Here is a 44,307-nt window from a genome sequence, read left to right on the forward strand (position 1 = left end):
CTATCAGTCCTAGAAATTATAGAGCCATTATCAGCAGATACATCAAGAGGTATCTGCTTTTTTTGCGAAATATTGAACAGAAAAAAATTGCTTGCCTTAAAGTGTACTTTAAGGTATATGCACGTATCATCTGGAAAGGTTAACATAGAAGATAATGACACTGTTTCCAATCGAATAAAAGATTTACTAAGAACAAGTTTGTACACTTAGAAAAAAGGAGTGCTCATATGAAAACATTATACTTAATGCGGCATGGCGAAACACTATTCAATCAACAGAAAAAAATCCAAGGTTGGTGTGATTCAACTCTGACGGAACTTGGAAGAAAACAAGCAGCAATAGCAAAAGATTATTTTGTTAAAAATGAGATCAAACTGGATAGTGCTTATGCTTCCACCTCAGAAAGAGCCTGTGATACTTTAGAATTGGTCACAGATTTAAATTATTCACGAGTAAAAGGACTAAAAGAATGGAACTTCGGTGATCTAGAAGCGGAACATGAGTATTTAAATCCGCCGCTGCCTTATGGAGATTTTTTCAAGGCCTTTGGTGGAGAAGGAGAGCTTGAGTTTCGGGAACGAGTGGCACGGTCAATTCTTGAGCTAGTTCAAGTGGATACTGGTAAAAATATTTTGATGGTCTCCCACGGGGCTTCCTGTAGACAATTTATGCGAGCGTGGGAGCATACGAGTGCGGTTGAACTTCAGGGGCGGATAGCAAACTGCTGTATTTTGAAATTTGCTTTTGATGGCAACCAGTTCCAGCTTTTAGAAATTATCAACCACGATTTTTCAGTTGTTCTATAAGAAAAAAAGCGATGCCACTTTAACAAGTAGTATCGTTTTTTAATCTGTTTTCGACTGTTCCGATAATATTCCGTTTTCGATCCATTTATTCTTCTTTTTAAAATCAGCCAGATTTTGTTGGTATTCTTTCGCGTATAAAAGCGAGAAAAGAGTATCCAAAATGTACTCAAAAGCAGCCTGAGAAGAGAAGGTGCTGACTTTTACGTAGTCTTTTTCCTCCTGAGTAATTACGATAGCTTGTGTGGCAAGGGCAATTAAGTTTGATTGGCTATTGCCAGTTAATAATATAGAAGGAACATTTTCATTTAAGAAGTGTTTCATCATTCGTTCATATTGTGGCATATTCCCACGATAAGTAATAAAAATGGCACAATCCTTATTGGTAAGATTTGCAGCATTCCAATCCTCATCGGCATATTCTTCTGCGATAATCAGAAATTTATTGATTTTTACTAATTTATTTTGAAAACTGCGAGCCCGGATCTGTGAATCGCCTTGAGCAAATAAAAAAATCCGTTCCGCATTTGCTAGCAGATCAACTGAATGATCTAGCACTTCAGTATCCAATTGTGCATAGGTTCGCTGTACTGTATTGATCGTTAAATCAGCGAGCTTCTTTGCAATATCTTTGGTTGAGTCCTGTGGCAGAAAAGGAAAATTAGCATCCACCGGTTCAGAACGGTAGAGGTCACTATGAGCAATCTCAGAAACTGCGATACGAAAATCGCGAAAGCCGTCATAGCCCATTTTTTGGGCAAGCCGAATAACGGAAGAATGGGAGGTATACGTATCTTTAGCGAGATTTGCCACGTTGATCGCCGGAATCGTTGCCAAGTTCTTTAAAATATAATCAGCAATTCGCTTCTCCGTATTGGTTAAATCCTGTTGCAGACGTAATTTATCAATTAAAAGCATGTCATCACCTTTTAGTTTGTATTTAATAGAGGAAGTATCCTAACTATCATACCTTAATTTCACTATTTTCAGAAGGAGAGGTATTCATGAAAACACTTTTTTGGTACAAATGTCCAAAAATACCTAGTTCATATTTGATAGATTGGATAAAACGACCTATTTTGCTCAGAAATCTTCTCAACGATTCGAATTTTCCTATAATAGAGCTATTAAAAGAAACCTTGGAGGGATTTATACATGTTAACGATCGCATATATTGGTAATGGGAAAAGTACCAACCGTTACCACTTACCATTCTCAACAAAATTGAAGGACAAAATTAAGGTCAAAACGATCTATTCACCAAGTGGACGAATCACCTGGGAAAAAAATCCAGGCACAGTTTATACTTCAGATATCAATGATATTTATAATGATCCAGAAATTCAGTTGGTGGTTGTTACAACACCAAGTCCATTACATTTTAAACTAGGAAAAGAAGTCTTGGAGCATGGAAAAAATGTTTTGATCGAAAAGCCTTTTACAGAAACGTTAGCAGAGGCGCAGGAATTGTATCGTTTAGCAGACGAAAAAGGTTTATTTATCCAATGTTATCAGAATCGCCGCTATGATTCAGATTTCTTAACCGTTCAAAAAGTGATTGAGAGCGGTGTGCTCGGTGATTTATTGGAGGTGGAAATGCATTATGATTACTACCGTCCAGAGGTTCCTGAAAGTGTTGAGAAATTCTCAATTGGAACAAGTTACCTTTATGGTCATGCCTGCCATACTTTGGATCAAGTCATTTCTTATTTCGGTCGTCCAGATGACGTTCATTATGAGGTACGTCAGCTTTTAGGTGATGATCGAATGAATGATTACTTTGATTTGGATCTCTTTTATGGTCGAATGAAGGTGTCGGTGAAATCTAGTTACTTTCGTTTAAAAGAACGACCAAGCTTTGTTGTTTATGGGAAGAAGGGTGTCTTTGTGAAGGCAACGAAGGACCGCCAAGAAGAACACTTAAAGATGTTCTATATGCCTGATAATAAGGATTTTGGGATTGATTTGCCTGAGCATTATGGTACGCTGACTTATATGGATGATGCTGGAGTTTACCATGAAGAGAAGGTCGTTTCGGAGGTTGGCGATTACAGTCGAGTCTATGAAGATATCTACGAAACATTGATTAACGGCAAACCAAAAGCCGTCAAGGATGAAGAAACACTGTTACAAATCGAAATGTTAGAAAAGGGTATTCAACAGGTGAAACACTAATTTAGAAGAAATGAGGGATACAGATGAAGTTAGCAATATTCGGTTCTGGAAAAATTGTTCAAGAATTTTTACCTATTACAAAGGACTTGCCTGAAATTGATGTCAAAGCGATTCTCGGTACCAAGAGAAGTCAAGAAAAAACAGAGAAGATTCAGGCAGAATATGGCATCGAAGCCTCTTATACGGATATCGATGAGTGTCTGAAAAGTGATGCCTTCGATACGGTGTATGTCGCTGTACCGAACCATTTGCATTACGGCTTCGCGAAGAAAGCGTTGGAGGCTGGTAAACATGTGATTTGTGAGAAGCCTTTTACTTTAAAACATGCAGAGCTGCTGGATTTGGAGCAATTAGCGCTTAAAAAAGATGTGGTGCTGGTTGAGGCTATTACCAATCAATATTTGGTAAATTACCAAGGCATCAAAGAAGCCAGCCAAAAAATTGGTAAATTGAAAATCATTGAGTGCAACTATTCGCAGTATTCTTCTCGCTATGATGCCTTTAAAGAAGGCACTATTTTGCCTGCTTTCAATCCGAAAATGGGTGGCGGCGCCTTAATGGATATTAATATTTATAATATTCATCTAGTCGTTGGTCTGTTAGGAAAACCTAAACACGTGCAGTATTATGCGAATATTGAACGAGCTATTGATACTTCAGGCATGCTGATACTTGATTATGGTGATGTGAAGGTTGTTTGTATCGGTGCCAAGGATTCAGAAGCAACGATCCGTTCAACCATTCAAGGAACAGAAGGCTCAGTTGTCGTAAATGGCCCAACGAATACGTTAGATAGTTATACGACTGAATCGCTTTCTGGTGAAAAAGAAACCTTTGACCATAAAGATCATCCTCATCGTATGTATGATGAGTTCAAGCTTTTCAGTCAAGTAATCAAAAATAAAGACATGGACTTCGTGAAGAAGCAGCTTGAGCATAGTAAGATCGTGATGGAGATTGTCGAAGCCTCGATTAATGATGCAGGAATCGTTTTAGGGTGATTCAGTTCCATCTTTTTTAATAAAACACTTGCCTTAAAGTGCACTTCAACGTGTATGGTAGGAGATAGTTAAGAAAGGTGGGAAATAGATGAAGTATGCAAAGTTAGGAAATACCGGCTTAGACGTTTCAAGAATTTGCTTAGGTTCAATGAGTTTTGGGGATCCAAAAAACTGGGTTCATAAATGGGTTCTGGAAGAAGCCGAGAGCAGACCCTTAATCAAACGGGCGTTAGATTTAGGCATCAACTTCTTTGATACAGCTAACGTATATTCTTTGGGACGCAGTGAAGAGATTCTTGGAAAAGCCTTGAAGGATTATGCCAATAGAGATGAGATCGTTTTGGCAACGAAGGTTCATCAGAAAATGTTTGATGGTCCCAACGGACAAGGCCTATCAAGAAAAGCGATTATGTCGCAAATTGATCAAAGCCTAGAGCGCCTGCAGACTGATTATGTAGATTTGTATATTATTCATCGTTGGGATTATGATACCCCGATCGAAGAAACGATGGAAGCTCTGCATGACGTTGTTAAGTCTGGTAAAGCACGCTATATTGGAGCATCTGCAATGTATGCCTATCAATTTCAACAAGCGAATACGATTGCAGAAAAAAATGGCTGGACAAAATTTGTTTCGATGCAAAACCATTTGAATTTGATTTACCGTGAAGAAGAGCGTGAAATGATTCCTTATTGTCGTTCTGAAAAGATCGCATTAACGCCTTATAGTCCGATGGCTTCTGGCAGATTGATTCGAGATCGTACAGCAGAAACACAACGAAGTACAACGGACGTCGTACAAAGAGCAAAATATGATGAAACGGCTGAAAAAGATCAGCTGATCATCGAGCGAGTAGCTGAATTAGCAGATAAATATGAAACGAATCGTGTGAATATTGCCCTAGGCTGGTTGCTGCAAAAGGATCCAGTAGTTGCTCCAGTCGTTGGAGCGACAAAAATGAGTCATATTGAAACGGCTGTGGGAGCGGTAGATTTCAAATTAACTCCAGAAGATGTGTTGTATTTGGAGGAGCCCTATGTTCCCCATAAAGTAATTGGACATAACTAATAATCCCTTTAAAGAAACTGTGCCAAACAAAATGGTGCAGTTTTTTTATTCTTCTTGACTTGAAGTGTACTTTAACGTTTATGCTAGTACTAAAGTATATCGAGGTGAGCAGGATGAAAAAGCTGTGTTGGTTGATACTTGTTTTGTTTTTTCTAGGTGCGTGTGGTGCCAATAATTCTGGGACCAATGACAGGAACAGTGAAGAGTCAGATAGTCAATCAAGTGAACGTTTGGAGTCGAAAAAAGCAGAGGGAGAGAATAAAATGAAAAAGCCGCTCATTGTGTATTATTCTTTGACTGAGAATACAAAAGAAGTTGCTGAAGAAATTCAAAAACAAACAGATGGGGAATTATTGAGGATCGAAACAGCCGAGCCTTATCCGGAGGTTTATGATGATGTTTTAGAGATTGTTCGCACACAAAGAAGCGACAATGAGTTGCCTGAAATTGTTTCAAAAGAGGTCAGTTTGTCTGATTATGATCGTATTTTTCTAGGGGCGCCGATTTGGTTTGGTGAACCGGCGTTGCCAGTAGAAAAGTGGCTCAGTGAAAATGATTTGACTGGCAAGAAGATTTATCCCTTCTTCACAAGCGGAAGCAGTTCTATCAATGAATCAATGGACAGATACAAAGTGGTGTTGACCCAATCAACTCTCAGTGAAGGTTTAGGGATCACGTCCTCAGATAAAAACGAGACATCTAAACTAGTACAAGAATGGTTGGAACAATTGGATTAAATAGTAGGAAGAGATGAGGCTGAGGTCGGCTTTATCTCTTTTATCCTTTCGGCGTTAAAAATGGTCCAGCTTAAAGTCCACTTTAAATCAAGAGTGAAGACTGATAAAATTGAAATGAAAAGGATACCAGCTACATTTATTTAACGAGATTATTTGTTTGAAAAACTAACATGAAGGGAAGTGAAAGAAATGAATATATCAGAAGTCGCAGAAAAATTCGATATGACACCAGCAACGATCCGTTACTATGAAAAGCAAGGACTGATCCCGCCAATTACCAGAAATTCTGTTGGAGTTCGCGATTTCCAAGAGGAGGATATCAGTTGGGTAGAATTTATAAAATGTATGCGTGATTCTGGACTATCGATTGATTCACTAGCGAAATATTCAGAGCTTTATCAGCAAGGATCCGCTACTTTGATTGAACGAAAAAAAATTTTGATCGAGGAATACCAAAAATTATTGGAAAAACAAAGACTGATCAATGGAACGGTGGCTCGTTTAGAAACAAAGCTGGAGAATTATGATCAAATGATTCAGAAATGCGAACAGCAGATCTTTTCCAACTCAAAAGAGGCTGTGTCTGAGAAAGTTTTGAAAGAGGTGTAAGTCATGTACCTGTTCCAAAGAATTGAGGAGGCAGCGTTTAAACAAAATGATGCGAGACGTACAATTGGAGAGTTCATACTTGAACATCGCGATCATCTTCAGGAATTAAGCATGGATGAAATTGCTAAGAGAACTTTTACATCAAAGCCGACACTGGTTCGTTTTGCAAAGTATTTTGATTATTCGGGTTGGAAAGAATTTATGTATGCCTTTACCCACGAGGTTGCTTACTATGATGAGAATGCCTATGAGGACGTCGATCCGAATTTTCCTTTCTCAGCTGAAGATGATTCGTTACAAGTTATTGAACATCTAATGAATCTAAAAATGCAAAGCATGAAGGATACGGTCGCGCATATTGCTGTAGAGGACTTGAATCGAGCAGCAAATCTGATCCAGAAAGCAGAGAATGTGGTGATCTACGGGACAAGTCCTAATTATTATTATGGCGAACTGTTCAAGCGGAATTTATTGACGATCCAAAAAAAAGCCTTTATGTCAAAATCAGGTGAAAATGGTATTACTTCCAGTTCATTGAGTTCTAAGGATTGTGCGATTATCCTCTCCTATTCTGGAAATAATCCTGACGAAAATCCCACGAGTAACGTAAAAATATTGAAGCGGTCTGGGGTTCCGATTATCAGTATTACTAGCGGAGGGAAAAACTATCTTAGAGATTATTCCGATGTCGTGTTGAACATTTCCAGTAAAGAAAAGCTCTATTCCAAGATTGCCAATTTTGCAACACAAGAATCGGTTCTATTTCTGTTAGATGTATTATTTGCTAAAATTTTTGCACTGAATTATGAAATCAATAAGAAGAATAAAATCGCAAATTCGAAAGTTTTGGAAGGAAAAAGGCAATCCAGCTACAAAGATATCTCTGAACAATTTTAAGAAGAGGATGTGGCAGAAGCTACTTCTGAAACATCGTTTATCTGGTAACAGGGCGTGTGACATTTTTTTGTCACACGCTCTGTTTTTGTTGAAAGTGAAACGTATTCCGAGAAATACCCATAGATTTTTAGAAAAACTGGAATACGTTTTAAGCTGTCACCAAACTATTGGAACCGCTATCTTCACATGTTAAGGTTCAGATACAAGCAAGACTTGATTAACCGGTTCGATCAAAAAAACATCTTGTTCTATTGAAAGGAGAATCCCATGAGTAAGAAATATGAAGGTTTGGCTCATGACATCATTGAAAAGCTGGGTGGCAAAAAGAATATTACGGAAGGCTATCACTGTCAAACACGTCTTCGTTTTAAAGTTCTCGATGAATCGAAAATTGATATCAAGGGTTTAGAAAGTTTGGATGGTGTGACAAAATATATTTTTAACGCAGGTGTGCATCAGATAGTGATCGGTACCCACGTGAAAGATGTTTTTGAAGAAATCGAGAAAATCATTGATCTTGATCCGACAAAAGAAGTACAAGTAGAAAAAAAAGGCTCGCTAACGGCGATTATTGAATTTGTAGCCGCCACGTTCCAGCCAGTTATTCCAGCATTGTCAGGAGCCGGGATGGTCAAGGCTGTACTGGCCTTGCTGATCGTTTTCCAAGTCATCTCACCGGAATCGCAAACCTACTATTTATTGAACATGTTTGCCGATGGCGTTTTCTTCTTTCTACCGATCATCTTGGCATTCACAGAAGCACAAAAGCTGCGTTGTAATCCGATATTAGCTGCCTCAGTTGCAGCAATGATGATGCATCCTAACTGGGGAGCGTTAGTGACCGCAGGAGATCCAGTCAAATTCTTTGAAATTATTCCATTTACACTTGCTACGTATACTGGCTCTGTTATTCCGATTCTCTTAGTCATTTTTGTGCAATCCTATGTCGAAAAATTCTTAAATCGCGTAATACCCAAATCAGTTGAACTTGTATTTGTACCAATGCTGACCTTTTTAGTGATGGGTACACTGGCTTTTTCTGTGCTAGGACCTATAGGTAGTATCATCGGAGGGTACTTGGCGACATTCTTTACTTTCTTAAGTATCAATGCCAGTTGGGTACCAGCAGTTTTAATTGGTGGATTCTTACCAATTATGGTTATGTTTGGTCTTCATAACGGTGTGGCTCCGCTGGGTGTCATGCAGATGGCTGAACTTGGGTATGACAGTATTTTTGGGCCAGGGTGTGTGTGCTCAAATATCGCGCAAGCAACCGCAGCGGCAGTGGTCGCTTTTAGAACAAAAGATAAAAAATTACGTCAATTAGCAACCTCTGGCTCGATCACTGCCTATATGGGAATTACGGAACCAGTGTTATATGGTGTGAATCTGCCGAAAAAATATCCTTTGATTTCAGCTATGATCGGTGGAGGATTAGGTGGATTGTATGCTGGTTTGACTAATACTCATCGTTTTGCGACTGGTTCATCAGGGATTCCTGCCATCTTGCTCTATATCGGTGATGATACGATGCGCTTCTTCTGGAATATCGTGATTGCCTTAATTATTTCTGCTGTATCAACAGCTGTCCTGACCTATGTCTTAAGCTTTAAATTTGAAAAAGAAGCGAACATTCCAGAAATGAAAGAAGTCATTTTGGAAGACACGCTGATGATTAGTCCGATCAGAGGACAAATTATTCCGCTGAGTGCTGTTCATGATGAGGCATTTGCTTCTGAAGCGTTGGGAAAAGGGTTTGCGATTGCTCCAGCAGAAGGAAAGGTCGTAGCTCCCTTTGATGGCAAAATAGCTGCAATTTTCCCGACAAAGCATGCGATCGGTTTGGTTTCAGAGACAGGAGTAGAAATTTTGATTCACGTGGGATTAAATACAGTGGAATTGAACGGAAAATATTTTGAAGCGCTGGTTGAGGCGGATGAAATAGTCAAAAAAGGCCAGCCAATCTTAACCTTTGATTTAGAAAAAATTCAAGCGGCAGGATATGATACGCAAGTGCCGATTGTTGTGACCAATACACCGCAATATTCGTCGATCGAAACGATTGGCAGCGGACAAACGGATTGTGATGAAGCTATTTTAGCTGTCAGAGTGTAGCGATTTTGAACGGAAAATATGGAATTGAAAAGGAGAATGGAGATGGCTTTAGCTAAAAACTTTTTATGGGGTGGAGCAACTGCGGCGAATCAAACGGAGGGCGGTGTGTTAGAAGGTGGCAGAAAATTAGCCAATATCGATGTTCTGCCCTATGGAAAGGATCGAAAAAGAGTCGCTGCCGGGGAGTTAGAAATGCTCGAGTGGCAAGATGGGTATTATTATCCTGCGAAAGAAGCGATTGATATGTACCATCACTATATGGAAGATATCCAGCTTTTTGCTGAGATGGGGTTCAAGGTTTATCGGATGTCGCTTTCCTGGTCTCGGATTTTTCCAAATGGTGATGATCAAGAGCCGAATGAAGCGGGTCTAAAATTTTACGAAGCTATTTTCAACGAATTAAGGAAGCATGATATTGAACCTTTAGTTACCATCACTCACTTTGATATCCCGATTCATTTGGTTAAAGAATACGGTGGCTGGAGAAGCCGCAAGCTGATCGAATTTTATACACGTTACGCGAAAACAGTGTTAACGCGCTATAAAGGACTGGTCCATTATTGGCTGACAATCAATGAAATCAATATTTTGCTTCATCAACCCTTCGTAGGTGGTGGCATCGTTTTTAAAGAAGGTGAAAATAAAGAAGAAATTAAATACCAAGCGGCCCATCACCAATTGGTCGCCAGTGCATTAACAACCAAGATCGCCCATGAAATCGATCCTGAAAACAAAGTTGGCTGTATGTTGGCTGGCGGAAGCCACTATCCGTATACTTGTCGACCAGAAGATTATCAAGAAGCGATTAAGCGTGATCGAGAAGGCTATTTTTTTATTGACATCCAAGCGAGAGGAAACTATCCAAATTATGCGCTGAAGAAGTTTGAACGAGAAGGGCTAACGATTCAGATGGAGCCGGAGGACAAGGAAATATTGGCGGCATCACCAGTGGATTTTGTGACCTTTTCTTACTATTGTTCAAGAACCGTTAGCGCGCATTCTGAAGACTATCAGCAGGCTACCGGAAATCTATTTGCTTCGATCAAAAATGATAACTTGCCTTCAACCGAATGGGGGTGGCAGATCGATCCGCTGGGCTTGAGAAATTCCTTGAATCAGCTGTATGACCGCTATCAAAAACCACTATTTATTGTCGAAAACGGTCTAGGCGCTGTAGATATTCCCGATGAAAATGGATATGTCGCTGATGATTACCGCATTGATTATTTAGAAAAGCATGTCAAAGCCTTTATGGATGCCGTCGAAATTGATGGGGTAGAACTTCTTGGCTATACCACGTGGGGGTGTATTGACCTGATCGCGGCGAGTACCGGACAAATGAGTAAACGCTATGGCTTTGTCTATGTCGATCGAGATGATCAAGGCAATGGGACCTTAAAGCGAACAAAGAAAAAATCCTTTGATTGGTATAAGCAAGTCATCGCATCAAACGGGGAAAGCGTGAAGAAGCAATTGACTGCAAGTCTTCATTAGAAAACAATGGACTAGAAAATATAAGTGTAAGTGTTCCTTGTTTGCCAAAAGTAATTTGAAAAGCAGTCTCAAAAATAGTACGCTATTTAGTAATATAAGTTTCGTAAAATAGATTTTTGAGAATGTGAGGGCAACGATGGGGAAGGTAATTTTTTTAGATATTGATGGGACTTTATGTAATGATGCTGGGATTGTACCAGAGAGTGCGAAGATCGCGATTACAAAATCCTATGAAAAAGGACATCGCTTTTATTTATGTACAGGACGCTCTAAGGCGGAGCTTTCTGACGAAGTGCTTGATCTGCCGATTAGCGGGATCATTGGTGCTGGCGGTGGCTACTGTGAAGTGGATGGAGATGTGATCCTTCATCAGGTTTTTGATCCAAGTGAATTGAAAAAGCTGATCGGCTTCCTAGAGGGACACCGAATAGAGTATTATCTTGAGTCTAATCAAGGATTATTTGCGAGTGCTAATTTGAAAAATCGTCTGATCCAAATTAGTTTAGGCGATAGCGAAGAAGACTCTGAAGAAGGCCAGAAAAAAATAGAATCCATCAAATGGTTTTTGGATCTTTTGATTGAGGATCCAAGTTTGATTGATTACGAAGACGTAAATAAGCTTTCATTTGTGAATCATTCGATTCCCTATGAGTTGATCGCGGCGGAGTATGATGGCGACTTCCACATGTTAAGAAGCACTGTTCCTGTCTTTGGACCTGACAGCGGTGAGATAGGCTTGAAGGGAATCAATAAGAAGACGGCGATTGAACGAGTATTGAAGCATATCAAACGAGAGAAGAAGGATACGATAGCCTTTGGTGATGGCAATAATGATCTAGCGATGTTTGAAGCAGTAGAAATAGGGATTGCCATGGGAAATGCGAAGGAAGAATTAAAGGCGGCTGCTAATGAGGTTACCTTGAACCATGATGAGGGCGGAATTGCTTACGTGCTAGATAAATTAGATTAGTTAACTAGTTAAAGTGAAAAGCGATAGAAGGCTGGCGGATGATTCATCTAACGGCCTTTTGTTCATTGACAGTTATTTTCTAACGAATCTGCTATAGTAAAAGGAAAAAGAGGCATAGTATGGAAATCAGACTTTTACGTTATTTCTGGGCAGTTGCACAAGAAGGAAATGTGTCACGTGCAGCTCGACTGTTGAATATTACGCAACCGACGCTAAGCCGTCAAATTAAAGAGCTTGAGGAAACTATTGGGGCACCCCTGTTTCACCGTGAGAAAAATCGATTAAGTTTAACTAAAGATGGCTATTTTTTGAAAGAGCGAGCGGAGGAAATTTTGTCTTTGGATGAAAAGCTAGAGCAAGCTTTTTCTGCGAAACGGAAGGAACAATTAACTGGTGTAATCACGATTGGCTGTGTGGAGGCAGACAATTCAGATACCGTTGCGATGCTGTTGGAGGAATTGATCAGTGATTATCCCCAAATAAAGTTCAACTTAGTAACGGGCACAAGCGATGATATTTCCGATCGTCTCGAAAAAGGAATCTTGGATCTGGCAGTCTTGCTGGAGCCGGTTAGCTTGAACGAAGTTGAAACATTAGTTTTACCAAGAGAAGAAAAGTGGGGCTTGCTAGTCTCAAAGGAATTATTCATCGCTGATAAAGAAGTGTTACGACCAGAAGATATTAAGGGACTTCCAATCCTTTGTTCAGGTCGTTCTGAAGTGCAAAAACTATTTTCTAGTTGGTCGGGAGAATCACTTAAAGACTTGAATATAGTAGGTAACTTTAACTTGATCTTTAATGTTCTGCCATTAGTGGATCATAAGGTCGGGGCAGCATTGACGATTGAAGGAGCTATTTCGGATCGTAAGTTAGAAGAAGCCAAATTTATCCCATTAGAGCCTGCTGTTAAGACTCATTGTGTTCTAGTTTGGAAAAAGCGGGTACAGACTCCTGCTGTACAAGAGTTGATTAATCGATTCAATCATGCCTTTAAGCTATAGTGCTATGATTACATAGGCATTAGACATAGACAGAAAAGCGTCGTATTCTGAGATTGTTCAGGATACGATGCTTTTAATTTTGAAGACGTATTCGAAAAATGAAATGAGGAGGGATTATTATGGCTGCAATCGTTCTATTTTTCTCCAGAGCTGGGGAAAATTATATTAATGGCAAAAAGCAAATGATTTCAATTGGCAATACAGCAGTATTAGCAGAAAAGATTAGTTGCGAGCTGGATATTCCGATGTATCCATTAGCTCCAACGATTCCTTATTCAGAGAATTATGACGAAGCGGTGCAAAAGGCAGGAACCGAAAAAGATACTTTAGAGCGTGTAGAATATGAAAAATTACCGATTGATTTTGAGCAAGTGGATACGGTTTTTCTTGGATTTCCGAACTGGTGGGGAACCTATCCGCGAGTGGTTGCCGCTTTTCTAGCAGATCATGATTGGAAAAATAAGGTGATCTATCCTTTTTGCACCCATGAAGGCAGTGCATTCGGTTCAAGTATTCAAGATTTACGAAGAGCTTGTCCGCAAGCGGAAATCAAAACCGGTTTGGCAGTTCGCGGTTCTAAAGTTTCGTGTGCGGATACAGCGGTGAAGAATTGGCTGCTGGCTTATCAAGCTTAAAACAATTTTAGGAGGAAATTATAATGGCAAAACATGAAGAAGTAAAAAAAGGTGTGATTTTTCCAATCGGTGAAAAAAATGATGCCTACGCACAATATTTTATTGGTCAAAGTTATTTACAGTCTTTAGTTGCTGATCCAGCGATTAATGTTGGCGTTGGGAATGTCACTTTCGAACCTAGTTGCCGCAATAACTGGCATATCCACCGAGATGGGTATCAATTATTGTTAGTAACGGGTGGTGAAGGCTGGTATCAAGAAGAAGGAAAAGCAGCTCAGCGATTAAAAGCAGGTGATGTAATCATCACTCATGACGGTGTTAAGCATTGGCATGGCGCGACAAAAGATAGTTGGTTTGAGCATGTCGCCATCACAGCGGGAACGCCTGAGTGGCTAGAACCTGTATCAGATGAGTGGTATGAACAATTAGAAAAATAGGAGGAAACAGTATGAAAAAACAAACAGCAGGCAGAGAGCAATTAGGCGAATTTGCTCCGCAATTTGCGGCATTAAATGACGATGTTTTATTTGGGGAGGTCTGGGCGAAAGAAGAAGAGTTGTCTCCTCATGATCGTAGTCTGATTACCTGCTCTGCACTTTTAGCAATGGGCGCACCGCAATTGGAAGCTCATTTGAAAATTGCCAAAGAAAATGGCGTAACGAAGGAAGATATCAGTGCTTTAATCACCCATTTAGCGTTTTATGCCGGTTGGCCCAAAGCGTGGAGTGCCTTTTCTATGGCGAAGGAAATTTTTGAGTAAGAGAAGAGGAATAATTTTTATAATAATTGCTGATCCTCTGGAATATAACAACGTCTGCTCCTAAAACAATTTATCAGGAGTAGACGTTTTTTACACAAAAGTTTGGTTTATTTTTTTCGAAATTGTTGAAAGAGAAAGACAAAGATAAAGAAAAACAGTGCTTCCCAAAGTGTTGTTGTCCAGCTGTATCTTGGACTAATACCAAAAAATAAGTTCCCGATGTTAGAAATAATTAAATAAATAAGGGTAACCAAAAATGAGTTTAGTAATCTACGCATCATAAAGACCACACTCCATCCTTACCTAGCAGTATAAAATAGCTCGTTCTTTTCGTCCAATAATACCTTGGTAATCGTTGTTATTTTTTCTTCTCTTCCTTATCAAAGACGCCTGTTACGCCAATAGCGATCCCAATACAAAGCCATAAGGCTAAATTATCAAATAGCAGACCAAACACTAACCCCAACGCAATCCAATGCTTAGTGAATGATTATTTTTCATTCTCTCCCCGCTTTCTTTCAGCTGTGAACCTTGATAAGTATGCTGAATATCAGTTACTACAATCATTTTAAAGGAAAACAATTCAAAAGAGTAGCAAATCTCTTGGAAATGATTCGAACACAGTGAATGAATCCGTCGATTGTTTTCAATTTTCCCGCCTTATTTTTAAGGTATAATGAGCAAAGAAAATAAATAATCAAGGAAACTTCCACTTTATTGTGGAAGTTTTTTTTACTCTTTTTAAGAAAAAAATGAGTGCAACTTATCACTTTGAACAAGCTTAAAATAATGAATGCTGGTATTGATAATCTAGTTGGTTTTGATGGCTTTCTTTTTCTTATTTATCAATTTTTCAACAGCATTCATAAGCAATGCTTAAACACTATAAAATAACATATTTTAAATTCTGAATGTAGAGGGAAATCAACATAAAAATTTGTCTGCGCTTACATTTTTGCCAAAAAAGATTGCAAGAATCTCTACTTATCAAGAAAAATAAAGGGTTATATACTCACCTTAGACGAGAGGAAGATAGAAATGAAAGACCGAACAGCAAAAATATTGCGTATTTTTATAACTTCTGATTATCCTGTAACGCTTGAACAACTGGAAGAAGAATTTCATACTAGCTCGCGAACCATTCGAAATGAACTACGTGAAATTAACCTTCTATTGAGAACAAATCAGCTCCCAGAAGTGAAAAATCTCAGAAAAAAAGGGTATCACTTACTTTTGGATAAGGATCAAAAGCAACGACTGCTTGATCAGATGGATTCGTCAGAGGAAGAACACTACCTGGACCGTGAAAGCCGGATTTTTGATTTGATTCTTTCGTTTTCACTAGGTAAAAATGCGACCTTTCTTTATCAAAAGGAAGAAGCCTATCAAATTTCGAAAAGCTCATTGGATGAAGACATGCGACGCGTCAGAAATATACTGAAAGAATATGGGATCGAAGTTTTGAGCGTACCGAAACAAGGAATTGTGCTTCAAGGAGCGGAACGATCGATCCGAACAATGATCTACGATGTCATTAATACGTTTGTAGGAGTAATTTCGCCACAAGGTGAGCAGGAGGCATCGGTTAATTTAACGATTCTTCATCACTATATTTCTCCGCAGCTATTAAAAAAATTAGAACAGCTCTACGTAGATTCTGTGGACAAGATGGAAGATGCGATCTATCGCAATCAATTGCTGGTTTTTACAGCTGTCTGGCTAAGTCGATATATGCGGGAGGATTTAATCGCTAGTTCCGCTTGGGAAGCAGCCGATACTCCTCAAAGTGATATTCGTGATTTTGTCACAGCAATTTGCGATGCCTTTCAGCTTTCGCCTCCAGAGGTGGAAATCAAATACATCGTGTTTATGCTGAATACGTTCAATTCGCGTGATATGAACAACTCCATTGAATGGGTTCAAGCGCAGCTGCTTTCCATTCAGTTGATGCAATTTGTCGAAGAGAAAACGAAGATTCCTTTTTCCAGAAAAGAAGAAATGTTGCAGGAAGGGCTATATAAGCATTTAGTCGGCTTGATCAATCGCGTAAAAAGCGACATTCAAATCGTCAATCCGCTAAAGGAAAACGTCAAGAAAAATTACGGCAATATCTATTCTGCCATTCGTCACTTTACACCTTCGATCGAACAGGTTACAGGGAAACAGATTACGGAAGATGAGATTGCTTTTCTTACGATTCACTTTTCCACTTCTGTCAGTGCGATTAATCAGGATTTGCACTACATTTACAAAGCAGTTGTCATTTGTAATCACGGAGTTGCCACAGGGAAGCTGTTGTCAGAAAATCTGAAGGAGCTTTTCAATATAGAAGTTTTAGCGGTGTTGAGCTCGCGAGAATTAGATTTGATTGAAAAGCTTGATGTGGATTTGATTTTCAGTACAGTCGCTATTCACTATTCAAAAAAGCCAGTCCTAGAATTGGAGCCGATCATCAAGGAAGAGAGTAAAAAGAGGATTACTAGCTTTTTAAATACGAATCAAAAGCTTAAACGGTTAGTAAATCATCAAGATTCAACACAATTATTTTATGCACTGATTGAAACTATTGAGAAAAGTGGTGGAGAGGTATCCGGTAATATTTACAAGGAACTGGAAATGCTTTTCGATCAAAATCATTTAACGATAAACAAAAAGGAGATTCAGCCGATGTTAGAAGATGTATTAAAGGACAGCAATATTTTATTGAATGAGCAGGTAACGACTTGGGAGGATTCCATTCGCAGAGTTTCCGAACCCTTGATTAAAGAGAAGATAATCGAGCCCAGGTATGTGACTGCGATGATTGACTCGGTAAAAGAATATGGTCCTTACATTGTGATTGGCAAATACATCGCGTTGGCTCATGCTCGTCCTGAAGATGGCGTCAATTCTTTAGGGATTAGCGTTGCGACAATCAAGGAACCTATTGCTTTTGGGAATGAGGAAAACGACCCAGTCAAAATTATTTTTTGTCTGGCAGCGGTTGATTCTTACTCACATTTAAACATTATGAAGAGTCTGATTGAGCTAATCAATGATGAAGAAAAAATCGATCGACTGAGCGGAGAAACAGATATTGAACGGTTCAAAGAAATTTTATTTAGTTAAGGAATTATGCATAGTTCGATAAATATAATCAGAATGGAGAGAAAGAAAGATGGGAAGACAAGTATCAATTTTATTCGTATGTGGCGCAGGATTAGGGAGTAGTTTTGCTGCTCAAATGGCAGCAGAGGATGTCCTAAATGCACATGGGGTGGACGCAAAACTAGATCATGTAGATATTTCAACGGCGGCCTCCTCACAAACTGACATTATTATCACAGCACAAAATTTTCGATCACAGTTTGAAAAATTTTCGATTGATGAAGAGAAAACAGCCATTGTCTATTTAAAAAATATCGTCTCAAAACCGGAAATCGAAGAAAAGCTTCTACCAATTTTAGAAACAAAAGGGGCACTGTAAAATTTAAAGATAGCCGTTTTCCAGTTCCACACTTACCAGTTGATTAAGTGAACCCACTCAAAATAAAGCTGAGCGAATTTAGTAAAAGGGACTAGTGGAATGGTATACGGCATGAAAATCAAACTCATTTTTCAATTTTTAAAAAATGATTACATTACTATGAATAAGGATGCCAGTTTCACACTTACCAGTTGATTAAGTGAATCCACTCAAAATAAACCTGAGCGAATTTAGTAAAAGGGACTAGTGGAATGGTATACGGCATGAAAATCAGACTCATTTTTCGATTTTTGAAAAATGATTACATTACTATGAATAAGGAGCGAAACAAATGGGAGTAGTTAATTTTATCATCGAGAATATCTTAACGCAGGCATCGATCACAATTGCTTTGATTGCCATGTTAGGGCTGTGTTTGCAGAAAAAATCAGCGGGTCAAGTAGTATCTGGGACGTTGAAAACCTTGCTTGGTTTCCAGGTTTTGAGTGCTGGTTCCAGCATTATTGTTGGCAGCTTAACCTATTTTGGTGAAATCTTCACCGCAGGGTTCCACATGCAAGGAATTATTCCTTCGATCGAGGCGATCAACGGACAGGCGATGAATGAACTGGGGTTAGGACGTGATATCGCACTAACGTTTCTAGGTATTTTTATTGTTAATATTTTGATTGCCCGTTTTACAAAATGGAAATACATTTTCTTAACTGGTCAAGCAATTCTATGGATGGCGACAATGACAACTGTTTTTGGTTACTTTGCTGGCCTAAGAGGTTTAGTGCTGATCGTAGTCGGAAGTATCGTTGGGGCAATTTTCGCGGTAGCTATGCCGGCGATTGCACAGCCTATTATTCGGAAGATTACTGGCTCAGACGATATTGCGCTGGGACATTTCTGTACAATCGGTTACATGTTTGAAGCGGGGGTAGCCTATATTTTCGGTGAACGCGGCGAGAATAAAAAATCAATTGAAGACATCAATTTGTCAAAATCCTTTGAGTTCCTGCAGGACACGTATTTATCCGTAATGGTAGTAATGGTGCCGTTATATATTATTACTGCTGCATTCGCAGGTGCCGGTGTAGGTGATCATGGCTCACAACACTATCTGATGTTTGCCTTCTTACAAGCCATTCAATTTGTGGTGGGTGTATATGTCTTGCTTTCAGGGGTACGTTTGTTGTTAGGGGAAATCGTTCCAGCCTTCCGCGGAATCGCGATGAAGCTGGTACCGAATGCGATTCCTGCATTAGATTGTCCAGTATTTTTCCCATATTCACCAAATGCAGTAATCTTAGGCTTCATTACAACAACGATTGGTACGATCATCGCCATGTTTGTATTGCCAACATTTGGTTTAGCCATGATTTTACCAGGAATGCTGACCAACTTCTTTGCCGGAGGTACAGCGGGGATTTTCGGAAATGCGGCTGGTGGACGTCGCGGCGCAATCATCGGTGGGATCGCCCACGGCTTCTTCATTACCTTACTACCAGCGCTTTTGGTAACGATCTTTAATCAAATGGGCTTTGTCAACGCGACTGCAACCGATGTGGATACTGTAGCTGCCGCATTACTTTATGCGTGGATTCTTAGTCCGATTTTGAAAATGTTCTAATTAGGAGGTTTTACAATGTTTGGTTTTTTTAAGAAAAAGAGCAAACCGGAAAAGACAGAGGAGAAAGTTGAACTTTCCACAGAAGAGAAAGATCGCTTAAACGAGGATAACCAGCAATTATTATCTAAAATCTCTGCTACGTCAGACGATCAAACCGAGTTGGCGCGTTTACATGAACAACTGGGGCTGAACTATGCCAAGCTGGAACAAACGGATAACGCCATCGAAAGTTTAGAAAAAAGTTTAGAAGAAAAACTGACGATCGGTGACGGCTACAAAAAACTAATGAGTCTTTATAACGGAAAACGGGCAGAAGCTGCTCACAATGGCGATGACGCAGGCATCGAAAAGTACATGAGCAAAATGGACGAGATGCGCCAAATCGCAAAAAAAGTAACGATCAGCGGTTAACTAATTAAGGGAAAAGAAGGTATTGAATAAATGTATAAAACATTAAAAGAGGTAACACAAATAGCAGAAGAGTTGAATATGACGATTGGGGCTTTTAACACCCACAATTTAGAAATGCTGCCGGAAATGATTCGGGCGGCTAAAGAAAAGGGCGCACCAATCATCATTCAAACCAGTATTGATACAGCGAAATACATTGGTTATGACCTGATGGTGGCAGTAGTGAAAGAAATCGCTAATACAGAGATGGTAGATGTTGCGTTGCATTTAGACCATGCCAGAGATTTTAATGAGATCAAAGCGGCAATCGATGCCGGCTACTCTAGTGTTATGTATGACGGCTCACATCTGCCGTTCAAGGAAAATATTGCTAAAACAAAAGCAGTGGTTGAGTATGCGCATGCGAAGGGTGTTTCTGTTGAAGGAGAGCTAGGGACTATCGGCGGAACAGAAGAAGGCATCTCAGTAGCTGAAGATGACAAAGTCTATACAAGGCCTGAGGATGCGGTAGAATTTGTCAAGCAAACAGATATTGATGCGTTAGCAATTGCGATTGGCACCAATCACGGACAATTCAAATCTAAAACTGAAGTCAATATTCCATTGTTAAAAGAGATCCATGCAGTCGTTGATGTGCCCTTGGTCATCCATGGTGGGACGGGTGTAAAAGAAGAGGATTATCCAGAACTGATCAATAATGGGATTCGTAAATTCAACGTTGGGACTGAATTACTCGTTAATTGGACGAAGGTCGCGAAAGAATCCTTCGGGGAAACCGAAGTGAATAAATCCCTACGTCACAACGTGATTCCAGCCAATCTGGCGGTCAAAGAGATCGTCAAACATAAAATCGGCCTGTTTATGAATGTAGACAGTCCATTGGCGATGCAAAAATAAAATGAAGAAGTACTTGATTTTGATTGCCGGCAGTCCCGCTACTGGAAAATCATACTTGATCAATGAAATGCGGCGTGTTTTAGGTGATTTTTTCCTGATCACGCCGGATGAGGGAAAGGAAATTTTGGCCGATACAATTGGCTTTAATAATCTCACCGAAAAAGCTGAGCTGGAGGAAAGGGTTTGGGATTTTTATTACAGCGCACTGGCCCTTTACATGGATGTCGGAAAACGCATCGTGGTCTCCGAATATCCTTTCAGCGATAAGCAAAAAGACAAATTGAGCGTTTTGGCTGAACGATACGAATATGAGCCTATCACCATTCGCTTAGTCGCAGATTTTGACACACTTTGGGCTCGCAGAAAAGTCAGAGATGTCGAGCCAGATCGTCATTTGAGCCATATTATGAGCCATTACCGTTTTGGCGATGAGTTAATTGATCGAAGCCAAGCAGATAATTTAATTACGGAAGAGGCCTTTCGCGAAATTATCGAGAAGCGCGGCTACAACCATTTTGAATTAGGCAGTTTGGTGGAGTTTGATGTCTCTGACTTTTCGACGGTCGATTACAAACCTTTTCTAAAAGAATTAGCTGAACGAATTGCACAGAACCGTTGATTAGTAATAATTAATGGTTCTTTTTAATGGGCTTACTTACTTATTTAGAGAGAAGTAAAGCAGTGAATCAAATTTCGGAATTGTTTTTTTAAAGAATTTGTGTTGACAATCAATCGGTGACATCGTATGATAATTATGAAATCGATACCATAAGGCGGTGAGATATTGGCAACAATTAAAGATGTAGCGAAAAAAGCAGGTCTATCTGTTTCGACAGTTTCTAGATACTTAAACAATCACCCATATATTTCTGAAGACAAACGTAAACGAATTCAAGCGGCAATGGCCGAATTGGATTATACTCCCAGCTCGGTCGCAACGCAGCTTCGCTCCAAAAAAGGAACGATGATTGGTATTTTAGTTTCACGTATCGTGAATCCGTTCTTTTCTCATTTGGTCGATTCTATTGAAAAAAGTGCTCGATCTCACGGCTATAACGTGCTAGTCATGCAAACTTATGATGATAAAAAGGCCGAGACGAATATGTTGGAGATGCTGAAGCAACAGGTGATTGCCGGCCTGATCATGTGCTCGATCGAAGGCGATCCAAATGTTATTGAAGCGTACCAAGAATATGGGCCGATTGTTTTATGTAATGAACAAATTCCCGGTGCCGATTTACCACAGGTTTACACGAACCAAGAAGCTGCCAGCTTTGATGCAACGGAGTATTTGATCAGTAAAGGATATAAAAAAATCGCTTATTGTACAGGCGGCACCTTGACTCGAGGTGGGCACGGAAACTCTCGTACTGAAGGATTTGAACGGGCAGTCAATGAGCACAAGCTGCCAATGAAAATTGATTGGATCTTTAAGCAAGTGCATACGATCGAAGATGGCAGGCAAGTAGCGGATAAGCTATTATCCTTGCCAGAGGAAAATCGACCGGATGCCGTATTTACCAGCAGTGACGAAGTAGCAAGCGGTATTTTAGAGCGATACTTGGAAGTGGGCAAGCGGGTGCCTGAGGACTTGGCGATTATGGGATTCGATAATCAGCCTTTCACCGGAATGTTGGCAGTACCATTGACAACAATTGCACAACCAATTGAAGCACTGGGACGAGAGTCTACCAATTGGCTGATCGCTCGTATGGAAGAAAAGGATTATCAATTGGATGTTTCTGAACTAGTATTAGACTTAATTATACGAAAATCTGCTTAAGCAGATTTTTTTGAAACCAAATGTGATATCGATACCACAAAAGGAGAGAACACTCATGGAAATGATTTTAAAGGAAAAACAGCAACAAAATGAGGAACAGAATTTTTGGAAGGAAGAAGTCGTCTATCAGATTTATCCAAAGAGTTTTTATGACAGCAACGGGGACGGCATTGGTGATATTAAAGGGATTACCCAGAAGCTGGGTTATTTAGCAGAACTTGGTGTAACGATGTTATGGATTTGTCCAATTTTTACCTCGCCAATGGTTGATAATGGGTACGATATAGCCGATTATAAAGGTATACAAGCAGAATTTGGTACGATAGAGGATTTAACGGAGTTGATCGAAGCTGCGAAGGCGAGAGGAATGAAACTGATTCTTGATTTGGTCGTCAACCATTCTTCTGACGAACATGCGTGGTTCCAAGCCGCTTTAGCAGATCCAGAAAGTCCCTATCGTGATTATTATATTTTTAAAGCGGGTAAAGCAGGCAACCTGCCGAATAATTGGCGTTCGATTTTTGGCGGAAGCGTTTGGGAGCCAGTACCAAATGAGGACAACATGTATTATTTCCATACCTTTGATAAAAGACAGCCTGATCTGAATTGGGAAAATCCAGCCTTGAGACAAGAAATCTATGAAATGATCAATTGGTGGCTGGAGAAGGGAATTGCTGGTTTTCGTATTGATTCGATCACTTTTATTAAAAAGGATCAGGATTACGGAGATGTAGAAATTGACGGCAGTGATGGCTTAGGCAGTGTCAAAAATAAAACTAGAAATCGTCCCGGGATCGAAAAATTCTTAACAGAATTAAACCGCGAAACTTTCCAAAAATATCGATGCGTCAGTGTCGGTGAAGCCCCCGGCGTTCCCTATGATCAATATGATCAATATATAGGTGAAGACGGCTATTTCAATATGATTTTTGACTTTCATTACGCAGATGTCGATGTGGAAAACGGCAGCGAATGGTTCCGCCGCACCAATTGGCAGACACAGGACTTGAAAGAGTTGGTTTTTAAAAGTCAAAACGCGATCCAAAAGAGCGGATGGGGTGCCAACTTCTTAGAAAACCATGATCAACCACGATCACTATCAAAATATATAACGGATGAACGCTATCAGAACGAGATAGGAGCGAAGGCATTAGGAACAATCTTCTTTTTCTTACGAGGGACACCATTTATTTATCAAGGACAAGAAATCGGGATGAAGAACTTTCAACGGGAATCAATCGAGGATTTCAATGATGTGTCCAGTATTGATAATTACCATCGTTCATTGCTAGAAGGATTTTCTAAGGAAGAAGCGCTGAATTTTGTTAATCAACGTTCGAGAGACAATACCCGTACGCCGTTTCCGTGGAATGCTACAGTGAATGCAGGATTTAGTAAATCAAACGAGTCCTGGTTAAAATTGACGGGTGATCAAGCTGAGGTGAACGCAGCGGATCAGATTAACCGTTCAGATTCTGTTTTTTCTCACTATCAGCAAATGATCCACTTACGAAATCATTCAGAGTATCGCGACATTTTGATTTATGGTCAGTTTGTTCCATTAAATACAGCCGATGCAGTGATTGCTTATGAACGAGTTGGAAAGGAAACCGTGCAAGTGTTTGTCAATCTAAGCAATCAGGAGCAGGAAATCGAAACTTCAGGCGAGGTTTTATTGAACAATTATCACGAATTGCAGGAGCAAGCTGGGACGAAGGTATTGCAGCCTTACCAAGCCGTTGTCATCAGAAAGGGTGAAAATCATGACTAAAATAAATTATCAAGAGATCGCTAAAAAACTTGTTGCAGTCGTAGGAGAAGACAATATTGTCTCTGCTACGCACTGCGCGACGCGTTTACGGTTGCAGGTAAAAGATCGCAAGGCCATTGATGACAGTCAGGTGGAACAAGTCGAAGAAGTTAAAGGAGTCTTTTATAATGCCGGGCAGTATCAGATTATTTTGGGCACGGGAGTCGTGAATAAAGTCTATGATGCCCTGCAGTCACTGTACGCATTTGACGAAGTATCGAAGGATCAAATGGCGAAGGATGATTCGTCTCCGCTGCAGCGAGCCGTTAGAAATATCGCGGATATTTTTGTTCCCATCATCCCGATTCTTGGTGCGACCGGTCTATTCCTTGGATTGAAGGGAGTATTGTTTAATGAAACCGTTCTAAATGTGATGGGGTTAACGCCCGATAGTGTTCCAGAATGGTTGAGTGCCTCTGTCACTGTTTTGACGGACACCGCGTTTGGCTTTTTAACCGCTTTTATCTGCTGGTCAGCCTTCAAGAAGTTAGGCGGACTGCCAATTATTGGATTCTTGATCGGGTTGATGCTGGTTTCTCCAGCGTTGCCAAATGCATACGCAGTGGCAGGGGGAACGGCGGAACCAATTATGGCTTTTGGAATGATCCCGCTAGTCGGTTATCAAGGCTCGATTCTAACGGCGTTGATAACCGGGATGATCGGTGCGACGTTGGAGAAAAAATTACGGAAAATCATGCCGAATGCGATGGATTTAATTTTTACACCATTTTTAGTGATTCTTGTCTCCGTATTTGTCGCGTTGTTTGTCTTAGGCCCCATCGTTCATGCTTTTGAAGGTCAGGCGGTCAAGGTCATTGAGTTGTTCTTGCATCTGCCATTTAGTATTGGTGGTTTAATCATTGGGTTCCTGTATCCGATTGCGGTAATGACAGGGATGCACCATATGTTCATTATGATTGAGACCTCGTTAATTGCTTCAACTGGCTTTAATCCGCTGATCACTGTTTGTGCAATGTATGGCTTTGCGAATGCGGCGGTCTGTTTGGCGATTGCTTTAAGGACAAAAAGTGCTTCAGTGAAAACAGCAGGTATCTCGGCAACCATTACCCAAATGCTAGGAGTAAGCGAGCCAGCTTTATTCGGTGTCGTGATGCGCACGGGAATGAAAGCGATCTTAGTCATGTTAGGTAGTTCTGCCGTTGGCGGTATGGTTCTCTCGCTATTAGGCGTTCAAGCGAATAGCTACGGTTTAGCTGTTTTGCTCTCACCTTTGATGTATATTTACGAACCTTATCAAGTAATTACTTATATAGTAGTGGGAGTCGCAACCTTCATTTTGGCCTTTGTGCTAACAAATCTATTCGTCATTAAAAAAAGTGAGACGATTGAGAAAGTGGCGAAAACTCAAGTAAGTGCTCAAAATGTTAAGGTATATTCACCGATCGAAGGCGAGATTATTCCAATCACGGAAGTCAATGACCAAGTGTTTGCCAGCAAAATGATGGGAGAAGGGTTTGCGGTCTTACCAAGTAATGGAACGATCAAAGCACCTATTTCTGGGATTGTAAAAATGATCGCACCAACGAAACATGCTATCGGAATCGTGACGGATGACGGCATGGAATTATTGCTTCATCTAGGCATTGATACCGTTGAGTTAAATGGTGCTCCTTTCAATTTAACTATCAAAGAGGGCGAAATGATTCAACAAGGTCAAGTGATTGGAACGATTGATTTGAAAAGGATCGAGGAAAATGACAAAGATGCGACTGTGATGGTGGTGATCACTGATTCGAAGAAAACGATTGCAGGATTGGAATACAATCAGGATTATGTGCAACCCATTTTAGGATCATAGAGACCTTATTGATGTAGAAAAGAAGCCCTTGTCTGCTTATGGACAAGGGCTTCTTTTTTGAAAGCAATCTTACTCTTTGACTGCTGCTTCGTGTTGGCGTGTGTATTTGTCAATTTTTCGATCGATTTTTGAGAGATAGGCTTGTGTTTGGGCCAGTTGTTTTTCAACTTCTTTTTTATGCTCTGTAAAAAAATCAAGTCTTTTTTTATAAGTAGGATCGCCGTTCATTGACCATTCAACAAATTGCTTTATTTCACTGAGCTGCATCCCGGTATCCTTTAAGCAAGTGATAATTGAAAGAAACTCTAAATCCTCATCTTTGAAATGACGTCTCCCGTTTTCATCCCGGGCAACAAAGGGAAGCAGACCCTTCTGATCATAAAATCTTAAGGTATAGGCACTGAGTCCCGTCTTTTTTGAAATCTCGCTGATTTTATACCCCATTATTTTTTCTCCTTTTGAATCGTTTTCTTTTATTTTAACAGATGATTCCTCACATTAGCGCGAACATTTTAGAATAGCGAAGACATCTGATATGGTCAATTTTTTAACGATACCAATCGTCCCGTCTGACCGATAATCGCATTTTTCAGCCATTTCTTTTAAATCGACCTCTGTTGGCTCCAGTCCTAGTTCTTTTAAGGTAGTAGGCATATTGATGGCATGATAAAACTTTTCCATCGCGTGGATGCCTTTTAGTGCAGTTTCTTCAGCGCATTTACACGGAACGATTTCCATTACATTGACCGCGAATTGAACAAAGCGCTCGATCCGTTCTTTGTAAACATAGCGTGCCCAATTTGGCCAGACGACTGCTAATCCTGCGCCATGAGTCACACCATACATCCCACTTAATTCGTGCTCGATTTTATGGGTTGCAAAATCACCGCCATCTGTTCCGAAACCAGTCAAGCCATTATGTGAGAGACTGCTTGCCCACATGACTTCACTTCGAGCAGTTAAATTTTGCGGATCTCTCGTTAGAATCAAGGCATTTTTCATAACTACACGCAATAAACTTTCACTGATCCGATCCGTGATCTCCATGTTCTCACCATGATTAAAATAGCGCTCCATCGTATGCATCATAATGTCTACACAACCAGCCGCGGTCTGATAATCTGATAAGGTCAGAGTCAATTTTGGATCCATGATACTAAAAAGTGGTCGACTCAAATCAGTATCACAGCTACGCTTTAAATTTCCCATTTCGTTCGTTATCACGGACCCGTTGCTCATCTCACTGCCCGCAGCGGAAATTGTTAAGATCGTTCCAATAGGAAGACAGGCTTCGGGTTTAGCGGTGGAACTGTAAAAGTCCCAAACATCTCGGTCATTTGCCACACCATAGCCGATTGCTTTTGCTGAATCGATTACACTACCGCCTCCAACAGCAAGAATGAAATCAACATTTTCCGCTTTAGCTAAAGCAATCCCTTCATAAACGAGGGATAAGACAGGGTTGGGAACAACACCACCCAATTCTACAAATGGAATGGCATGTTTGTTTAGAGATTGTTTGATTTGATGGATTAATCCTGAACGTAAGGCACTTTGTCCTCCGTAATGGATCAAGACTTTTTTAAAACCATAGTTAGCAATCACTTCACCAACCTGTTGTTCTGTATCTTCGCCAAAAATTACTTTGGTAGGGGCATAAAATTCCGTTTGATTCATCTGAACCACTCCTTTGTTTTCCTTGTACAAATTTAGCTTAGTACTTCGACTACACTCTAAGTCAACAGGAAAACTAAAAACGATTCGAAAAAACCTTATGTTGCCCGTTAATCGGCAAACATAAGGTTTTTACAGGGTCATTAACTTGCGGCTTGTTCTTTTTTCATTTGAGTGGTGGCAAGATAATAATCGGTGTAGGTCCAGCTGTTTCGTGGATGAAATTTTCCTATCTCTTCGGTTTCAAACTGTTCGATCAGCTGAAGTTGTTTTAACAGTCTTTTCTCGTCAATTAAGGCATAGGCATAGGGATCAATGAAGGAGACAAAATAGAATCTACTTTTTAATCGATTCAAATAATGCAGTTCATTCATCAAGGGAAGACTTAATAGCAGAATATCACCAGTTAGTTCTTGATTAGCTTTTTCATCAAAAGGAACAACCGTTACTTGGATCGAAAGTTTTTCTTTTTCAGCAAGCTCTTTAAAACGATCTACTAGGGTATCGACAATTCTATTGCTCTGAGTTTCTCTGATAATGGTCAGTTTTTTCATTTTTGGCATCGTTCTCTTCCTTTCTACATACAGGAGAATCACTAGAAATAGCACAAAGTTACCATAATACCTATACTACGCTCGAAGTCAATCAAAATGAATTGAGGGGTAAAAGAAAAGCGCCGGGCTGCTTCTTGAAATCATCATAGCAACTGATACAATGGTTTTAAATCCCTTTAAAATAAACAGAAACAGTGTTCCAAAAACAATAGGAAAATGATTAATTTTTTTGAACGACCGTTTCATTAACGTTTAGGAGGAACTAAAGATGCTTTTACAGGAAAGGTTAGAGACTCAACCCTTCACTACTAGTGAAAAGCAGGTAGTGGATTATTTGCTTGAGCAGCAACGAAATATCCAAAATAAAACAACGGCAGAAATCGCCGCAGCTACCTTTTCATCGAAATCTACGTTAGTCCGTATTGCTAAGAAGTTGAATTATAGCGGCTGGACGGCTTTAAAGGCAGACTTCCTCAATGAACTGGATTATTTAGAGAAGAGTGTTTCTTGTATCGACGCAAATTATCCCTTTACAAAAAGAGATTCGCTCATGACGATCGCCAACAAAATTGCTCGTTTGGAAATAGAATCCATTGAAGATACCCTTTCACTGATTACCCATGACGATTTACGCAAAGTTGTGGATATGATTGCTAAGTCCTCTGAAATCAATATTTTTGCAGCAAGTAATAATTTGCTAGTTGCTCAGGAATTTTCACATCAAATGAGTCGAATCAAAAGGGAAGTGAAAATCCATTCTATTCAAGGAGAAATATTGTTTAATGCTTATTTAGCCAAACAGGATTCCTGTGGACTGATTATCACTTATTCCGGTGAAACCGGCAGTCTCAATCAGGTCGCCAAATTATTAGTTGAACAGAATATTCCAGTGATTACTATTACTAGTATGGGGGAGAATACGACCGCTCGTTACGCGGATGCAATCCTTCGACTGTGTACACGTGAAAAACTATATTCTAAGATTTCTACCTATTCCACGGATGCGGCAATCAATTATTTATTAAATGTCATATATTCCTGTGTATTCGCATTAGACTATGATGCCAATGTGGCATTAAAAATTGCTTCATCGAAAAAAATTGAAAATGATCGCTTTTCTGATTCCGAGATTCTTAGGGAGTAGAACTTCATGATTAGATAAAAAGACCGAACTGCTCAGTAAGAACAGTTCGGTCTTTTAGTGTACTTTACACGTTATTTGATAATTCTCTAAAATGGCTTTGAAATATTCCAAGTCCTCGGTATGCAATTGAGGAATATCTTGCATTTGATACGTGCGGTCCAAGGACGCATATTTTTTTTCGCCAAATTGGTGGAAGGGGAGAAGTTCGACTGTCGAGAGTCCCATTTGATTGAATAAGCTAGCGAATGCTTCAGCATTTTCTGGCCCATCGTTGTAACCAGGAATAACAGGAATTCGCACGACAAGATTCTGTTGTTGCTTCAAAGCCAAGGAAAGATTTTTTAAAATCGGCTTCAATGAAACACCAGTACCGACCTTGTGCTGCTTTTCATCATGATGTTTAATATCGAAATACAGCAAGTCTACCTGTTCAATAAACGGAAGAAATACCTCAGGCTTGGCATAGCCAGTCGTTTCACTAGCAGTGTGGATATTCTTCGCTTTTAACTGGCGCAGCAGTTCCGTAGCAAACGCTGCTTGATACAAGACCTCCCCGCCGGAAAGTGTGACTCCACCTTCGGATTCTTCATAGAAAGCTTCATCCTTCATAACTTCGGTAATGATCGTATCCATTGTTTTGTATTCGCCCACTGTTGTATGGGTATTTTTTTGCGTATCCCACATTTGCTCAGGTTTGCCATTTTGAGATTCGGGGTTTGAGCACCAGTAACAACGCAAGGGGCATCCTTTGAAGAATACAACCGTACGAATGCCAGGACCATCATGGATACTAAATTTTTGGATATTGAAAATACATGCTTGATCAGTCATCGAAAACCCTCCTCTAAGTCCCCTTGAGTGTAGCATATAAAATTGTCAACGTAAACAACAAATGTTACGTACGAAACTATAAGTGCTAGGAAAGTTGTTCGTTTACAAAAACTATGATAGTCTGATAAAAAGAATACAGGATAAATGGAGAAGAATAGATGTCTAGAGAAGAAGAGATTCTTGCGATTGTCAGCAAGAAGAAAAAAATCGAGGTTAACCAGCTTTCGGAATTATTAAATGTTTCGAAAGTAACGATTCGAAAGGATTTAGATAAATTAGAAGCTCGTGGGCTGCTTCACCGCCAGCATGGCTATGCACTACTGAATAATACGGACGATATCAACTATCGGCTGGCTCAAAACTATGATCTGAAACGCAAGATTGCACTGGAGGCCAGTAAAATCGTTCATGACGGAGAAGTGATCATGATCGAATCAGGATCGACCTGTGCATTATTAGCAGAAGAGCTTGCCTTTAATCGAAACGATATTACGATCATTACTAACTCTTGCTTTATCGCTTCCTATGTTCGTAAGGCGGAGTCGGTAAAGGTGATCTTAATTGGCGGCGAGTATCAAAAAGAATCCCAAGTCAATGTGGGGCCATTAGTTAAACAGGTGATCAATGAGTTTTACGTCGATAAATTATTTGTTGGAATTGACGGCTTTGATAAGCGCAGAGGCTTTACCGGAAGTGATATCACTCGCTGCGATACGACTCGTATGTTAGCAACAGCGGCAAACCAAACGATCGTTTTGACTGATTCTAGTAAATTTTCACAAAACGGGGTTGTTTCTGAGTTTGCCTTTAGTGAGGTCAGTAAGGTCTATACAGATGGAATGATTGAAGATGAGGCACGGAAATTTTTGCAAAAAGAAAATATTGAGGTATTTACGGTATAGTCATGGAAAATCAGTCAGAGTTTAATCTGGCTGATTTTTTCTTTTAGTAAAATGCTATACTATTAGAAAACTGGTGGTGACGAATTGTGAGAAACATTCGTTATGTACAAGATTCAGATCGCGCATTTTGGTATTCATTGGATCATGTGTTATCCCTAGAACAATTTGATCAAAAGGTTCGTAACAAGATGGGGTATGTCTTGCTCGTTGAAGGAATATCTGTGGGCTTGCTGCGATACAATCTTTTCTGGGACGAGCATCCATTTTGCACGATGCTGCATGTAAAGAACGAGTATCAAAGAAAGGGCTACGGTAGAGCGTTAATGGATTTTTGGGAGAATGATATGCGAGATTCGGGATACAAACTACTTTTGACTTCTACCTAAGTGGATGAACAGGCGCAGCATTTTTATCGTAAGCTAGGCTATCAAGAAGCAGGCAGTTTACTGATTACGGATCCTGAATTTCAGCAGCCGATGGAGATGTTTTTTATTAAAAATATTTAGGAGGAAAACAAATGAACTATCAAGGAACACTGATCGCTGTGGAGAATATTGATAAGGCCAAAGAATTTTATCATTCTCTTTTAGGCTTGGAGGTGATGGTGGATGCGGGTGTACATGTTCAAATGACGGGCGGGTTATCCCTACAGACTGTCAATACTTGGGCGGACTTCATCAATAAGAAGGAAACGGATGTCGTGCTTGAGAACAATGCCATTGAGTTATATTTTGAAACCGATGACATGGACGGTTTTGTTTCTATGTTAGAAGCGCGAGAGGATATCGTCTATCTGCATCCGTTAATAGAGCATGAATGGGGGCAAAGAGCGATCCGCTTCTATGATTTGGATAAGCACATTATTGAGGTGGCCGAGAGTATTGCGATGGTGGTCAAAGGCTTCATTGATTCTGGGCTTACGATTGAAGAGACCGCTGAGCGAACGGGTGTGGACGTTCAATACATCGAAAATATTTTGGACTAGCTTAAAAAAAGAGATATTGCACGAATGTGCAATATCTCTTTTTGAATTGAAATCGTTTGAAGTTCTATTGACTGTGCGTCTATTCACATGCTATTATAATTACGAAAGAAGATTGATTTAGTTTCGAATGAAAATGGAGGGTGTAATCATGAGTATTCAAATGAAAGAACAAAACGCGCCGTATTTTGGAAAATTAACCAATCGAATGAATCATTTTCGCGAGTCAGTGTTGACAAAAAAGCCCTATATTGATGCAGAGCGAGCTTTGCTTGCGACAGAAGCGTATAAGGAACATCAAAATCAGCCCAGTACAGTGAAACGCGCATTGATGCTGCAAAATATTTTGGAAAAAATGTCGATTTATATTGAAGAAGACACATTAATCGTCGGAAACCAAGCCTCCTCCAACCGAGATGCGCCGATTTTTCCTGAATATACAATGGAATTTGTTTTGAACGAATTGGATCTGTTTGAAAAACGAGATGGCGATGTTTTCTATATTACTGAGAAAACGAAGGAAGATTTACGCTCGATCGCACCGTTTTGGGAAAATAATAATCTGCGTGCGAAGGGCTGGGCGTTACTACCGGATGAAGTGAGTGTCTTCATGGAAACTGGTTTCTTCGGAATGGAGGGCAAGCTGAATTCTGGTGATGCTCATTTAGCGGTGGATTATGGGCAAATGTTGAAGGTAGGTCTAAAGGGGTACAAGGAACGAACGTTGAAGGAAAAAGCAGCCCTTGATCTGACGATTCCGGAAAGTCTCGATAAGTATCAATTTTATAAAGCCGTTCTGATCGTAATCGATGCGGTGAAAACATTTGCGGAGCGCTTCTCAGCTTTGGCTAAGGAAAAAGCCGAGACAGCTGATCCTAAACGTCGCGCTGAATTACTAGAGATCAGCCGAATTTGCGGCAAGGTTCCTTATGAACCAGCGGAGACTTTCCAAGAAGCGATTCAGGCCACTTGGTTTATTCAATTGATTTTACAAATTGAATCAAACGGGCATTCATTATCCTACGGTCGTTTTGATCAATATATGTATCCTTATTTGAAGGCTGACTTAGACAAAGGGACCATCACTGAAGACCAAGCAGTGGAACTATTGACCAATCTTTGGATCAAAACACTAACGGTCAATAAAGTCCGCAGCCAATCCCATACACTCAGCAGTGCAGGTAGTCCCCTCTATCAAAATGTTACTATTGGCGGTCAAACTCGGGACAAAAAAGATGCTGTAAACGAATTGTCTTATTTAGTTTTACGGAGTGTCGCTCAAACAAAATTGCCGCAGCCGAATTTGACAGTTCGCTACCATTCAGGGCTTGATAATCGTTTCATGAATGAATGCATAGAAGTGATGAAGCTGGGCTTTGGAATGCCAGCCTTTAATAATGATGAGATTATTATTCAATCATTCATGAAGGTTGGAGTAACAGAAGAAGATGCTTACGATTATAGCGCGATCGGTTGTGTAGAAACGGCTGTGCCGGGGAAATGGGGTTATCGTTGTACCGGGATGAGCTACATGAACTTCCCGAAAATCTTGATGATTGCTATGAACGATGGGATCGATCCAGTTTCTGGCAAGCGTTTTGTTAAGGGCTATGGGCATTTTAAAGACATGAAATCTTACGAGGATTTACAGGAAGCGTGGGATAAAACAGTACGAGAATTAACGCGAATGAGTGTGATCGTGGAAAATGCCATCGATCTTGGCTTGGAACGAGAGGTGCCGGATATTTTATGTTCAGCATTGACGGAAGATTGTATTGGTCGCGGGAAAACCTTGAAAGAGGGCGGCGCGGTGTATGATTTTATTTCTGGACTGCAAGTCGGCATCGCCAACATGGCGGATTCATTGGCGGCGATCAAGCAACTGGTTTTTGAAGAAGAAAAAGTGACGCCGAATGAATTATGGGAGGCCTTGATGACTGATTACGGTAGTGAACGCAGTCAGGAAATCCAACAAATGATTTTAAATGATGTACCAAAATACGGGAATGACGATGATTCGGTCGATCAACTGATCACCGAAGCGTATGACAGCTACATCGATGAAATCGCAAAATACCCAAATACTCGTTATGGCCGCGGACCAATCGGCGGGATTCGTTATTCAGGAACGTCTTCGATTTCAGCGAATGTTGGCCAAGGTCGAGCAACGATGGCCACACCAGATGGACGAAATGCGTGGGTGCCGCTAGCAGAAGGCTGCTCACCATCGCATAATATGGATAAAAATGGTCCAACTGCCGTATTGAAGTCTGTTTCAAAACTAAGTACCGAAGATATTCTCGGCGGTGTCTTACTAAATCAGAAGGTCAATCCGCAAACGTTAGCCAAAGAAGAAGACAAACAAAAATTGATCATGTTGTTACGGGCTTTCTTCAATAAGCTGCATGGTTACCACATTCAATACAATGTGGTTTCAAGAGAAACCTTGATCGATGCACAGAAGCATCCTGAAAAACACCGTGATTTGATAGTTCGAGTAGCCGGCTACTCAGCCTTCTTCAATGTGTTATCAAAAGCAACACAAGATGATATTATCGAACGGACAGAACATGTGATTTAACAAAGTAAGACTTGATGAATAGCGAATTCATCAAGTCTTTTCGATTTTATGATATAAATAATCTAACCATTCTGAATCTTTACGGCGATTATTAAAAGGGACATAGCCGTTATATTTATAAATGTAGTCGATTTTCCAGCCATCCGTTTTAGTTCTTTTTTTCGCTATTAGCTGTAATAAATCTGTCGCCCGCGGGTCATTAGCAGATTGGCTTTTTTGAATAATATAAACTAAATCCGTCAATGATAGATGGTAGCTTTGAGGAAACATGCTTTCAGTGATATGAGCACTGATCGGTTGGCCATTCGATAGTCGGCGAAACATCTTGTGCTGCAGCATATATTCAAGTCCTAAATGAATCATATCGTTGACCTTTTCATCATTGGGATCAACTAGGTCCTGATAGGTTAATAAGGCCCGCACTGTTTTTCCGATACCAATAAAGCAAGGCACCTTTTTCATACAGCCGCCAAACTTACAGATGCCTTTGTGAGGCCAGGCAGTTTTCTGGTTACGATCAAAAACCTGATACTGCTTGATCCAGCTAAGAGCACTCTCCGCTTCTTTTGAATGTCCTAGTCCAAGGCGGCAATACGCTTCAAAGAGTAGGGCGTTGTAGCAGGGGACGATTTCTTCTGATTTTCCAGTATAAGAAAAGCCTTCTGCTGTTGCCAATTGTCGATTCACAAATGCGATCAGCTCTTGAGTGAACGGTAACTGCTCTGTGTATGGAATTTCTGATAAACCAATCAACGCAAAAATTTTTCCTAATGGTTTTAGGTCTTTTATCTGAGTATACCTTTGTATAATGTCTGACTGTTCGAGATGTAGTAGAGGATCTTTGACTAATTCTCCATGATCAGTTGCGATACGTATCATCAGAGCTTTATCCATTTCTTTCACAGCCTTTCGTAGTTATTATCTCAAAGTTTGAATGAAGTAGAACTGTTTAAAAAATTGTGAAAGTGAGACGAATAAATCGTGTAAAACGCACACTGTTCAAGATATTCCTTGGCAGCGTGTGTTTTTCTATCCTTTGATACTTAGCTCATTAATTTCTGTTAATTTAACTACTTCAGTGAATTTTTCTACTTGTTTTGGATCAATCGTACCGTTTGTCTCAAACAATGAATTGGAAATGCCGCAGGCCATCGCATATTTGATCGCATCCTCCATCGCATAACCACGACTGATTGCAAAGGCCATTCCTCCAACTGTTGAGTCTCCACAACCTGTAGTATTCACAATCTCAACTTGCGGAATTTGTACATCATAGATTGTCGAATGATGCTTGACAATGGCGCCGTCGCCCCCTTGGGAAATCATGATCGTTTCGATATTGTCAAATAGTGGTTCCTTTAAAATAGTAATCAGTTCCTCAGTGGAAAGGATCTCCTTTCCTACTAATTCTTCTAACTCATGGGTATTAGGCTTAATAAAGCTAGGACGAACAGCTTGCTGGGTTAAAACATTCTCCAGCTGCTTACCAGAAATGTCCATTAAAATCGGAAATTCTGTACCTACAATTGATCGAATAAAGCTTAATAAGTGTAGATGAAAGTTTGAGTCATCAGAATTAACCGATCCGGAAATACAAATCGTATCAATTGCGTATTTTTTTAAAAGACTTGCTACATGCTGGAAAAAGAGCTGCTCATTTTCCTTCGATAAGTAGAGTCCTTTTTCTACGAGTTCAGTATGTGTATTGCCGTCGTGCATAATGGTGATGGCGTTTCTTGAGTTGCCTTCCACAGGGAGAAACTCTAGCTGATAGCGTCCTTCTGCAATCAAGGTATCTAGGATCATTTCCCCAACAGGACCACCCAAAATACCTGTCAAAACTACGCCTTCGCCAGATTGAGCGATGACTCTGCCAGCATTGATACCTTTTCCGCCAATGGAAGTGTGAGGATTTTCTACACGATTGACTTGATCGAGTGTCAGTGAAGAAACAAGGTAATTGTAGTCCATTGATGGATTAAGTGTAATCGTTAATATCATTCCTGCTCCTCCTTGATGATCGTCGTAAATGAGCTGTAGTATTCAAATGTCGTGTCTGAAAGCTGATCATCGGTGACTAAATAGTCCACATCTGATAAGGAATAGAAGGTGTACACATCTGAACGGTTAAATTTAGAGCTGTCAGCAACAACGCATTTTTTGCGAGAATGGGCAAAAGCCACTCGTTGAATCGAACCTTCGATAGAATTTGCGGTTGTGATGTTATTATCGAAGACCCCGTTTGTTGCCGCAAAAGCAATATCAATATTCAAATTGTCAAAGCTCTTTTCAGCAATTTCCCCGTAAAATTCTTCAGTGGTACGAGAAAATTCACCACCAGTTAACAGGACGCGATAATCGGTGTTATAGATTAAATAATTAAAAGCCAGCAAACTATTTGTGATGACAAATAAGTTTGCTTTTTTTATTTCTGGCAAAGCATGAAGCATCGTAGTTCCTGCACCGATGTAAATCGTGTCATTATCGGAAATAATACTGTTCATCACTTTTCCAATGAATTTTTTCTCCGACACATTGGTATCGATTTTTTCTTGAGTGGATAATTCCTGTTCGATTTTTTCTAACTTTTGTGCACCGCCATAAATTTTCACTAATAAAGATTTTTCCGCTAATTCGTTGATATCTCTCCGAATCGTCATATCGGAGACCTTCAAATTTGAAGATATTTCTGGAATGGATAGGTAGTCATTTGCATGTAACAAATCCAAAATTTTTTCTTGACGTTCTTTTTTTAACATGAAATCACCTCATATAAGTAAGCTCTTACAATAGTCCAACTGTTCTTTGGCTATGTCTATACATTAATTAATAGCATTTAAAGAGCAAAAAAGCAAGGATAAAATGTTCATTGTTGTTAAAGTTTGTTAATATTTTTTGAATCACTTTAATGAAGCGATTTTTTTAAAAATAAAAAAGAAAAAGAAAGCGTTGACAAACGTTTTTTGCCGTTGTATATTTACATTGTAAAACAAATGTTAACAAAGATTAACAAATTATTTCAACGCGAGTTGGGGAGGAGCGAACGTACGTGAACTACAAGGACATGTTTGATAAACAGCTGATCAGTCTCGAAGTAGAAGGAGAAAGCGAAGAAAAGGTTTTTGAAACGGTGACTGCGCATTTAAAAGCACTGGGCTTTGTCAATGATGGGTACTTAAAAGGCATTACCGCAAGAGAAAAACAATTTCCCACTGGATTGATTACGCAGCATCTGAATATTGCTCTGCCGCATTCTGATCCGGAATATATTGAAAAGCCGTTTGTTTATATTGCGCGATTAAAAAATGAGGTAAAGGTCAAGCAAATGGGCGATAGCCAAGAGATGGGAGTTAAGAACTTATTCTTCCTTGGCATTAAAGATCCCAAAGGGCAAGTGGGTTTACTTCAAGCGTTTATGGAATTATTTATGAAAGAAAACTTTGTTACAGCATTTATCGAAGAACAGGATAAAAAGAAGATTTATGAACTGTTTACACAAAATATTTAATTAAAAAATTATAGAAGCTGGAGGAATTTGAGATGAAAAGAAGATTGATTGTTGCATGTGGAAGTGGCGTGGCGACGAGCCAAACGATTGCTAGTAAGATTGCTGGATTGTTAGAGGATGATGGGATTGATTTTCCGATAGAGGCGGTTGATTATAAATCTATTCAAAATGAATTACCATCAACCGGAATTTACGTGTACGTTGCACAACCAGATGATGAGGTGTTGGAGAAGGCAGAGGAGTTGGGTGTGAAGGTTTTTCCAGGGATTCCTTTTCTGACAGGAATGGGAGCGGATCAAATTTATGAAGATATCAAGGCATTGGTTGACTAACGAATAAAAAAATAGAGAAAGAAGTGAGAAGTGTGCAAATATTTCAGGACATCATCAATTATATCTTAGGGTTAGGTTCAGCTATTTTTGTTCCATTGATTATTTTGATTTTAGGACTTGTCGCAGGAATGAAGTTCAAAAAGGCATTTATGTCAGCGATTACCTTAGGGATTGCCTTTACCGGGATGTCAATGGTTATTGGATTTATGTCTAATGCTGTGAGTCCAGCTTCAGAAGCGTTAGCTAAAAATACCGGGATTAACTTGCCGGCTTTAGACTTGGGCTGGACAGGTGCAGCAAGTATCACTTGGTCTTGGTCATATGCGTTTGTTTTCTTTGCAGTCGTGTTGGGAGTAAATTTCGTGATGCTGATCTTGAATTGGACAAAGACACTGAATGTTGACATGTGGAACGTTTGGGGAAAAGCGCTAACTGCCTACTTGGTGTATTTTATCAGCGGGAACTTGCTGGCCGGATTTGCCACAGCGATCGCTCAAGTTATTCTAGAATTAAAAATGGGGGACATGTTCCAGCGTCATATTGAAGATTTAACTGGGATTCCGTTGGTAACCGTTACGCATTTGATGAATATTTCCGCAGTGCTGTTATTGCCGATTAATGTCATCATGGATAAAATTCCTTTCTTTAACAAGCGTTCCGATACAAAGGCATTGAAGAAAAAAATCGGCGTATTCTCCGAAAATTCTGTGATGGGCTTTATTATCGGTTTGGGGCTAGGGTTAGCTGCAGCCTATGGCGTATCTGGTTCGTTAAATTTAGCGATTCAAATTGCGACGGCGATGGCTTTATTCCCAATGATTTCAAAAATGTTCATGCAATCACTGTCACCATTGGCTGACGCCATGTCTGAAATGATGAAGAAACGCTTCAAAGATCGTGAAGTTTACATTGGTTTAGATTGGCCAGTATTGGCAGGTCGTTCTGAAATTTGGGTGACGGCGATTCTATTAGTGCCGGTATTTATTGGCTATGCGATCATTTTACCAGGCAATGCAGTCTTACCGTTAGCGGGTATTATCAACTATTCGATTGCTGTAGGCGGCTTGCTGTTAACGGGTGGTAATCTTGTTAGAATGCTGATTATGGGCGTGATTTCTATGCCAATTTACTTATATGCTGCAACGTATTTAACGCCGATTTTAACAGGTCTGGCAGATAAAACTGGGGCTGTTGAAGGGATCAAAAAAGGCCAACAGATTACTTGGTCATCGATTGAAGGACCAGAATTCCGTATTTTATTTGCAGAGGCCTTTAAAGGCAATATTTTAGGAATTGTTGGAGCGGTTATTTTTATCGCGATGTTTGTTTGGTTGTACAAATATATGAACAAAGCTAAAGTTCCGAGTCAAAGATATGAAGAACTGGCAGAGAAAAAAGTTAAGGGCGTAAAAGTCGCTAGCTAAACCAATCATGGAAGGGTAGGAAAGTGTATGGAAAAGAAAAGAGAGAACAAAGAAAAAACGAAATGGTTTGCTGTGTTGTTTCTTGCAATACTCAGCTTTATCCTAGCCTTCTTGACACAGCAAATTCTTTTTAATCTTATTGCAATCGGTTTGGCTATCATCGTTTATAAGTATGGAAATCCAGTTTTGTTTAAAGAGTATGACGAACGCAGAAGGAAAAAATACGAGGACGCGATGCGGGTTCGACAGGCCGCACAAACAGCTATTACCAGTAAGAAACTATTCAAAAAATAGAAAAAAGGTGGTCTCGACTATGTCAGATGGACGAATGATTTTTGAAAGAGAACGTGAAGATCTAGCACGGATTGTGAAATTGATTTTTGCAAGAAAGAATACAAATGTCGCAGGAGGCAACTTTTCATTTAAAACGACAGATCAACATGGAAAAGAATACATTATTATGACCCCAACCATGATGTCTGAAGCCTACTTAGGTGAGGTATCCTCAGCACAAATTTTAGTTGTCGAGCCTCATACCAGAAAAGTTATCGATGGTGTTGGAAAATTGACACGTGAAATCAACCTGCATGAGGCAGTCTATGATACGAACCCTGAAATTAAAGCAGTGCTGCACGCACATGCGCCTAATGCAATGTTTTGGGCGACGGCGGGATTGGATATGCCGAACCTAACAGAAGCAACACAGAAGGTCGGTTATGTTCCGGTACTTGATTTTGAGCCGAATTGTTCACCTGAACTAGCGGAATTAGTCTCAAACTATATGAAAAAAGAGAGTCTAGAGTTGCCAAATATGCTGCTGTTAAACAGTCATGGCGTGCTTATTAGTGCACCAGGAGAAACAGGAATTGAAGCAATCCATAAGGCTTTGCAGATTCTTGATACTACTGAATGGAATGCAGAGATCGCCTATAAGCAGACGATTTTCCAATCGTTAGGTTTATTAGATGGGTACTATTCAAAAGGAAAGCAGGTTGGAACACTTGAGGATTTGAAGGGACATACGCCAATCTATAACCGTGAGGAAATATTTGCGGGTGGAGATTAACAAATACTAATTTAAAAGACTAACAGGAGATTCGACAAAACGAGTCTTCTGTTTTTTTGAATAAATAAAGAACAAATGTTTACAAGTGAGTCTCTTATTGAATAATACTTCTAATACACAACTTTACAAACGAACTCCCCCGTATTACTCCAAAGCTGAGTGGCCTGCGCACCCTTTCCTATAAATCGACAGAAAAAGAAAACAACATGCATGGCAGTGGTCGAGTCTATTGATGTGATAGACATAAAATCATTTTCGATAATTATTAAAAGAATAAAAACAATAAATAGAGATGTTCACTATTAAATGTGATACAATTTAAATTGTAATTGTTATATTATTTTATCTCATGTTTTTTTAGAACATAATATTATATATTTTTTTATTTTGATAGGAGTTGTTGACGACGGCCATTACAAGAAAAATAGATATTTCTGGAAATCTATTAAAATATATAGCTATTCTTGCAATGTTTTTTGATCATTTTGTCTCGGTGTTCGTCTGTCAACCAGATATCACCGGAAGTTTGCTTCGTGTGCCTGGGAGGCTGACCGCACCCATTATGTGTTACTTGATTGCGGAAGGGTTTTATTATACTTCTAATTTGAGGCGGTATACGAAACGTTTATTCCTGTTTGCATTGATTTCGCATTTTCCTTATGTATGGTATTTCAATTTACCTTGGTGGAGAGCTACCAGTGTGATGTGGAGCCTGACTTTAGGATTGTTAGCGCTAGCAATTGTAAAAAGGGGCAGCGGACCACTTTGGTCGAAACCGATTTGTGTGGGTGTTTGTTGTTTGCTAGCTTACACCGCCGACTGGAATTTTATTGCTGTTTTATGGATACTATTTTTCGGCCTCTACCGTGGGGACTTTAAAAAGCAGATGCTCAGCTTCAGCATTATTGGACTTTTCTTATATATTTTTCCGACAATACTGCGTTCAGGGATTTTGTCCGCCTATGCATTTGGTATCTTTTTGGTTATTCCACTCTTTTTTTTTTATCACGGAAGACAAGGGAGAAAAAGTAAATTTCTTAAATGGGGATTTTACATCTTTTATCCCGTTCATTTATTGTTGCTCTATTTTTTTCGACTCTGGCTTTTATAAAAGGAGGATACGAATCACTTGAAAAAAGTGCATCGATTATTATTAATAGTAAGTCTGCTGCTGTGTGCTTGTTCATCTGACAAAAATGAGACAGATTCCACAGAGAAAAAAAGCACCTCAGAAAATTCAATAGTTGCAAAAAGCGAGACTACCACTAAAAAAGAATCAACTTCTTTGACAATCGAAGAACCAGAAGCGCCGATCTATCAAGGAGGCTATGAGCTGCCTTTAGCTGGTGCGACTGGCTATGCTTCGGTTTCTTTAGAGGTAAAAAAGGAACCAGAAGCAACAGCCGAAGTTTTAACGCCGATCAGTCCTGGAACTGCCTACACTATTTTGGGAGAGGAAAACGGTTGGTTGAATATCAAGCTGGATGACACAGTTGGTTGGATTCAGAATCAGTACAGCTTAGTCAATTTGCCGGATATTATACCTTCAATTATTTACAAGAATACAAATGTTGAGGCGTCAGTTTTTTATTCTTCTGGTCAAACGATTCCAGGGATAACCCACCAATCATTATACAAAAGTAAAGGCTTTAACGAACGTTTAAAAAAAGAGCAGTTTATTATGCCGGTTCTTTTTCCAATGGCGAAAAAGCTGATGGCTATGCAGAAAATGGCTTTAAGTGAAAACAATACCCTAGTGTTGTATGAAGCATTTCGTCCGCTCAGTGTGCAGCTGCAGGTTGCAGAGGCAGTAAAGAATTTGGCTTCAGAAAATCCACTAGTCCTGCAGGGGATCACCCAGCCGCCATGGAGTATCAATTGGTTTATTTCAACACAGGTTTCTAATCATCAGGTAGGCTATGCGATTGACGTAAGTTTGGCAAAAGTGACGGTATTCTCTGAAGAAAAATATGGAAAACATAGGGTTCGCACGGTGTCGCGTTACGAAGAATATGCGATGCACACCAATATTCACGAATTAAGTGTCCGTTCTGCAATCTTTACAGCGCCTGTCACTGTGCTTTCACCTACTGCTTGGCAGCAAGGAGTCCTTACTCCAGAGGTGAATCAGTTTGAACTGCTGCTGCAAAAATATGCGACGAGTAGCGGATTGACACCATTAGCGTCGGAATGGTGGCATTTTAATGATCTAGACGCCTTGAATCTGCTGGCAGGAAATACCGGTAATGGGGATTATGTATTGACTGAAACGAAAAGTACCTGGATTGAATAATAGGAGGACGCCTTTGTTAAGGTGTCTTCTTTTTTAAAGAAAATCACTCTAGTACATTTCTTAAAAATTTGGTACGCTAATAGGGAAAAGAGGCGAGGAAATGTTAAAAACGGATCGATTTCAAGCGATCATGTCATTATTGGAAGTTAATGGAACGGTGCGCGTCAGTGACATTATGGATAAATTATCAGTTTCAGATATGACAGTACGGCGTGATTTGGATGAATTGGAAAAACAAGGCTTATTAGAGCGAGTACACGGCGGAGCGAAATTGAAAGATTTTTATCGTCACGTCGAGCTTTCACATACGGAAAAACAGATTATGCTGCAGGCGGAGAAGCAGCGTATCGTAGAAAAAGCCAATGAGCTGATTAACGACGGGGATACGCTTTTTCTTGGACCTGGAACGACGATCGAGCTTCTATCAAAAATTATCCGAGCAGACTCGTTGCGGATCGTGACGAATTGCCTGCCTGTTTTTGAAGAGTTAAACAAGCATAAAGGGAATCGGAAAATTTACTTATTAGGCGGTGAATTGCGAGAAACAACGCAATGCTTTGTTGGAGAGATTACTAATAAATCACTCAATGATATGAATTTCCATAAAGCGTTTTTCAGCTGCAATGCCCTAAACGAGCAGAAAATTATGACGTCTACATTTGAAGAAGGACAAACCCAGCAAATTGCCTTGAATAATTCTATTGAACGGTTTTTACTAATTGATCATTCTAAGATTGGCAAGCGAGATTTTTCTGTTTACTACAATCTGAATGATGTCACGGCAGTGATTTCAGATGAAGATGAACAGAAGCACTATGAAAAAATTGAAAAAGAAGAAAAATATATTGTTTAAAAATGATTGGCTAAAACACTCTTTAAAGCTCCGAGTAGAGCTTTAAAGAGTGTTTTTTTGAATTGATTATACGCAAAAAATCTCCTTTTTCTTTAC

45 protein-coding genes are annotated in these 44,307 nt (G+C 39.8%); 36 read left to right on the top strand and 9 right to left on the bottom strand.

The annotated features are described in order from the left end of the window. Window positions 1-227: 227 nt before the first annotated feature. Window positions 228-806: a histidine phosphatase family protein gene (locus RV13_RS15695; RefSeq protein ID WP_010744314.1), complete on the top strand. Its 579-nt coding sequence runs from the start codon at window positions 228-230 to the stop codon at window positions 804-806. A gap of 39 nt (window positions 807-845) precedes the next feature. Here the strand turns inward: RV13_RS15695 and RV13_RS15700 are convergent, their stop codons facing one another. Next, window positions 846-1,721 (bottom strand): MurR/RpiR family transcriptional regulator, encoded by an 876-nt coding sequence (locus RV13_RS15700; RefSeq protein WP_010744315.1) that lies wholly within the window; start codon window positions 1,719-1,721, stop codon window positions 846-848. A gap of 237 nt (window positions 1,722-1,958) precedes the next feature. Here RV13_RS15700 and RV13_RS15705 point away from each other — a divergent pair, with 237 nt between their 5' ends. The 13 genes from RV13_RS15705 (at window position 1,959) to RV13_RS15765 (ending at window position 14,266) form a co-directional block, all read left to right on the top strand. Continuing rightward, the gene (locus tag RV13_RS15705) at window positions 1,959-2,978 is read left to right on the top strand and encodes a Gfo/Idh/MocA family oxidoreductase (RefSeq protein ID WP_010744316.1); all 1,020 of its coding nucleotides are present in this window, start codon (window positions 1,959-1,961) and stop codon (window positions 2,976-2,978) included. Between the two features lie 23 nt (window positions 2,979-3,001). Continuing rightward, complete coding sequence (locus RV13_RS15710; protein ID WP_010744317.1) at window positions 3,002-3,979, top strand: Gfo/Idh/MocA family protein; 978 nt, start codon at window positions 3,002-3,004, stop codon at window positions 3,977-3,979. An 88-nt stretch (window positions 3,980-4,067) separates the two neighbouring features. Next, window positions 4,068-5,048 (top strand): aldo/keto reductase, encoded by a 981-nt coding sequence (locus tag RV13_RS15715; protein WP_010744318.1) that lies wholly within the window; start codon window positions 4,068-4,070, stop codon window positions 5,046-5,048. A 113-nt stretch (window positions 5,049-5,161) separates the two neighbouring features. Next, window positions 5,162-5,785: a flavodoxin gene (locus RV13_RS15720; RefSeq protein WP_010744319.1), complete on the top strand. Its 624-nt coding sequence runs from the start codon at window positions 5,162-5,164 to the stop codon at window positions 5,783-5,785. Window positions 5,786-5,974: 189 nt separating this feature from the next. Beyond that, entirely contained in the window at window positions 5,975-6,394 is a 420-nt protein-coding gene (locus tag RV13_RS15725) for a MerR family transcriptional regulator (RefSeq protein ID WP_010744320.1), read from the top strand. A 3-nt stretch (window positions 6,395-6,397) separates the two neighbouring features. Then, a complete protein-coding gene (locus RV13_RS15730; RefSeq protein WP_010744321.1) occupies window positions 6,398-7,291 on the top strand; it encodes a MurR/RpiR family transcriptional regulator in 894 nt (297 codons plus the stop codon). A gap of 267 nt (window positions 7,292-7,558) precedes the next feature. Further along, complete coding sequence (locus RV13_RS15735; RefSeq protein ID WP_070723378.1) at window positions 7,559-9,406, top strand: beta-glucoside-specific PTS transporter subunit IIABC; 1,848 nt, start codon at window positions 7,559-7,561, stop codon at window positions 9,404-9,406. Between the two features lie 42 nt (window positions 9,407-9,448). Then, complete coding sequence (locus tag RV13_RS15740) at window positions 9,449-10,900, top strand: 6-phospho-beta-glucosidase (protein ID WP_010744323.1); 1,452 nt, start codon at window positions 9,449-9,451, stop codon at window positions 10,898-10,900. Window positions 10,901-11,036: 136 nt separating this feature from the next. Further along, on the top strand, window positions 11,037-11,870 hold the full coding sequence (locus RV13_RS15745; RefSeq protein ID WP_010744324.1) for a Cof-type HAD-IIB family hydrolase: 834 nt from the start codon (window positions 11,037-11,039) through the stop codon (window positions 11,868-11,870). 119 nt (window positions 11,871-11,989) lie between these two features. Beyond that, window positions 11,990-12,871 carry a LysR family transcriptional regulator gene (locus tag RV13_RS15750; RefSeq protein ID WP_060789067.1) on the top strand — a complete coding sequence of 294 codons (882 nt, stop codon included), beginning with the start codon at window positions 11,990-11,992 and terminating at the stop codon, window positions 12,869-12,871. A 119-nt stretch (window positions 12,872-12,990) separates the two neighbouring features. Then, window positions 12,991-13,506, top strand: coding sequence for a flavodoxin (locus tag RV13_RS15755; protein WP_010744326.1), 516 nt, complete (start codon window positions 12,991-12,993; stop codon window positions 13,504-13,506). Window positions 13,507-13,529: 23 nt separating this feature from the next. Further along, window positions 13,530-13,943 carry a cupin domain-containing protein gene (locus RV13_RS15760; protein WP_010744327.1) on the top strand — a complete coding sequence of 138 codons (414 nt, stop codon included), beginning with the start codon at window positions 13,530-13,532 and terminating at the stop codon, window positions 13,941-13,943. A gap of 11 nt (window positions 13,944-13,954) precedes the next feature. Then, window positions 13,955-14,266 (top strand): carboxymuconolactone decarboxylase family protein, encoded by a 312-nt coding sequence (locus tag RV13_RS15765; protein WP_010744328.1) that lies wholly within the window; start codon window positions 13,955-13,957, stop codon window positions 14,264-14,266. A gap of 358 nt (window positions 14,267-14,624) precedes the next feature. On the opposite strand, the gene RV13_RS21750 is transcribed toward RV13_RS15765, so the two are convergent. Beyond that, on the bottom strand, window positions 14,625-14,732 hold the full coding sequence (locus tag RV13_RS21750) for a hypothetical protein (RefSeq protein WP_472925603.1): 108 nt from the start codon (window positions 14,730-14,732) through the stop codon (window positions 14,625-14,627). Window positions 14,733-15,304: 572 nt separating this feature from the next. On the opposite strand from RV13_RS21750, the gene RV13_RS15770 reads away from it, so the two are divergent. The 9 genes from RV13_RS15770 to RV13_RS15810 all read left to right on the top strand — a co-directional run bounded on the left by RV13_RS15770 (window position 15,305) and on the right by RV13_RS15810 (window position 26,067). Next, on the top strand, window positions 15,305-17,374 hold the full coding sequence (locus RV13_RS15770) for a BglG family transcription antiterminator (RefSeq protein ID WP_010744329.1): 2,070 nt from the start codon (window positions 15,305-15,307) through the stop codon (window positions 17,372-17,374). A 49-nt stretch (window positions 17,375-17,423) separates the two neighbouring features. Then, window positions 17,424-17,732, top strand: coding sequence for a PTS sugar transporter subunit IIB (locus RV13_RS15775; protein ID WP_010744330.1), 309 nt, complete (start codon window positions 17,424-17,426; stop codon window positions 17,730-17,732). Between the two features lie 331 nt (window positions 17,733-18,063). Next, window positions 18,064-19,347, top strand: a complete 1,284-nt coding sequence (locus tag RV13_RS15780; RefSeq protein ID WP_010743341.1) for a PTS sugar transporter subunit IIC — start codon at window positions 18,064-18,066, stop codon at window positions 19,345-19,347. A 15-nt stretch (window positions 19,348-19,362) separates the two neighbouring features. Continuing rightward, the gene (locus RV13_RS15785) at window positions 19,363-19,758 is read left to right on the top strand and encodes a hypothetical protein (RefSeq protein ID WP_010743342.1); all 396 of its coding nucleotides are present in this window, start codon (window positions 19,363-19,365) and stop codon (window positions 19,756-19,758) included. A gap of 30 nt (window positions 19,759-19,788) precedes the next feature. Further along, window positions 19,789-20,655: a class II fructose-bisphosphate aldolase gene (locus RV13_RS15790; RefSeq protein ID WP_010743343.1), complete on the top strand. Its 867-nt coding sequence runs from the start codon at window positions 19,789-19,791 to the stop codon at window positions 20,653-20,655. Window position 20,656: 1 nt separating this feature from the next. Next, window positions 20,657-21,274, top strand: coding sequence for a P-loop nucleotide/nucleoside kinase family protein (locus RV13_RS15795; protein WP_010743344.1), 618 nt, complete (start codon window positions 20,657-20,659; stop codon window positions 21,272-21,274). A gap of 165 nt (window positions 21,275-21,439) precedes the next feature. Beyond that, the gene (locus RV13_RS15800; RefSeq protein ID WP_010743345.1) at window positions 21,440-22,438 is read left to right on the top strand and encodes a LacI family DNA-binding transcriptional regulator; all 999 of its coding nucleotides are present in this window, start codon (window positions 21,440-21,442) and stop codon (window positions 22,436-22,438) included. 55 nt (window positions 22,439-22,493) lie between these two features. Next, window positions 22,494-24,209, top strand: a complete 1,716-nt coding sequence (locus RV13_RS15805; RefSeq protein WP_010743346.1) for an alpha-glucosidase — start codon at window positions 22,494-22,496, stop codon at window positions 24,207-24,209. Next, window positions 24,202-26,067 carry a PTS sucrose transporter subunit IIABC gene (locus RV13_RS15810; RefSeq protein WP_060789066.1) on the top strand — a complete coding sequence of 622 codons (1,866 nt, stop codon included), beginning with the start codon at window positions 24,202-24,204 and terminating at the stop codon, window positions 26,065-26,067. Before RV13_RS15805 ends, RV13_RS15810 begins: the two co-directional genes overlap by 8 nt. 69 nt (window positions 26,068-26,136) lie before the next feature. On the opposite strand, the gene RV13_RS15815 is transcribed toward RV13_RS15810, so the two are convergent. From RV13_RS15815 to RV13_RS15825, 3 genes are all read right to left on the bottom strand, one after another. Continuing rightward, window positions 26,137-26,511 carry a MerR family transcriptional regulator gene (locus RV13_RS15815; RefSeq protein ID WP_010743348.1) on the bottom strand — a complete coding sequence of 125 codons (375 nt, stop codon included), beginning with the start codon at window positions 26,509-26,511 and terminating at the stop codon, window positions 26,137-26,139. A 54-nt stretch (window positions 26,512-26,565) separates the two neighbouring features. Next, window positions 26,566-27,744, bottom strand: coding sequence for an iron-containing alcohol dehydrogenase (locus tag RV13_RS15820; RefSeq protein ID WP_010743349.1), 1,179 nt, complete (start codon window positions 27,742-27,744; stop codon window positions 26,566-26,568). Between the two features lie 140 nt (window positions 27,745-27,884). Continuing rightward, on the bottom strand, window positions 27,885-28,304 hold the full coding sequence (locus tag RV13_RS15825) for a hypothetical protein (RefSeq protein WP_010743350.1): 420 nt from the start codon (window positions 28,302-28,304) through the stop codon (window positions 27,885-27,887). 259 nt (window positions 28,305-28,563) lie between these two features. Here RV13_RS15825 and RV13_RS15830 point away from each other — a divergent pair, with 259 nt between their 5' ends. Then, entirely contained in the window at window positions 28,564-29,439 is an 876-nt protein-coding gene (locus RV13_RS15830) for a MurR/RpiR family transcriptional regulator (protein WP_010743351.1), read from the top strand. Between the two features lie 54 nt (window positions 29,440-29,493). On the opposite strand, the gene RV13_RS15835 is transcribed toward RV13_RS15830, so the two are convergent. Continuing rightward, window positions 29,494-30,270 carry a glycyl-radical enzyme activating protein gene (locus tag RV13_RS15835; RefSeq protein ID WP_010743352.1) on the bottom strand — a complete coding sequence of 259 codons (777 nt, stop codon included), beginning with the start codon at window positions 30,268-30,270 and terminating at the stop codon, window positions 29,494-29,496. 158 nt (window positions 30,271-30,428) lie between these two features. Between RV13_RS15835 and RV13_RS15840 the strand changes: the two genes are divergently transcribed. The 4 genes from RV13_RS15840 to RV13_RS15855 all read left to right on the top strand — a co-directional run bounded on the left by RV13_RS15840 (window position 30,429) and on the right by RV13_RS15855 (window position 34,735). Continuing rightward, complete coding sequence (locus RV13_RS15840; RefSeq protein ID WP_010743353.1) at window positions 30,429-31,172, top strand: DeoR/GlpR family DNA-binding transcription regulator; 744 nt, start codon at window positions 30,429-30,431, stop codon at window positions 31,170-31,172. Window positions 31,173-31,258: 86 nt separating this feature from the next. Further along, on the top strand, window positions 31,259-31,558 hold the full coding sequence (locus RV13_RS15845; protein ID WP_010743354.1) for a GNAT family N-acetyltransferase: 300 nt from the start codon (window positions 31,259-31,261) through the stop codon (window positions 31,556-31,558). A gap of 131 nt (window positions 31,559-31,689) precedes the next feature. Continuing rightward, entirely contained in the window at window positions 31,690-32,157 is a 468-nt protein-coding gene (locus tag RV13_RS15850; RefSeq protein ID WP_010743355.1) for a VOC family protein, read from the top strand. Between the two features lie 160 nt (window positions 32,158-32,317). Then, entirely contained in the window at window positions 32,318-34,735 is a 2,418-nt protein-coding gene (locus RV13_RS15855; protein ID WP_028021307.1) for a glycyl radical protein, read from the top strand. 30 nt (window positions 34,736-34,765) lie between these two features. On the opposite strand, the gene RV13_RS15860 is transcribed toward RV13_RS15855, so the two are convergent. The 3 genes from RV13_RS15860 to RV13_RS15870 all read right to left on the bottom strand — a co-directional run bounded on the left by RV13_RS15860 (window position 34,766) and on the right by RV13_RS15870 (window position 37,494). Next, window positions 34,766-35,629, bottom strand: coding sequence for a hypothetical protein (locus tag RV13_RS15860; RefSeq protein WP_028021306.1), 864 nt, complete (start codon window positions 35,627-35,629; stop codon window positions 34,766-34,768). A 135-nt stretch (window positions 35,630-35,764) separates the two neighbouring features. Continuing rightward, window positions 35,765-36,736, bottom strand: a complete 972-nt coding sequence (locus RV13_RS15865; RefSeq protein WP_010743358.1) for a 1-phosphofructokinase family hexose kinase — start codon at window positions 36,734-36,736, stop codon at window positions 35,765-35,767. After that, on the bottom strand, window positions 36,733-37,494 hold the full coding sequence (locus RV13_RS15870; RefSeq protein ID WP_010743359.1) for a DeoR/GlpR family DNA-binding transcription regulator: 762 nt from the start codon (window positions 37,492-37,494) through the stop codon (window positions 36,733-36,735). Before RV13_RS15870 ends, RV13_RS15865 begins: the two co-directional genes overlap by 4 nt. 290 nt (window positions 37,495-37,784) lie before the next feature. On the opposite strand from RV13_RS15870, the gene RV13_RS15875 reads away from it, so the two are divergent. The 8 genes from RV13_RS15875 (at window position 37,785) to RV13_RS15910 (ending at window position 44,211) form a co-directional block, all read left to right on the top strand. Then, window positions 37,785-38,243 (top strand): PTS sugar transporter subunit IIA, encoded by a 459-nt coding sequence (locus tag RV13_RS15875; protein ID WP_010743360.1) that lies wholly within the window; start codon window positions 37,785-37,787, stop codon window positions 38,241-38,243. Window positions 38,244-38,275: 32 nt separating this feature from the next. Next, window positions 38,276-38,575, top strand: coding sequence for a PTS sugar transporter subunit IIB (locus RV13_RS15880; RefSeq protein WP_010743361.1), 300 nt, complete (start codon window positions 38,276-38,278; stop codon window positions 38,573-38,575). 32 nt (window positions 38,576-38,607) lie between these two features. Next, entirely contained in the window at window positions 38,608-39,999 is a 1,392-nt protein-coding gene (locus tag RV13_RS15885) for a PTS galactitol transporter subunit IIC (RefSeq protein WP_174520499.1), read from the top strand. Between the two features lie 27 nt (window positions 40,000-40,026). Continuing rightward, the gene (locus tag RV13_RS15890) at window positions 40,027-40,293 is read left to right on the top strand and encodes a hypothetical protein (RefSeq protein WP_010743363.1); all 267 of its coding nucleotides are present in this window, start codon (window positions 40,027-40,029) and stop codon (window positions 40,291-40,293) included. A gap of 19 nt (window positions 40,294-40,312) precedes the next feature. After that, the gene (locus tag RV13_RS15895) at window positions 40,313-41,065 is read left to right on the top strand and encodes a class II aldolase/adducin family protein (protein ID WP_010743364.1); all 753 of its coding nucleotides are present in this window, start codon (window positions 40,313-40,315) and stop codon (window positions 41,063-41,065) included. 400 nt (window positions 41,066-41,465) lie between these two features. Next, a complete protein-coding gene (locus RV13_RS15900; protein WP_060789065.1) occupies window positions 41,466-42,176 on the top strand; it encodes a TraX family protein in 711 nt (236 codons plus the stop codon). Between the two features lie 27 nt (window positions 42,177-42,203). Then, window positions 42,204-43,358: a M15 family metallopeptidase gene (locus tag RV13_RS15905; protein ID WP_081630567.1), complete on the top strand. Its 1,155-nt coding sequence runs from the start codon at window positions 42,204-42,206 to the stop codon at window positions 43,356-43,358. Between the two features lie 100 nt (window positions 43,359-43,458). Next, window positions 43,459-44,211, top strand: a complete 753-nt coding sequence (locus tag RV13_RS15910; protein WP_010743367.1) for a DeoR/GlpR family DNA-binding transcription regulator — start codon at window positions 43,459-43,461, stop codon at window positions 44,209-44,211. Window positions 44,212-44,307: the final 96 nt, after the last annotated feature.

Origin of the sequence: Enterococcus raffinosus (genome assembly GCF_001886185.1) — a bacterium.
Classification (GTDB): domain Bacteria; phylum Bacillota; class Bacilli; order Lactobacillales; family Enterococcaceae; genus Enterococcus_A; species Enterococcus_A raffinosus.

What these genes read in the sequence shown, in the direction of transcription:
- RV13_RS15700 (WP_010744315.1), bottom strand. Translation starts at nt 1,721, where the DNA reads ATGCTTTTAATTGATAAATTACGTCTGCAACAGGATTTAACCAATACG.
- RV13_RS15770 (WP_010744329.1), top strand. Translation starts at nt 15,305, where the DNA reads ATGAAAGACCGAACAGCAAAAATATTGCGTATTTTTATAACTTCTGAT.
- RV13_RS15865 (WP_010743358.1), bottom strand. Translation starts at nt 36,736, where the DNA reads ATGATATTAACGATTACACTTAATCCATCAATGGACTACAATTACCTT.
- RV13_RS15745 (WP_010744324.1), top strand. Translation starts at nt 11,037, where the DNA reads ATGGGGAAGGTAATTTTTTTAGATATTGATGGGACTTTATGTAATGAT.
- RV13_RS15710 (WP_010744317.1), top strand. Translation starts at nt 3,002, where the DNA reads ATGAAGTTAGCAATATTCGGTTCTGGAAAAATTGTTCAAGAATTTTTA.
- RV13_RS15820 (WP_010743349.1), bottom strand. Translation starts at nt 27,744, where the DNA reads ATGAATCAAACGGAATTTTATGCCCCTACCAAAGTAATTTTTGGCGAA.
- RV13_RS15825 (WP_010743350.1), bottom strand. Translation starts at nt 28,304, where the DNA reads ATGCCAAAAATGAAAAAACTGACCATTATCAGAGAAACTCAGAGCAAT.
- RV13_RS15695 (WP_010744314.1), top strand. Translation starts at nt 228, where the DNA reads ATGAAAACATTATACTTAATGCGGCATGGCGAAACACTATTCAATCAA.
- RV13_RS15835 (WP_010743352.1), bottom strand. Translation starts at nt 30,270, where the DNA reads ATGACTGATCAAGCATGTATTTTCAATATCCAAAAATTTAGTATCCAT.
- RV13_RS15765 (WP_010744328.1), top strand. Translation starts at nt 13,955, where the DNA reads ATGAAAAAACAAACAGCAGGCAGAGAGCAATTAGGCGAATTTGCTCCG.
- RV13_RS15755 (WP_010744326.1), top strand. Translation starts at nt 12,991, where the DNA reads ATGGCTGCAATCGTTCTATTTTTCTCCAGAGCTGGGGAAAATTATATT.
- RV13_RS15810 (WP_060789066.1), top strand. Translation starts at nt 24,202, where the DNA reads ATGACTAAAATAAATTATCAAGAGATCGCTAAAAAACTTGTTGCAGTC.
- RV13_RS15795 (WP_010743344.1), top strand. Translation starts at nt 20,657, where the DNA reads ATGAAGAAGTACTTGATTTTGATTGCCGGCAGTCCCGCTACTGGAAAA.
- RV13_RS15780 (WP_010743341.1), top strand. Translation starts at nt 18,064, where the DNA reads ATGGGAGTAGTTAATTTTATCATCGAGAATATCTTAACGCAGGCATCG.
- RV13_RS15860 (WP_028021306.1), bottom strand. Translation starts at nt 35,629, where the DNA reads ATGGATAAAGCTCTGATGATACGTATCGCAACTGATCATGGAGAATTA.
- RV13_RS15840 (WP_010743353.1), top strand. Translation starts at nt 30,429, where the DNA reads ATGTCTAGAGAAGAAGAGATTCTTGCGATTGTCAGCAAGAAGAAAAAA.
- RV13_RS15805 (WP_010743346.1), top strand. Translation starts at nt 22,494, where the DNA reads ATGGAAATGATTTTAAAGGAAAAACAGCAACAAAATGAGGAACAGAAT.
- RV13_RS15735 (WP_070723378.1), top strand. Translation starts at nt 7,559, where the DNA reads ATGAGTAAGAAATATGAAGGTTTGGCTCATGACATCATTGAAAAGCTG.
- RV13_RS15775 (WP_010744330.1), top strand. Translation starts at nt 17,424, where the DNA reads ATGGGAAGACAAGTATCAATTTTATTCGTATGTGGCGCAGGATTAGGG.
- RV13_RS15815 (WP_010743348.1), bottom strand. Translation starts at nt 26,511, where the DNA reads ATGGGGTATAAAATCAGCGAGATTTCAAAAAAGACGGGACTCAGTGCC.
- RV13_RS15895 (WP_010743364.1), top strand. Translation starts at nt 40,313, where the DNA reads ATGTCAGATGGACGAATGATTTTTGAAAGAGAACGTGAAGATCTAGCA.
- RV13_RS15715 (WP_010744318.1), top strand. Translation starts at nt 4,068, where the DNA reads ATGAAGTATGCAAAGTTAGGAAATACCGGCTTAGACGTTTCAAGAATT.
- RV13_RS15720 (WP_010744319.1), top strand. Translation starts at nt 5,162, where the DNA reads ATGAAAAAGCTGTGTTGGTTGATACTTGTTTTGTTTTTTCTAGGTGCG.
- RV13_RS15850 (WP_010743355.1), top strand. Translation starts at nt 31,690, where the DNA reads ATGAACTATCAAGGAACACTGATCGCTGTGGAGAATATTGATAAGGCC.
- RV13_RS15910 (WP_010743367.1), top strand. Translation starts at nt 43,459, where the DNA reads ATGTTAAAAACGGATCGATTTCAAGCGATCATGTCATTATTGGAAGTT.
- RV13_RS15730 (WP_010744321.1), top strand. Translation starts at nt 6,398, where the DNA reads ATGTACCTGTTCCAAAGAATTGAGGAGGCAGCGTTTAAACAAAATGAT.
- RV13_RS15870 (WP_010743359.1), bottom strand. Translation starts at nt 37,494, where the DNA reads ATGTTAAAAAAAGAACGTCAAGAAAAAATTTTGGATTTGTTACATGCA.
- RV13_RS15855 (WP_028021307.1), top strand. Translation starts at nt 32,318, where the DNA reads ATGAAAGAACAAAACGCGCCGTATTTTGGAAAATTAACCAATCGAATG.
- RV13_RS15785 (WP_010743342.1), top strand. Translation starts at nt 19,363, where the DNA reads ATGTTTGGTTTTTTTAAGAAAAAGAGCAAACCGGAAAAGACAGAGGAG.
- RV13_RS15725 (WP_010744320.1), top strand. Translation starts at nt 5,975, where the DNA reads ATGAATATATCAGAAGTCGCAGAAAAATTCGATATGACACCAGCAACG.
- RV13_RS15760 (WP_010744327.1), top strand. Translation starts at nt 13,530, where the DNA reads ATGGCAAAACATGAAGAAGTAAAAAAAGGTGTGATTTTTCCAATCGGT.
- RV13_RS15750 (WP_060789067.1), top strand. Translation starts at nt 11,990, where the DNA reads ATGGAAATCAGACTTTTACGTTATTTCTGGGCAGTTGCACAAGAAGGA.
- RV13_RS15790 (WP_010743343.1), top strand. Translation starts at nt 19,789, where the DNA reads ATGTATAAAACATTAAAAGAGGTAACACAAATAGCAGAAGAGTTGAAT.
- RV13_RS15830 (WP_010743351.1), top strand. Translation starts at nt 28,564, where the DNA reads ATGCTTTTACAGGAAAGGTTAGAGACTCAACCCTTCACTACTAGTGAA.
- RV13_RS15740 (WP_010744323.1), top strand. Translation starts at nt 9,449, where the DNA reads ATGGCTTTAGCTAAAAACTTTTTATGGGGTGGAGCAACTGCGGCGAAT.
- RV13_RS15705 (WP_010744316.1), top strand. Translation starts at nt 1,959, where the DNA reads ATGTTAACGATCGCATATATTGGTAATGGGAAAAGTACCAACCGTTAC.
- RV13_RS15880 (WP_010743361.1), top strand. Translation starts at nt 38,276, where the DNA reads ATGAAAAGAAGATTGATTGTTGCATGTGGAAGTGGCGTGGCGACGAGC.
- RV13_RS15890 (WP_010743363.1), top strand. Translation starts at nt 40,027, where the DNA reads ATGGAAAAGAAAAGAGAGAACAAAGAAAAAACGAAATGGTTTGCTGTG.